The organism is Microtetraspora malaysiensis, assembly GCF_001528665.1.
Lineage (GTDB): Bacteria > Actinomycetota > Actinomycetes > Streptosporangiales > Streptosporangiaceae > Microtetraspora_A > Microtetraspora_A malaysiensis.
The window spans coordinates 56,596-114,266 of the sequence record NZ_BBYJ01000004.1 but is presented as its reverse complement, the minus strand read 5'-3'; the positions used below and the strand labels follow the sequence as shown (position 1 = coordinate 114,266).

Genomic DNA, 57,671 nt, shown 5'->3' with positions numbered 1-57,671 from the left:
TTCGCAGGGCCGACGGGTCCCGGTCGACGCGTGCCGCGGTCTGCAGCGCCATATCCCACAGGGAGGTCAGATACGGCATGGGCATCGCCGTGCTCAGCCAGCCGTCGGCTCGCCTGCCGATCCTCTCCAGAGCCGAGGGCGTGTAACCGGCGAGCAGGATCGGAGGGCGCGGCCGCTGGAGGGGCTTGAGGTCGATGTGCGACGGCGGCACGGTCCAGAGCGTGCCCTTGTGCTCGACCACCTCACTGCTCCAGACGGCCTCCATCAGGTCGAGCGTCTCTTCGAGCCGGTCTCCCCTCCCCTGCCAGGGCACCCCGGTCGCGGTGTATTCGTCACGCAGCCAGCCGAGACCGATGCCGACGTCCAGCCGTCCGTGGCTGAGCAGGTCGAGCGAGGTCAGCATGCGGGCGAGCAGGACCGGCGGTTGCCACAGCGCGTTGAGCGTGCTGGTTCCCAGCCGGACCTCCCGAGTGCTGACGGCGGCCAGCGTCAATGCGGTCAGCGGGTCGAAGAACGTTGCGAAGGCCGGGGGGATCTCGCCGTCTCCTGCCGGGTAGGGATCGCTGGGTGCGAGCGGCAGCATGATTCGATCACCCGCCCACAGGCTGCTGTAGCCCATGGCCTCCAGATCCGCGCTGGCCTGCCGGATGAAATCCGGGTCGGCGAAGGCACCGTACTGCGGGACTGTATATCCGATCTGCATGAGAAATTCCTTGATCCTTCGCCGTGGAAATCCGGGAAGAACTGAGGTGCATATTGCGTACGCATCTCGATACCTGGACGCTCCCGGTCTAACGTCCAGGGAGAGGCTAGGTAGCACCCCTTGGATATGACTTGTGCCGGGTTAGGTCGTGGCCTTGATGCCACAGTCCACCGCCTATGACAGGTTTCGCTCCTGGGCGACGGCGGGTGTCTTCGGACACCTGATGCGGGCCGTGATCGCCGAAGCCACGGCCCGTGGTCAGTACGCCTAGCGGCCTCGGCGGGCGGCGGCGCGTACCAGGGCGTCGAAGAGAGGCGCGTGCTCGTCGGCCTCCGGGTGCCACTGCACCGCGTGGCCGAAGGGGTGGCCCTCCACCTCGACCGCCTCGATCGTGCCGTCGTCCGCCTCGGCGGTGACCGCGAGGCGGTCGCCCAGCCGGTCGACGGCCTGGTGGTGATAGTGCGCGGGAGTCACCTCCTCGGCCTCGTAGATCTTGGCCAGGGCGGGCGAGAGCCGTACCGGGAGCCGGCCGAAGGCGCCGGGCGCGGGGGAGTGCCCGAGGTGGCCGACGACATCGGGCAGGTGCTGGTGGAGGGTACCGCCCATCGCCACGTTCAGCACCTGCATCCCCCGGCACACGCCGAGGAACGGCAGGCCGATGTCGAGGGCGCCGCGCACCATCCTGAACTCCGCCTCATCACGAAATTTCCGGATGTAGTCGGTGGTGTGGTGCGGTTCGGCGTCGTACCTGGCCGGGTCCACGTCGCCGCCTCCGGCGAGGACCAGCCCGTCGATCCGCCCGGCCAGCCCGGCCGGGTCGCCCGCCGGGGGCAGGACGACCGGCTGCCCGCCCGCGCGGGCCACCTGCTCGACGTACATGTACGGCAGCAGCGCCGCCTTCATCTCCCAGACGGTGAACTTCGCCGGTTCGACGTAACACGTGATCCCGATGATCGGACGGGCCATGCCGCCGCCTTTCCTCGTGCTCCCCGATGGCGTGCCACGGGGACGCGCCCGGTCGCGGCGACCGGGCGCGACCGCATGACACGAGCGAGTGATACCCGGCCTACAGCGGTGTGACGTACGCGCTGGAGATGCCGCCGTCGACCAGGAACTCCGCCGCGGTGATGAACGAGGCGTCGTCGGAGGCGAGGAATGCGACCGCCGCCGCGATCTCCTCCGCCCGCGCGAAGCGGCCGATCGGGATGTGGACCAGACGGCGCTGCGCCCGCTCGGGGTCCTTGGCGAACAGCTCCCGCAGCAGCGGGGTGTCGACCGGCCCCGGGCACACGGCGTTCACCCGGATGCCCTCGCGGGCGAACTGCACGCCCAGTTCCCGGGTCATCGCCAGCACACCGCCCTTGGAGGCCGTATAGGAGATCTGCGAGGTGGCCGACCCCATCACCGCCACGAACGACGCCGTGTTGACGATCGACCCCTTGCCCTGGCGGCGCATGTACGGGATCACGTGCTTGCAGCAGTAGTACACCGAGGTCAGGTTGACCTCCTGCACCTTGCGCCAGGCGTCGATGCCGGTGGTGAGGATCGAGTCGTCCTCCGGCGGTGAGATGCCGGCGTTGTTGAAGGCGATGTCCACGCTTCCGAAGGCGTCGTGCGCCGTCTGGAACATCCGGACGACGTCGTCCTCGACGGAGACGTCCGCCTTGACGTACAGCCCGCCCACCTCGTCGGCGGCCTTGGTCCCCGCCACCTCGTCGAGGTCCACCACGACGACCTTCGCACCCTCCTGGGCGAACCGGCGCGCCGTGGCGAGCCCGATGCCGCTGCCCGCGCCCGTGATGACGGCCACACGATCCTGCAAACGCTGCATAGGTCTCTACTCCGTTGCGATGAAGACGTTCTTGGTCTCGGTGAAGGCGGCGAGGGCGTCCGGGCCGAGCTCCCGGCCCAGGCCCGACTGCTTGAACCCGCCGAACGGCGTCCAGTAGCGCACGCTCGAATGCGAGTTGACCGACAGGTTGCCGGCCTCGACCGCGCGGGCCACGCGCAGCGCCCGGCCGACGTCGCGGGTCCAGATCGACCCGCTCAGCCCGTACGGCGTGGCGTTGGCCAGACGCACCGCGTGCTCCTCGCCGTCGAACGGGACCACCGTCACAACCGGCCCGAAGATCTCCTCCTCGTACGCCCGGCGGAACGCCGGAGCATCGGAGGAACCGAGCGGGTCGAACCCGGGCGGGGCGGCGAGGACGGTCGGCGCGAACCAGTAGCCGCGGCCCTTCGGGCAGGCGCCCCGCGCGTACGGCGTGAGCCCGGGCCCGGCGAACGACGCGACCCGGGCGAGGTGTTCGGCGCTGACCAGCGGCCCCATCTGGGTCGCGGGGTCGAGCGGGTCGCCGACCCGGACCTCGCGCACCGCCGCCGCGAGCCGCTCCAGGAAGTCGTCGTAGATCTCGCGCTGCACGAGCAGCCGTGAGCGGGCGCAGCAGTCCTGCCCGGAGTTGTCGAACACGGCCATCGGCGCGGACGTGACGGCCCGGTCCAGGTCGGCGTCGGCGAAGACGATGTTCGCGCTCTTGCCGCCGAGCTCAAGCGTGACCCGCTTCACCCGCGCGGCGGCCGTGGCCCCGATGAGCCGGCCGACCTCGGTCGAGCCGGTGAACACGATCTTGGGTACGTCCGGATGCTCGACCAGCCGGGCGCCCGCGACCTCCCCGGCCCCGGGGAGGACCTGGAGCACCCCCTCGGGCAGGCCGGCCTCCAGGGCCAGCTCGGCCAGCCGGAGCGCGGTGAGCGGGGTCCACTCGGCGGGTTTCACGATGACCGCGTTCCCGGCGGCGAGCGCCGGGGCGACAGCCCACATCATGATCACCATGGGGAAGTTCCACGGCACGATCACCCCCACGACGCCGAGCGGCTCGTGGAAGGTGACATCCACGCCGCCCGGCACCGGGATCTGCGCGCCGTGGTGGCGTTCGGGCGCACCGGCGTAGAAGTCGAGCACGTCGCGGACGTTGCCCGCCTCCCAGCGGGCGTTGCCGACCGTGTGCCCGGCATTGGCGATCTCCAGCCGGGCCAGCTCCTCGGCGTGGTCGTCCACCAGGCGGGCGAACCGCCGCAGCAGCCGGGCCCGGTCGCCCGGCGCCGTCGCCCGCCAGGACGCGAACGCGGCCCTGGCCCGCTCCACCGCGCGGTCGACCTCGGCCGCGTCGGCCATCTCGATGTCGGCGATCACGTCCTCGGTCGCCGGATTGACGATCTTCACAGTCGCTCGAACCCCCGGAAGAGCTCCCAGTCCGTCACCGCCGCGTCGAACGCGGCAATCTCGACCCTGGCGTTGTTGGCGTAGTGGTCCACGACGTCCTTTCCGAACGCCTCCTCGGCGAGCGCCGAGCCCTCCCACAGGGCGAGCGCGTCGCGCAGCGTGCCCGGCACCGTCGCGGCGCCCGACGCGTACGCGTTGCCGCCGCACGGCTCCTCAAGGGGCAGCTCGTGCTCGATGCCGCGCAGCCCGGCGGCGATCAGCGCGGCCACCGCGAGGTAGGGGTTGACGTCCCCGCCGGGCACCCGGTTCTCGATCCGCAGCGAGGGGCCGTGCCCGACCAGGCGCAGCGAGCAGGTGCGGTTGTCCACGCCCCACTTCACCGCGGTCGGCGCGAAGCTGCCCGGAACGAACCGCTTGTAGGAGTTGATGTTCGGCGCGTAGAAGAGGGTGAGCTCCCGCAGCGCGGCGAGCTGGCCCGCGATGAAGTGCTCGCCGACCCTCGACAGTCCGTACGGCTCCCGCCCCGCCATCACCGGCGCGCCGTCGGCGTCGCGCAGCGAGATGTGGACGTGGCAGGAGTTCCCCTCACGCTGGTTCGGCTTGGCCATGAAGGTGATCGACCTGCCCTCCTGGGCGGCGATCTCCTTGGCGCCGTTCTTGTAGAAGACGTGGTTGTCGCATGTCGTCAGCGCGTCGGTGAACCGGAAGGCGATCTCGTGCTGCCCGAGGTTGCACTCGCCCTTCGCCGACTCGACGTACAGGCCGGCGCCCTCCATGCCGAGCCGGATCTTGCGCAGCAGCGGTTCGATCCTCGCCGTGCCGAGCAGCGAGTAGTCCACGTTGTAGGCGTTGGCGGGGATCAGGTCGCGGTAGCCGCGCCGCCACGCCTCCTCGTACGTGTCGTCGTAGACGCAGAACTCCAGCTCCGTGCCGACGAAGGCGGTCCAGCCGTACGCCGCGAGCCGCTCGATCTGCCGGCGCAGGATCTGGCGGGGGGAGGGTAAGACGTCGGAGCCGTCCTCCCAGACCAGGTCGGCCAGGAGCAGGGCGGTGCCCTCCTGCCACGGCACCCGGCGCAGGGTCGCCAGGTCGGGCCGCATCACGAAGTCGCCGTACCCGCGCTCCCAGGAGGACATGGCGTAGCCGTCCACGGTGTTCATGTCGACGTCCACGGCGAGCAGGTAGTTGCACCCCTCGGCGGCGTGTTCGAGCACCTCGTCGAGGAAGTAGCGGGCGGACAGCCGCTTGCCCTGCAGCCGGCCCTGCATGTCGGTGATCCCCAGCAGGACGGTGTCAACCCGGCCCGCCTCGATGTCCGCGCGAAGCTGCTCGACGGTCAGCACACCGCCTCCTCGGGGCGTCAAATGTCTGGAAACAGACCAATGGATGGATGCAAGCATCCGGCCCGGGCCCGCGTCAACCACCGGTGTGAGCTAATCTCGGCCGAAACGCCCTGTGAAGGATGGGATGGGGCCTCCCGTCCGGCGGTCGCCGGCGTTTCCCGCGGGCGCGCCGGGACGCGTTCGTACGGCGTCCGCACGCGGGTGGCCGCCCGAGAGTGGGCACGCGCGGCCGTCCCCCGGCAAGGTCCCCGAAAGCAGGCAGGTCACCGGGCAGGCCGCAACGGAAGGAGCCACCGTGGACGCGCCCTCGATGCTCCCGCTGCTGCGGCCGGTCAGGTCGGGCAACGCCTTCGAGGAGACCGTCGAGCGACTGCTCCAGGCGATCAAGCTCGGGGTCGTCGCGCACGGGGAGAAGCTGCCGCCCGAACGCGAACTGGCCGCCCAGCTCGGCATCAGCAGGGTGACGCTGCGGGAGGCGATCCGCGCGCTGCAGGACGCCGCCTTCCTCGACGTACGGCGCGGCCGGTACGGTGGGGCGTTCGTCGTCTACGAGCCGCCGCGCCCGGAGAGCGGCGACCTGCGCCGGGCGGTCGCGGCGATGGGCCAGGGCGACCTGGAGGACGCGCTGACCTTCCGGATGGCGGTCGAGTGCGGCGCGGCCGAGGTTCTGGCGAGCGCCGAACTGTCGCCCGCCCAGCGCGCGACGCTCGTCCGGCGGCTGGAGGACGTGAACGAGGCCGCTCCGGAGGACTACCGGCGGCTGGACACGGCCTTCCACCTGTCGATCGCCGAGCTGACCGGCTCGTCGCTGCTGGCCGCCGCCTGCGCGGACGCCCGGCTGCGGGTGACCGACCTGCTCAACGCCATCCCGGTGCTGGGGCCCAACATCGAGCACGCCTCCGTCCAGCACGCCGCGATCGTGGAGGCGATCCTGGCCCGCGACCCGGAGGCGGCCCGGCGGGCGGTGGCCGAGCATCTGGAGGGGACGGCGGCGCTGCTGCGCGGCTTCCTCGCCTGAGCCGGTCCCAGCCGGCAAGGCAGGCGGTCGGGCGACCGGTGGATCAGGGGGCGCCCTCAAGTGGGGCGAAGATGACGTAAGGGGGCAGGACCATCGCCGGGGGGCGTACGACATTGGCCGACTGGTTTCACGAGAGCGTGGTGGAGACGCATCGGCTGCCGCTGTTCTGCTTCTTCGTCGCGTTGATCGTGGCGTTCGTGTTCACGCGGATCAACGTGCGGTTGATCAGATCCCGGGTGCGCTGGTGGTTCGGAAACGTCAGCGTCGGCGAGATGCACATCCACCACGTCGTCTTCGGCGTGGTGCTCATGATGCTCGGCGGCGTCTCCAGTCTCGTCGTCTCGGGCATCTCCACCGGCTGGTACGCGTTCACGGCGGCGGTGTTCGGGGTCGGCTCGGCCCTCGTGCTGGACGAGTTCGCGCTGATCCTGCATCTGAGAGACGTCTACTGGTCGCGGGAGGGCCGCACCTCGGTGGACGCGGTCTTCGTGGCGGTCGCCGCGACCGGCCTGCTGCTGCTCGGCCTGCGTCCACTCGGCTGGGACACCTCTGACGGCACCCCCGAGGGCAGGTGGTTCGCGGCGGGCTTCCTCGTCGTGAACCTTCTCTTCGCCGTGATCACCTTGCTCAAGGGCAAGATCTGGAGTGGTCTTCTCGGGCTCTTCCTCCCGCCGATCGTCTACGCCGGCGCGGTACGGCTGGCCCGGCCCGGCTCCCCGTGGGCCCGCTGGTTCTACGCCGAGGGAGCCAGGCGGCCCAAGCCCCGGCGGATGGCGCGGGCCGCCCACCGGGAGGAACGGTGGCGGCGGCCCGCCATCCGGATCAAGATCGCCGTCCAGGAGTTCGTCTCCGGCCGCCACGACCTCCCCGCGCCGCAGCGGAGAGCCCGCCGCCGGGAGCTCTCCACGGCCCACTGGCGCTTCCGCCTTCGCCGCCTTCCCGCGCCGCGCCAGCGGTCCCGCGGCCTCGACATCCCGGCCGTGACCCGGCGGCGCGACCGCCGGGGCTGAGCCCCGAACGTGTATTGCCACCCCCAAGCGCCGGAAATTTCACGGCGTGGGATGGTGGATGATCGTGGCTGAGCAAACGGTGGGTGTCCAAGGGTTCATACGTCGGCATTTTCTGGACACGAGGCCGCTCGCGATCCCGCACTTCCGCCGCCTGCTGTTCGGCCAGGCCCTCTCGTTCATCGGGTTCCAGCTCACCGCGGTCGCGGTCAGCGCCCAGGTCTACGCGCTCACCAAGTCGTCGTTGTGGGTCGGGATGCTCGGCCCGGTGGCGCTGGTGCCGCTGGTCGTGTTCGGGCTGTGGGGCGGTGCGATCGCCGACGCGGTGGACCGCCGCAAGCTGTTGCTCGTCTGCTCCCTGATCAGCTGGGCGGCCACGCTGGCGCTGCTCTTCAACGCGTTCTTCCTGTCGAATATCTGGCTGCTGATGGCGGCCGTCGCCGTGCAGTCCATCGGTGTGGCGGTGTCCTCGCCCACCCGCGTCGCGATCATCCCGAGGCTGGTGCCCGCCGAGCTGGTGCCGTCGGCCAACACGCTGAACTACACCCTGGGCAGCCTCGCCTCCGTGCTCGGGCCGCTGCTCGGCGGTTTCGTGCTCGCCCGAGGCGGAGCCGGCATGGCCTACCTCATCGACGCGCTCCTGTTCGGCGCCACCCTCTACGCGGCCGCCCGGCTGCCGCGGCTCGAACCGCTGGGCGAGTCCACCGCGCCGGGCGTGCGCGCGGTGGTGGACGGCCTGCGGTACATCATGGGCAATCCGGTCGTGCTGATGTCGTTCGTCGTGGACATCATCGCCATGGCCTTCGCGCTGCCGCGGGCGCTCTATCCCGAACTCGCCGCGACGCGCTTCGAGGGTTCGGAGATGGCGTTCGGCTGGTTGTCGGCGAGCGTGGCGCTCGGGGCGGTCGTCGGGGGCGTGTTCTCCGGCTGGGTGGGCCGGGTCCGCCGGCAGGGCGTGGCCCTGACCTTCGTCATCGCGCTGTGGGGGCTCACGGTGGCCGCCGCCGGGCTGGCCCAGCAGCTGTGGCTGGTCGTCGCGCTGCTCGCGGCGGGCGGTTTCGCCGACCTGGTCTCGGCGGTGTGGCGGCAGACCATCCTCCAGACGTACGCGCCGGACGAGATGCGCGGCCGTCTCCAGGGCGTCTTCTACGTCGTGGTCGCGGGCGGGCCGCGGCTCGGCGACATGAGGGCGGGAGCGACGGCCGCGGCGGTCGGCCTGGTGCCCGCCTGGGTGGGAGGCGGGGTGCTCTGCGCCGTCGCCGTCATCATCGTGGGCCTGTCCGTGCCCGCGTTCCGCGCGTACCGTCCTCGACCGCTTCAGGAGGCCGGCGCCCAGCGGTGATCCGCCGTCAACCTTCCGGGGCCGGGCACTACAGGCCGCCCCCGGGCGTTGATCACGACGGCGTCGGCGGGCGAAACGGCTCGTTCCCGTCATTTCTGGTGCGTCAACTGGTGTTGACACCATGAACGGAGAACCGGTGGCTCTGGTGACCGAAGCGGAGGGGACGACCCGCCGCACGTGCTCCGGGCCGCCGCCGAGCCGCGCCGGCAGGTCAATCGGCTGGCCGCCGTGCGGGTACGGCGAGCCCGTGTGCAGGGGAGCTCATGGGGGCGGATAGCGCAAGCCCTGGAAGTCGGCAGGCAGGCGATCCACAGGAAGTTCGGCGGGGGGAGGCTGCCCGGGGGCCGCTGAAAATGACCGGCATCGCCAAGCGCGGACCCTGGCGATTACTGATCGAGCAGATCCGTCCGCACAAGCGGGCCCTGCTGCTCGGCGGCGCGCTCAGCCTCGTCGGCAGTCTCGCCGGGCTCGCGATGCCGCTGCTGGCGAAGACCGTGATCGACGCCTTCGGGCAGGGGGCCGACCTGGTGGGCCCGATCATCGGACTGTCGGTGGCGGTGCTGGCCGGCGCGGTGGTGTCCGCCGGGGGACGGTTCCTGCTCGAACGGATGGGCGAGGGTGTCGTGCTCGCCTCCAGGCGGAACCTCGTGGACCGGATGCTGCGGCTTCGCGTGGCCGACGTGGACCGGCTCAAGCCCGGCGACCTGCTCTCACGGGTCAGCTCCGACACGACGCTGCTGCGCAGCGTCTGCACCGACTCCCTGGCCGGAGTGGTCAGCTCCGTGTTCATGTTCGTCGGCGCCGTGGTGATGATGGCGATCATGGACTGGGTGCTCCTGCTGGTGACGCTGGGCGTGGTGGCCCTGGTCGGCGTCGCCGGCGCCTTCATCGCCCCGAAGATCAGACGGGCGTCCCTCCAGGCGCAGGAGGCGCTCGGCGAGATGAGCTCCACGCTCGACCGGGCGCTCCAGGCGTTCCGTACGGTCAAGGCGAGCGGCGCGGAGGCCCGCGAGATCGCGGCCGTGACCGTCGCCGCCACCCGGGCGCGGGACCGGGGCGTGACGGCCGCCGCGTGGAGCTCCGCCACGGACATCAGCGCGTGGATGGCGGTGCAGTTCGCGTTCCTCGCCGTGCTCGGCGTGGGCGGGGCCCGGGTGGCGAGCGGCGCGATGGAGATCTCGGCGCTGATCGCGTTCCTGCTGTACCTGTTCTATCTGGTCTCGCCGATCGGGCAGCTCGTGCAGAGCCTCACCCAGATGCAGAACGGCCTGGCCGCGGTGACCCGCATCGAGGAGATCGCCCAGCTCCCCGCCGAGCCGCCGGTCTCCGTCGTCGCGGGCGGCGGCGCGCCCGCCGGCGTCACCTTCACCGACGTCCGCTTCCGATACGCCGACGACCGGCCGGTGATCCACGACGGCGTGACCTTCGAGGTCCCGGTGGGCGGCATGACCGCGCTCGTCGGCCCGTCGGGAGCGGGCAAGTCCACGGTGTTCGGCCTGGTCGAGCGGTTCTACGAGCCCGGCTCCGGGGTCATCGCCGTGGACGGCCGCGACATCCGCGACTGGCCGCTCGACGAGCTGCGCGCCGCGCTCGGCTACGTGGAGCAGGACGCGCCCATCCTCGCCGGGACGCTCCGCGAGAACCTCACCTTCGCCGCCCCCGGCGTCACCGATGAGGAGATCGCACACGCGCTCGCCCGGACGCGCCTGGATGACCTGGTGGAGCGGCTGCCCCAGGGCCTCGACACCGCCGTGGGCCACCGCGGCGTGCTGCTCTCCGGCGGCGAGCGGCAGCGGGTCGCGATCGCGCGGGCCCTGCTGCGCAGGCCGCGCCTGCTGCTCCTGGACGAGGCGACCTCGCAGCTCGACGCCGTCAACGAGCTGCGCCTGCGCGAGGTGGTGGCCGAGGTGGCGCGCGAGACCACGGTTCTGGTGATCGCGCACCGCCTGTCCACGGTCACCGGCGCCGACCGCATCATCGTCATGGAGGCGGGCCGGGTCCGCGCCTCCGGCACCCATGAAGAGCTGGTCGAGGCCGACGACCTCTACCGGGAACTCGCCGCCACCCAGTTCCTCGTCGCCTCCTGACGCGCCGTCCGGGATCCCGTACGTCCACGCCTGGATACACACAGGTTCGGAGGGCGCGGGATCCCGCAGGCCCCTCGGGCGGTCACGAACGCGCGCCGGTTCGCCTCGGTGGGAGACCGCGAAGTGGATAACCGGTGGACGGGACGCCGCCGATTTCACTAGGGTTCCGGCCATGTCCAGCCCCGAGGCGTCAAGACGCTAGCCGCCGGCTTTTGCGGTGGCCTCCTTCGCGATCACGCCATGTCGTCGTCGACGTCATCTCGTGATGGGGCTTCGTCGTGCCTGACGCGTAGCGCGTCCTGTTGCGGGCCTTCCTGACGTAGGGCACTTCTGCGGCGGTATGTCCGCCGCGCCTGGCCGCCACCGAATCGCCGTTGCACGGGCTGTCCTTCTCCCCGGATCGGTTCTCGCCGTCCACCCGGTCTCGTGGTGGCGGCCGGCGCCGTCGTCCCGGGAGCCGTCACGCGCGGGCGGCCCGCGCCCCTGCCGGACCGGCGCTCCGCGCCGCCCGATCCGGGCGCGGCGTCAGCCCGTCGCTTCCTCGTCATCTGTCCGCGACGCGGTAGTGGGGTCTCTTCATGCCATTCGCCATCTATATCCTCGGGCTGGCGGTCTTCGCCCAGGGGACGTCCGAGTTCATGCTGTCCGGGCTGGTACCGGGCATCGCCGCCGATCTGAACGTGTCCATCCCGTCCGCCGGAGCGCTGACCTCGGCGTTCGCCGTCGGCATGATCGTCGGTGCGCCGTCGGCCGCGATCCTCAGCCTGCGCTGGCCGAGGCGTACGGCGCTGCTGGTCTTCCTGATCGTCTTCATGCTCGTCCACGTGCTGGGCGCGGTCACCACCTCGTTCGGCGTCCTGCTCGCCACCCGGGTGGTCGGGGCGCTGGCGAACGCGGGATTCCTCGCCGTGGCGATCGCGACCGCCACCGGCATGGTCGCCGCCGACGCCAAGGGCCGGGCCACGTCCGTCCTGCTCGGCGGCGTCACCGTCGCGTGCGTCGTGGGCGTGCCCGCGGGCGCCCTGCTCGGCCAGATGTGGGGCTGGCGCGCGGCGTTCTGGGCCGTGGCCCTGGTCTGCGTACCGGCCGTCGTCGCGATCCTGCGCTCGGTCCCGGCCACGGCACCGTCCATGGAGCCGTCCACGCAGCCGGACGGGACGGCGCGGGCCGGAGCGCAGGGGGAGCGGGTCGCGGCCGGGCCGAGCGCCCGCCGGGAACTGCGGGCGCTGCGCGACCCCCGGTTGATCGTGACCCTGCTCCTCGGCGCCCTGGTGAACGGCGCGACCTTCTGCGCGTTCACCTATCTGGCTCCGTTGGTCACCGAGGTCGGCGGCTTCGGGAACGGGTGGGTGCCGGTCATGCTCGCGCTGTTCGGGCTCGGCTCGTTCACCGGTGTGACCGTGGCCGGCCGGATGTCCGACGCGCGGCCGGTGCGGCTCCTGCTGGTCGGAGGACCGGCGCTGCTCGCCGGATGGCTCCTGTTCGCGGTCGCGGCCGGCAACCCGGTGGTGATGGTCGTGCTCGTCTTCGTCCAGGGGACGCTCTCGTTCGCCGTGGGCTCGACCCTGATCACGCGGGTGCTCTACGCGGCGGCCGAGGCGCCGTCCCTGGGCGGGGCCTTCGCCACCGCCGCCCTCAACGTGGGCGCCGCCGCCGGACCCCTGCTGGGCGGCGTCGCCATCGGCGCGGGCCTCGGCTATCGCTCCCCGCTGTGGGCCGGCGCGCTGCTGGTCGCCCTCGCGTTCGTCATCGCGGGCCTGGCCCGGGCCGTACGGGCCGAAAGGACGCCCACCACCGCGTCCTGACTGGAAAGCATGACATTCAGAAATGGTGTTCTGAATCGAATGGATGTCCGGTGACCTGCGGTTATGTGGAAGCCGTACGGACCCTTTACCGCGCTGACCCGGTGGAGGGGCGGTGGACCGGGGAGGACAGGAGGTGCGGAACCTCTCCTTCGCCATGGCCGGCTCCGGGGGTGAACGCGTGCGGTGCGTCCTGGAGCCCGGCTGTGGGCGGGGCGTCCCCCGTCTCGACGTGGGGTGCCCCGCCGCCGCCTTCCGCCGTATCCTTCGGGTGACAAATGTGAATGCCTTCATTCAGGAGGTCGCCCGATGCCCGTCGTTCGCGCGCCGCGCGGCAACACGCTCACCGCCAAGGGGTGGCCGCAGGAGGCCGCCCTCCGTATGTTGCGCAACAATCTGGACCCCGAGGTGGCCGAGCACCCCGAGCAACTCGTCGTCTACGGCGGCTCGGGCCGGGCGGCGCGGGACTGGCCGTCCTACCACGCGATCGTCCGCGCGCTGACGGGCCTGGAGGCCGACGAGACGCTGCTCGTCCAGTCGGGACGGCCGGTGGGCGTGATGCAGACCCACGAGTGGGCGCCCCGGGTGCTCATCGCCAACTCCAACCTTGTGCCCGACTGGGCGAACTGGGAGGAGTTCCGCAGGCTGGAGGCCGCCGGGCTCACGATGTACGGCCAGATGACGGCCGGATCCTGGATCTACATCGGCACCCAGGGCATCCTCCAGGGCACCTACGAGACGTTCGCGGCCGTCGCGGCCAAGAGGTTCGGCGGCTCCCTGGCCGGCACGATCACCCTGACCGCCGGTCTCGGCGGGATGGGCGGCGCCCAGCCGCTCGCGGTCACCATGAACGGCGGCGTCGCCATCTGCATCGACTGCGACCCGCGCAGCATCACCCGCCGGATCGAGCACCGCTACCTCGACGTCCACGCGTCCTCGCTCGACGAGGCGCTGCGTCTCGCGTACGAGGCGCGCGACCGGCGGGAGCCGCTGTCGATCGGCGTCGAGGCCAACGCGGCGGACGCCGTACCGGAGCTGCTGCGGCGCGGCGCGGAGATCGACGTCGTGACGGACCAGACGAGCGCGCACGACCCGTTGATGTACCTGCCGCTCGGCGTCGCGTTCGAGGACATGGCGGCCGAGCGGGACAAGGACCCGGCCGCCTTCACCCGCCGGGCGCGGGAGGCCATGGCCCGGCACGTCGAGGCGATGGTCGGGTTCCAGGACGCCGGGGCCGAGGTGTTCGACTACGGCAACTCGATCAGAGGTGAGGCCAAGCTCGCCGGCTACACCAGGGCGTTCGACTTCCCGGGGTTCGTGCCCGCGTATATCCGGCCGCTGTTCTGCGAGGGCAAGGGCCCGTTCCGCTGGGCCGCGCTCTCCGGAGACCCGCGCGACATCGCCGAGACCGACCGCGCCATCCTGGAGCTGTTCCCCGAGAACGAGCAGCTCGCCCGGTGGATCCGGATGGCCGGGGAGAAGGTCCACTTCCAGGGCCTGCCCGCGCGCATCTGCTGGCTCGGGTACGGCGAGCGCGACCGGGCGGGCGAGCGGTTCAACGACATGGTGGCGTCCGGGCAGATCAGCGCGCCCATCGTCATCGGCCGCGACCACCTCGACTGCGGCAGCGTGGCCTCGCCGTACCGGGAGACCGAGGGGATGGCGGACGGCTCCGACGCGATCGCCGACTGGCCGCTGCTCAACGCGATGGTCAACGTCGCGTCCGGCGCGTCCTGGGTGTCGATCCATCACGGAGGCGGCGTCGGCATCGGCCGCTCGATCCACGCGGGCCAGGTCACCGTGGCCGACGGCACGGCCCTCGCGGGCGAGAAGCTGCGCCGCGTGCTGACCAACGATCCCGGCATGGGCGTGATCCGCCACGTGGACGCCGGGTACGAGACGGCCGTCACCGTCGCCCGCGAGCACGACATCCCGGTTCCCATGCGCGACGCCTCCGTTCCCGATCTTGGGGATGAGGAGGAGGGGGACGCCGCGTTGGGGGCAGTGTGAGTGGTGGACTTGACCGGCTGTTGGACGGCCGGCGGCTGTCGCCCGTTCAACGCCGGATCGCCCACTACCTCCGAGGGCACCTCGACGAGGCGATCTTCCTGTCCAGCGTCGAGCTGGCCGAGCGTGCCGGGGTCAGCCAGCCGTCCGTGACGCGCTTCGCGATGGCCCTCGGCTTCTCGGGATATCTCGACCTGCGTCACGCGCTGCGTCCTCTGGTCGTCGGCGGGAACGGGGCGGACGGCGGCGAGCCCGGCCGCCCCGAGCCCGACCGGCTGCTGTGCGAGGCGATGGACGGCGAGATCCGCAACCTGACCCTCGTCCGGGACCGGCTGGCCGCCACCGGCCCGGCCGCCGGTCTCGCCGGCTCCCTCCGCGAGGTCGGTACGGCCCTGGCCGCGTCCGAGCCGCTGCCGGTCCTCGGTCTGCGCGTGTCGAGCGGCCTCGCCACCACGTTCGCGTACTACGCCCGGCGCATCCACCCCGATGTGCGGCTGCTCGTCCACGGCGGGTCGGAGCTGACCGACGGCCTGTACGCGGCCCGCAGAGCCGGCGCCGGGTGGCTGCTCGCCGTCATCCTGCCCAGATATCCGGCAGAGGCGGTACGGGCGCTGGAACAGGCGAAGGAACTGGGGCTGCGCACCGCCGTGATCACCGACCGGCCGGACGTGCCGTTCCCCGCCGACGTCGTGATGGACGCGCCGGTCGGGGAGCGGCTCGTGTTCGACTCGCACACGGCGCCGATGGCCCTGGCCATGGCGCTGGTGGAGGCGATGGCGGACGCGGCCCCGCTGCGCACCCAGGCCCGGCTCGACGAGTACGAGCGGATGACCGACCAGACCGGCGTCTTCCACCCCTGACCTCGCGTCATGTCCCGGGCGGTTGCGACGCCTACCTGATCCGCCCGGTGATCTTGGTGAGGCGCTCCGGGGAGCGAGTACCGAGAAAGACGATCCCGGCCGATACCGCGGCGGCGAGGATGAGAATCCCGCCGGACACCAGGAGGTATCGCGTCCACCCGGCCGAGCCGAGGAGGATCCCCGCCAGGCCGGTGACCGCGATGGGAAGCATCACCATCATGAAGGTCTTCCTCCGGCGCTCACCGGCGGGCGTCCTGGCGGGGAGTCGGGGCAGCACTCCGAAAGCGATGATGAAAAGCAGCACGGCGCCGGAAAGCCCGGCGATACGCATCTCCCTGGTGGGATCGTCCACCGGGATTTCCGGCGTATCCCACCATCGTCCCGCCGCCATTATCTGGACGACCTTGTCTTCCCATTTGCGCACCAGGATCTCGTCGGCGACGGTCACCATCGACGACGTCCTGACCGGAAAGATCACCTTGTACGGCCGGTCACGGTCGAGCTCCTCGACTTCCAGCCGGGGATTCGACTGAGAGCCGCGGATGTTGGGCGGGTGGATCTTCTTCGTCACCCTCGCCCGGAGCTCATGGCAGTAGCTCGCGTTATCCCATTCCGCCGGTTCGGCGCGGCAAGGGAGCGCGCTCTGAAAACGCCGGTACTCGGCCGCACCGTCGCCGATCTGCAGGAGTCCCACTGCCATGGTGAAAAACGCCAGGACCGCGAAGGCGATGGATTTTCCCACACCGGTCGACGCTCGTCGTTTTCCGCGCAATGTATGCCGCTCCGCTCTGGACCTTCGACGTGCTCGACGGATACGGCAGCGACCCTACAAGAGGAACATGCTCGGCCAGGTCCGGGTAAAGCCCGCACGTTGACCGGCCCGGTCGCGCGTGGCCGAGGTGTGGACCTGCTCCCTGGGTACGGTGACGCGCGTTCACGGATGGCCTGGCCGGATCACTATGGTGGGCCAATGACGGAACGACCTGTTGCTTTGGTGACCGGAGCATCTCGCGGGGTGGGCGCGGCCGTCGCGCGGGCTCTCGCTCCGACGCATGATCTGCTGTTGGGCGGCCGCGACCGAGCCGCGCTGGACGCCGTGTGCGCCGAGCTTCCCGGCGCGCGGCCCTGGCCGGTCGAGCTGACCTCTGTCACCGCCTCCGACGTGGCGGACTTCGACCGGCTTGACCTGCTCGTCCACAGCGCCGGCGTCGCACGGCTCGGCGAGGTCGGGGAGGCCCCGGTCGAGGACTGGCGGTGGACCTTCGAGGTCAACCTGTTCGCGGTGACCGAGCTGACCCGGCTGCTGCTGCCCGCGCTGCGCGCGGCGCGCGGGCAGGTCGTCCTGATCAACTCGACCTCCGGGCAGCGGGTCAACCCGGGCTGGGGCGCGTACGCGGCGAGCAAGTTCGCGCTGCGGGCCTTCGCGGACGCGCTGCGTCTTGAGGAGCATTCGAACGGCGTGCGCGTCGCCACCATCTATCCCGGCCGCATCGCCACCGACATGCAGAAAGACGTGCGGGAGCAGGAGGGCGGCGACTACGAGGCGGCCCGGTACATCGCCCCGGAGTCGGTCGCCAAGGCCGTGCTCGCGGCGGCGACCGCCACCCCGGATGCCCAGATCACCGAGATCACGATCCGTCCTTCCGGCTTTCCGCCCGTCTGAGCCGAGGTGATGACCGGTTCCGGCTGAATGGGTCCATTCACTAGGATGGCGCCGTGCTTGAGGCTCTCTCGGAAATCGGGCGGAGCGCCCGTAGCGGTGGATATTGCAGGGACGCCTGGTCCCCGGCCGACCTGGAGCTGCGCGAGTGGTTCCGTCAGGAGGCGGCGCGGCGCGGGCTGGACTTGGACGAGGATCGCAACGGCAATCTCTGGGCCTGGTGGCGGCCCGCTTCGGCGGGCGCGTCCGCCGGAGACTCCGGGGTGGTGACGGGAAGCCACCTCGACTCGGTCCGGGACGGCGGCGCCTTCGACGGCCCACTGGGCGTGGTCTCCGCGTTCCTGGCCGTCGACCTGCTGCGCGCCCGCGGCTTCGAGCCGGTACGGCCGCTCGGCGTCGTCTGTTTCACCGACGAGGAGGGCGCGCGGTTCGGCGTGCCGTGCGTGGGCTCTCGGCTGCTCACCGGCGTGCTTGACCCCGACCGGGCGCGGCGGTTGACCGACGACGAGGGCGACACGCTGGCCGAGGTGCTGGCGCGGGCGGGTCGGCGCCCCGGGGATCTCGGCGCCGACCCCGAGACCCTGGCCAGGGTGGGGGTCTTCGTGGAGCTCCACGTCGAGCAGGGCCGCGCCCTCCGGGAGCCGGTCGGCGTCGCCGAGGCGATCTGGCCGCACGGCCGGTGGCGGTTCGACTTCCACGGCGAGGCGAACCACGCGGGCACGACCGCGCTGGCCGACCGGGACGATCCGATGCTCGCCTACGCCCGCGCCGTGCTCGACGCCCGCGCCGCCGCCGAGCGGCACGACGCCCTCGCGACCTTCGGCAAGGTACGCGTCGAGCCGGGCAGCGCCAACGCCATCCCGTCCCGCGTGTCTGCGTGGCTGGACGCCAGGGGCGCGGACGAGGAGCGGGTCCGCCGGCTGGTCGCCGAGCTGGCGGCGAGCGGTCCGGGGGCCGCCGACGTGGCGTGCGAGTCGTGGACGCCCGAGGTCGTGTTCGAGGCGTCGCTGCGGGACCGCGTCGCCGCCGCCGCGTCCGCCGGCCTCGCGTCCACGGACTCCACTTCCGGGTCCGGTTCGTACGGGACAGCCGGCGTGGCCGCCGTGCCGACGGGAGCCGGACACGACGCCGGGGTCCTCGCGGTCGCCGGAGTGCCCACCGCGATGCTGTTCGTCCGCAATCCCACCGGAGTGTCGCACTCGCCGCGCGAGTTCGCCGAGCCCGCCGACTGCCACGCGGGCGTCGTCGCGCTCGCCGCCGTTCTGGAGGATCTGTGCCGGGGCTGAACCCGTCCGCCGGGACCGACCGAGGCGTCACCTACTGGTGCGAGATGGCGTGGCTGCCGCCCGGCGAGGTGGTGGAGTGCGTGTCCATCCGTGTGGAGGGCGCGCGGATCGCCGCCGTCCAACCCGAGGTCCCGCCCCCGCCGGGGGCGACACGACTCGCCGGGCTGACCCTGCCCGGCCTCGCGAACGCCCACTCGCACGCCTTCCACCGGGCGCTGCGCGGGCACACCCAGGCCGAGCGCGGCACCTTCTGGACGTGGCGCGAGCAGATGTACGCCGTGGCCGCCGGGCTCGACCCCGACCGCTATCTCGCGCTGGCCCGGGCGACGTTCGCCGAGATGTCCCTCGCGGGCGTCACCTGTGTCGGCGAGTTCCACTACCTGCACCACGGGCCCGGCGGCGTGCCGTACGACGACCCGAACGCGATGGGCCACGCGCTCATCGAGGCGGCGCGGCAGGCGGGGGTCCGCATCGCCCTGCTCGACACCTGCTACCTCACCGGCGCGATCGGGCACCCGCTCACCGGGACCCAGCTCCGTTTCGGGGACGGCGACGCGCACCGCTGGGCCGGCAGGGTGGAGACGCTCGGCCGCTCCCTGCGCGAGGCGCACGACGTGGTGGTCGGCGCGGCCATCCACTCGGTCCGCGCGGTGCCGCCGGAGCAGATGCGCGTGGTCGCGGAGTTCGCCAACCGGCACGCGGTCCCGCTGCACGCGCACGTCTCGGAGCAGCGCGCGGAGAACCACGACTGCGTCCAGGCGTACTCGGCCACGCCGGTCCAGTTGCTGCACGAGCACGGCGCGCTCGGCCCGCGCTCGACCGCCGTCCACGCGACCCATCTCTCGGAGGTCGACATCGCGCTGCTCGGCGGCTCGACCACGCACGTCTGCATGTGCCCGACCACCGAGCGGGACCTCGCCGACGGCATCGGCCCGGCGCGCACCCTGCTGGACGGCGGCTCGCCGATCACGCTGGGCTCCGACAGCCACGCGGTCATCGACCTGTTCGAGGAGGCGCGCGCGGTCGAACTGGACGAGCGGCTCGCCACCCGCCGGCGCGGCCACTTCCGCGCCGCCGAGCTGCTCGACGCCGCCACCGCGGCCGGACACGCGTCGCTCGGTTTCCCCGACGCGGGCCTGCTCGTCCCGGGCGCGTGGGCCGATCTGGTCTCCGTACGCCTCGACTCGGTCCGTACGGCGGGCACGACCAAGGGCGCGGCGGCCGAGACGGTCGTCTTCGCGGCCACGGCGGGCGACGTGCACTCGGTCGTCTCCGGAGGCCGCCGCGTGGTCGAGGAGGGGCGGCACGTGCTGGGCGACGTCGGCGCGCTCCTGCGGGACGCCGTCGCCGACGCCAGGGGATAGCGCGGCGGGCGGACCTGCCCGAACGGGAAGCGGTCGACGACCAGGAAACGAGGGTGAGCGGGATGACATCAGACGCACCGGCCGGTGGGGCGACGCTCTTCGAGGACATCGGGCTGCTCTTCACCGCCGACCCTGAGCACGAGGAGATCGCCGACGCCGCGCTGATCGTCGAGGACGGGGTCGTCGCGTGGATCGGCCCCTCGTCCGGACCGGGCGTGCCCGCCGCCGACCGGCGGATTGGGGTGGAGGGGCGTGCCGTCATCCCGGGGTTCGTGGACAGCCACGCGCACCTGGTGTTCGCCGGGGACCGGACCGCCGAGTTCGCGGCCAGGATGGAGGGCCTGCCGTACTCCGCCGGAGGGATACGCACGACCGTGGCCGCGACCCGCGAGGCGGCCGACGCCGCGCTGGCCGCGAACGCCGGCGCCCTCGTCGCCGAGATGCTCGCGCAGGGCACGACCACCGTCGAGATCAAGAGCGGCTACGGCCTGACCGTCGAGGACGAGCGCCGCTCGCTGGAGATCGCCGGGCGGTTCACCGCCGAGACCACCTATCTCGGCGCCCACGTGGTGCCGCCGGGCGTCGGCGCCGACGACTACGTCTCCCTGGTGACCGGGCCGATGCTGGAGGCGTGCGCGCCGTACGCGCGGTGGGTGGACGTGTTCTGTGAGCGGGGCGCGTTCGACGGGGACCAGAGCCGGGAGATCCTCGCCGCCGGCATCGGGGCCGGGCTGGGCGCCCGGATCCACGCGGGCCAACTCGGCGAGGGGCCGGGCGTGCGCATCGCCTGCGAGCTCGGCGCGGCCTCGGCCGACCACTGCACCCACCTGACCGACGCCGATGTGGCCGCCCTGGCGGACAGCGGGGTGGTGGCCACCCTCCTCCCCGGGGCGGAGTTCTCCACCCGCTCGCCGTACCCGGACGCCCGCCGGCTGCTCGGCGCGGGCGTGTCCGTCGCCCTCGCCACCGACTGCAACCCCGGGTCGTCCTTCACCTCGTCGATGCCGTTCTGCGTGGCGCTGGCCGTACGTGAGATGCGGATGAGCCCCAAGGAGGCGGTGCGCGCCGCGACCGCCGGAGGCGCGCGGGCGCTGCGCAGGACCGACGTGGGCGTGCTCAGGGTGGGCGCCAGGGCCGACCTCGTCATCCTTTCGGCTCCCTCGTACGTCCACCTGGCCTACCGCCCCGGCGTGCCGCTGGTGGACCAGGTGTGGAAGGACGGCGCCCGCGTCGTTTGACGTCCTCCTCAGGGGGTAAACAGAACCGTTTCCGGGGCGGCGCCTCCTCCTTGAGTAGGACGCCGAAAACCATTCTCCAGTCGTATTAGTTCTGGGAATCTTTCTTGTGGCCAAATCGTTGATCGGGTCAGGACAAAGACGGCGGGAAAGCCCTGGCCTGGGCCGACTCGACTCGGACATACGGCGGCGGCGGAACGAGGTGCCAGCGAATGGCGACGGGGAATCGGACGCACGACCAGCACGTCTCTGATCGGGACTTGCTGGGGACCTACCTGGCGGAAATTGGGCGGGTCCCCCTGCTGACCGCGGAACAGGAGGTGGATCTCGCCAAGCGCATCGAGGCGGGCCTCTTCGCCGAGCACCTGCTGGACAGCGGACGCGTCGAGCCCAGGGTTTCGGACGCGGCCGACGAGGAGCTGGAACGCATCGCGATTTCGGGGCGGCGCGCGAAGGACGAGTTCATTCAGGCGAACCTGCGCCTGGTGGTCGCGGTGGCACGGAAATACTCCGGCCGGGGGATGCCGCTGATCGATCTTGTCCAGGAGGGGAACCTGGGCCTGGTCCGGGCCGTGGAGAAATTCGATTACCGGCGTGGTTACAAGTTCTCCACCTATGCCACGTGGTGGATCCGCCAGGCCGTGGGCCGGTCCATCCACGAGCAGGCGCGTCCGGTGCGGCTGCCCACCCACGCGGGGGAGCAGATGACCCGCCTGATGCGGGTCCGCCGCGACATGCTGGCCGAACTGGACGTGGAGCCGACCGACGCCGACCTCGCCGCGGTGCTCGACCTGCCGATCGAGCGGGTTCGGGAGCTGCGCCGCTGGGCGTCCGACCCGGTGTCGCTGCAGCTCGGCGTGGGCGACGAGGACGAGACGGAGCTCGGCGACATGATCGCCGACGAGACCTGGGCAGACCCGGAGCAGCAGGCGATGGCCACGCTGGAGCGGGAGCGCCTGGAGGTGTGGCTGACGGGTCTGGAGGGGCAGGCCCGCGAGATGCTCCGCTGGCGGTACGGCCTCGTGGACGGCCGCGAGCACACGCTCACCGAGGTGGGGGAGCGGTACGGCATCGGCCGTGACCGGGCCAGGCGGCTGGAGCGCGACGCGCTGCTGCGGCTGCGCAAGATGGCGGGCGCCGCGGCCTGAGCGCGGGCCGCGCGGCGCGGTCGAGCGGCGTGGGCGGGGGCCCGCCAGAGTGAGTAGGGCGTGAGCGGAAGCGCGCACCGGAACCGGTGCGCGCTTCCGCGCGTTCCAGGGCTTCTCGGGTGTGTCGGGCGCGTTCGGCGCGTCCCGGGTGAACCGCCGGCCGATCTCGCCGCGTCACCGTCACAACTCGCCCGCCTCGGACGGCCGGCCGGATTTTTCGATCAAGCGGGGCGTGATCTTCCCAGCGATCTTCCCTGTGCTCTTCTTCGTTCCGCGCATTCCGCGTGGTGCGGCTTCCTAATGCGTTCGCCGTTCGGTCCCTTTCCTAAATCCTGACACGTGCCTCGACCGGAAGTGAGCCTTCCGAAACGAATGCGAAACACCACGGTGGCGAGTTTCACAGAGATGAAACACATGAGGTGGCGGCGTGAAACGGCGGAAGAACAATCTGTGGCCAACGTCAGTGCGCCAGCCGGTCGAGGATGCCCTGGACGGACGCAACTGAGCGCGTGAATAGCCGGCCACATGGCAATGTAAGGAGGGCCGCGATCGATGGACAAGATCGATACCGGCACCACGGCCTGGATGATCACAGCCACCGCGCTGGTGTTGCTGATGACTCCCGGGCTCGCGTTCTTCTACGGGGGCATGACCAGGGCGAAGAGCGTCCTGAACATGATGATGATGTCGTTCGTCAGCATCATCACGGTCAGCATCGCATGGGTCCTCTATGGGTACTCGCTGGCCTTCACCAGCGGCGGCGACGGCGTCGTCGGCAAGCTCGTCGGCGGCCTCGACGCCCTCGGCCTGCAGAGCATCATCGACACCGCCACGAAGGCGGAGGGCGGGATGCCGAGCATGGTCTTCTCCGCTTTCCAGATGACCTTCGCCATCATCACGGTCGCGCTGATCAGCGGCGCCATCGCCGACCGGGCGAAGTTCGGCGCGTGGGTGCTGTTCTCGGTCGTCTGGGCGACGCTCGTCTACTTCCCCGTGGCCCACTGGGTGTGGGGCGGCGGCTGGCTGGCCGGTCTCGGCATCGAGGACTTCGCGGGCGGCACGGTGGTCCACGTCAACGCCGGAGCCGCGGGGCTCGCGCTCGCGCTGGTGCTGGGCAAGCGGGCCGGGTGGCGCAAGGATCCGATGCGCCCGCACAACCTCACCCTGGTCCTCCTCGGCGTCGGCCTGCTGTGGTTCGGCTGGTTCGGCTTCAACGCGGGCTCGGAGCTCGCCGTGGACGGCACCGCCGGCCTGGCGTTCATGAACACCCAGGTCGCCGCGGCCGCCGCGGCGGGCGCCTGGATCCTGGTGGAGAAGCTGCGCGACGGGCACTCCACGACGCTCGGTGTGGCGTCCGGCGCGGTCGCCGGCCTGGTCGCGATCACCCCGGCCTGCGGCTTCGTCGACCCGTGGGCGGCCGTCCTCCTCGGCGCCGTCGCCGGAGCGGCCTGCGCGTACGCGGTGGGGCTGAAGTACCGCCTCGGCTTCGACGACTCGCTCGACGTGGTCGGCGTCCACCTGGTCGGCGGCGCGATCGGCGCGGTCGCCCTCGGCTTCATCGCCCGCTACCCGTTCGCGGACGGTCAGGAGAAGGGCCTGCTGTACGGCGGTTCGCTCGCGCAGCTCGGCGTCCAGGCGCTCGGCCCGGTGGTCGTCGGCCTCTACTCCTTCGCCATGGCGTGGATCACCGGCAAGATCATCGACAAGACGATGGGCTTCCGGATCGACCGGGAGGAAGAGGTCGCCGGCATCGACATCACGACGCACGCCGAGACCGGCTACGACCTCGGCACCGTCCACGCCTCCGGCGTGGCCTCGCTCAACGGGCCGGCGGTCCCGGCCGAGGTCAAGAAGGTGGACGCATGAGACTCATCACCGCGGTGATCAAGCCGTTCAAGCTCGACGACGTCAAGGCGGCGCTTGAGCAGTTCGGCGTCAAGGGCATGACGGTCAGCGAGGCCAGCGGGTACGGCCGCCAGCGCGGGCACACCGAGGTGTACCGCGGCGCGGAGTACCAGGTCGACCTGGTCCCCAAGGTCCGGCTGGAGGTGCTCGCCGAGGAGGACGACGCCGAGGATGTGATCGACGTCATCGTCAAGGCCGCCCAGACCGGCAAGATCGGTGACGGCAAGGTGTGGTCCGTGCCGGTGGACACGGTGGTCCGGGTCCGCACCGGTGAGCGCGGGCCGGAGGCCCTGTAGCAGCATGGCGAGAGGGGACGCTCGCTCGTTCGCCGCCGCGCGCAAGGAACGCGCGGCGGACGTCGACAGGTGGCTCGCCGATCTGCTCCGTGCGGCGTGCGCGCGGCCGTACGCCCGGGACGGGCGCGCCGCCGCGGATCGGAACGCGTTCGACGGCGTCGCGCTCGTCGCGGTCGGCAGCCTGGGGCGGGGCGAGCTCGCCCCGGGCAGCGACCTCGACCTCGTCCTGCTGCACGACGGCCGGGACGACGTGGGCCGGCTCGCGGACCGCCTCTGGTACCCGATCTGGGACTCCGGCGTCGGGCTCGACCACTCGGTCCGCACGCTCGACGAGGCGGCCGAGGTGGCCCGCGAGGACTTGAAGGCGGCGCTCGGCCTGATTCAGGCCAGGCACGTCGCGGGCGACGCCGAGCTGACCCGGGCGCTGCGCGAGGCCGTGCTCGCCGACTGGCGCGCCCGCTCCCGGCGCAGGCTGGCCGAGCTGAGGGAGGCGGCCGACCGGCGGGCCGGGGCGAGCGGCGAGCTGGCCTTCCTCCTCGAACCCGACCTGCGCGACTCGCGGGGCGGGCTGCGGGACGTGCAGGCGATGCAGGCCGTGGCCGCCGCCTGGGTCGCCCCGGCGCCCGGCCCCCGGGTCCGGGAGGCGCATGAGCTGCTGCTGGACGCGCGGCACGCGCTGCACCTGGTCACGGGACGCGGCGCGGACCGGCTGGTGCTGCAGGAGCAGGAGGCGGTCGCGGGCAGCCTCGGCCTGCTGGACGCCGAGGCGCTGATGCGCCGCCTGGCCGAGGCGGGGCGCACGATCTCGCACGCGTTCGACGCGACCTGGCGGACGGTGGACCGGCTGCTGGCCGGCCCCGTGCCGCGGGGGCGGCGGCCGCTCGCCGACGGTGTGGTCGAGCACGGCGGCGAGGTGGTGCTCGCCCGGGGCGCCGAACCGCGTACGGACCCCGTTCTCGTGCTCCGCGCCGCCGCGGCGGCGGCCGGGGCCGGGCTGCCGATGGCCCCCGCGACGGTGTCCACACTGGCCGCGCAGTGCCCGCCGCTCCCTGTGCCGTGGCCGAAGGAGGCCAGGGACGCCCTGGTGTCGCTGCTGGGCGCGGGACGCGCCGCGGTGCCCGTATGGGAGGAGCTGGACCAGTCGGGCGTCCTCGTGCGCCTCATCCCCGACTGGGAGCGGGTACGGCACCGCCCGCAGCGCAACCCGGTGCACCGGTACACCGTGGACCGGCACCTGATCGAGACGGCCGCGGCGGCCGCCGCGTACACGCGTGAGGTGTCCCGTCCCGACCTGTTGCTCATCTCGGCCCTGCTGCACGACGTGGGCAAGGGATGGCCGGGCGACCACTCGGTGACGGGCGAGGTCGTCGCCGGGGACATCGGCTTCCGGATGGGCCTGCCGCGCGCGGACGTGGACGTCCTGACCCGGGTCGTCCGCCACCACCTCCTGCTGCCCGAGACGGCGACCCGGCGCGACCTCGACGATCCGCTGACCGTCTCCCGCGTGGCGGAGGCCGTGGGCTCCCGCGAGGTGCTGGAACTCCTGGCCGTGCTCGCGGTCGCGGACGGTGAGGCCACCGGCCCGGCCGCGTGGAACTCCTGGAAGGCGTCGCTGGTCGCCGACCTGGTGCGCCGGGTGCGGTCGGTGCTGTCCGGCGCGCCGCCCGCGCCCGCGCCGGTCCTCTCGCCCGAGCAGGCCGCGCTGGCCCGGCACGGCGGCGGCGCGGTACGGGTCCACGGCGGCGCGGTGACGGTGGTGGCGCCGGACCGTCCGGGGCTGCTGTGGCACGCGGCCGGGGTGCTGGCCGCGCACCGGCTCGTCGTCAGGTCGGCGGCCTCGGCGTCGGCCGGCTCGACCGCCGTGATCGAGTTCGCCGTCGTGCCCGAGTACGGCTCGCCGCCGGACCCGGCGGCGCTCGAGGCCGACCTGCGCCTGGTGCTGGCCGGGCGCCTGGACATCGAGCGGCGGCTGGCCCGCCGGGCCGGCGCGATGCGGCGGTCGCGCGTCCCCGTCGCGCCGCCGCGGGTCACGCTGGTGGACGACGCGTCCAGCACGGCCACGGTGGTCGAGGTGCGGGCGCATGACCGTCCGGGGCTTCTGTGGCGAATTGGGCGGGCTTTCGGCGAATGTGGCCTTGACGTGAGAGCGGCCCGGGTGGAGACTCTCGGCGCGGAGGCCGTGGACGTCTTCTACGTCGTCGATCGGGCCGGCAGGCCTCTCGTGGACGTTGAGCAGCGGGGTGACGTACGGCGACACGTGCTCGCCGCGCTGCGGTGACCTAGCTGGAGACGTGGCCGGAGACGCAGGGGAAAGACCCCTTACCAGTTGGTAACAATTCTGTGCGCCTTTGAGGGCGAATCGCCGGTAATCGTGACCTTGTGGTCGAATTGTCCGCGTTTGAGTAGCGATGTCACTTCATGCTGTCGGGATGCGTGAGGGCATCCCAGAATGGCGGGGCCGGTGAGTACGGAGCAGCGAAGCGACGCGGAGGAGACGGCGGGGACGCCGAGCGGCGCATGGGCGCGGCGCCTGGCACCCCGGAATTGGCGCGTTCCCTCCCGGCTGACCGCCTTGATCGTCGCGCCGACCCTGGTGGCGGTGGCCCTCGCGGGCGCCAAGGTCGTCGACTCGGTGGACAGCCTGAACGCGTACCAGCGGACGAGCTCGGCCGCCGAGTACTCCGTACGGCTGCGCGACCTCTCCCAGCAACTCGCCATGGAACGCGACCTCGCCGCGCGCGGCGGCGACGCGAAGCGGGTCTACAACGTGGACGGGTCCACCAAGATCACCCTCGCCGACCAGCACGGCGTGGTCGACGGCCTCGCCCGGAAGGTCGCCGCCGACCTCGCGAAGATCGACGACGGCTACGGCGTGCGAGCCGTACAGCTCGCCGAGCAGGCGGGGAACCGGCTCTCCGGTCTGGAGAACGTCCGCGAGAAGGGCAGCGAGGAAGACTACAGCGGCATCATCGCCGGCCTGCTGCGGCTGCACGACGAGCTCGGCCAGAGCGGCGACGACGCCGTCGTCATCGCCGACATGCGGGCCCTGGGCGCGCTGGCCAACGCCAAGGAGGAGGCGTCGCGGCAGCGCCAGATGCTGACCAGGGAGCTGCTTGAGCCGCACCAGCGGTTCACCGCCTACGAGCTGCGCGACTTCATCGCCTCCCAGTCGCGCCAGCAGGGGTTCGTCGACCGCTTCTACGCCGAGACGAACTCCGCCGACGCGGCCTTCCTCGCCGGGCTCCTCAGCGACAAGAACGTCGTGGACACCGAGCTGACCAAGTCCTGGGCGATCACCCTGGCGATCCAGAACGTCTCCCTCAGCGGCTACAAGTCCAGGGACCGCATGGTGGTGCGCTGGTTCCAGCACAGCACCAAGACGATCGAGCAGCTCGCGGTCGCCGAGAAGCGGCTCTCCACGGCCGTCATCGACCGCGCCACCGGCCTGCAGTCGGCCGAGCAGCGCAACGCGCTGATCGCCGCCGGGCTGATCCTCGCGCTGCTCATGCTGGTCCTCGCCACCACCGTGCTCATCGCCCGCTCGATGGTCCGGCCGCTGCGCCGGCTGCGCGCCGAGGCCCTGGAGATCGCCGGAACCCGGCTCCCCGAGGTCGTACGGCGGATGCGCGAGTCGGACGACGCCGGGGCCGCCCCCGAGGTGCAGCCCATCGACCTCGGTACGGAGGACGAGATCGGCGAGGTGGCCCAGGCGTTCGACGAGGTGCACGCGCAGGCCGTCCGGCTGGCCGCCGAGGAGTCCCGGCTGCGCACCCACGTCAACGCCATGTTCGTGAACCTGTCGTGGCGGACCCAGACGCTCGTCGAGCGGCAGATCTCGCTGATCGACGGCCTGGAGCGCGGCGAGCAGGACGGCCGTCGCCTCGCCGACCTGTTCAAGCTGGACCACCTGGCCACCCGCATGCGCCGCAACAGTGAGAACCTCCTGGTCCTCGCCGGGCACGAGTCCGCGCGCAAGCGCAGCAAGCCGGCGCTCCTGGTCGACGTCGTACGCGCGGCCCTGTCGGAGGTCGAGGACTACGAGCGGGTGAACGTGCGGGTCCACCGCTCCGCCTCGGTCGCCGGGCACGCCGCCAACGACTCCGTCCACCTGGTCGCGGAGCTGCTGGAGAACGCCATCTCCTTCTCGTCCGACCGCACCAAGGTCGTGGTGTCGAGCGACCGCGTCGAGGGCGGCGCGGTGCTGCTCTCGGTGTGCGACTCCGGGATCGGCATGTCGCCGGACGAACTGGCCGAGGCCAACCGCAGACTCTCCGAGCCGCCCGCCGTGGACGTGTCCGTCTCCCGGCGGATGGGGCTCTTCGTGGTCGGCCGCCTCGCCCAGCGGCACGGCATCCGAGTCCAGCTCCGCCCGGGTGACTCCGGCGGGTTGATCGCCATGGTGTTGTTCCCGGCCGCGCTCGTCGCCGGCGACGAGCGGAGCGCGCCCGCGCGTCCGGGCGCCGCCCTGCCCGCGAGCGGCCAGAGCGGCCAGCACGGCCAGAACGGCCAGCAGGGCCGCGCCCAGATCGCGGGGCCGGCTCCGACGCGGTCACCGGGTGGCGGCGGGCTCGAACCGACCCAGGGCGGAGCCCTCCCGGCGCGGGGCGCCCGGGGCGCCGCCGTACCGGGTCAGCGGGACACCCGCACTCCCGCTCCGGGCGCCACCACCCCGGCCGGCGACGCGTCGCCGGGCCGGGCGAACGGACTGCCCACGCGCAAGCCCGCCGCCAGCGGCTTCTCGGCCGCCGGCGGCGCCCAGATCGCCCCCGGCGGGTTCTCCGCCTTCGGCGACCAGGGGCAGCAGGACACCGAGAGCTTCCCCGCCATCGGGACCGCCGGCCGGACGGCCGACGACGGCGCCGCGGCGCAGCCCGGCTGGAGCGCGCCCGCGGGCTACTCGGCCCGCCACTCCGACCACGACGGACGTCCCGGCGCCGGGCCCTCCGACCCGGCCGGGCGTGCGGACCGGCCGGGGGTCGCGGGCTCGCGGCCGTCCGTCCCGGAGTCGCCGCTGAACGTGCCCAGGTTCACCGAGCACTCGGGCGCCTTCCCCATCGGTGCCGCGACCCCGATGCCCTCGCCGGTCTCCGACGACACGCACCTGGAGCGGGGGGACGAGTTCCTGCCGATCTTCGCCGCGGTCGAGTCCGCCTGGTTCCGCCGTCCCGCCCAGCAGGCCGCGGGCGCCGTACGCGCCGACGGCGGCGGGACCGGGGCGCGGGAGACACCGGGCGCCGACCTGACCTCGGGCGCGGCCTCCGGCGCGACCGCGGCCCGGCCGTCCGGGGACGGCGCGGCCCGGGGAAGCTGGGGATCCCAGGCGGACAGTGGATACCGGGCGGCCGCCGCCGCGAGCGCTCCCACCACAGGCGGCGTCACGGACGCGGGCTTGCCGAGGCGGACCCCCAAGGCCAATCTGGTGCCCGGTTCGGTGGACGCGGTGACCAGCACTCCGGACGCGGCCAGACCGGCGGTCTCGCCCGATTTGGTTCGCAGCCGGCTGTCCAGCTACCAGCAGGGTGTACGGCGCGGCCGAGCCGACGTGTCCGGCTCCGGCGCCGCGCCCGGTAATGAGGAGGAGAGCTCGTGACCGCGCTCAGCGTTGAGGCACGCAGGTTCGACTGGTTGATCACGGAGTTCGTCGGCGGCACCCCGGGGGTCGCGCACGCCGTGGTGGTGTCGGCGGACGGCCTGCGACTGGCCAACTCGGACGGGTTTCCACTCGATCGCGCCGACCAGCTCGCCGCCGTGGCGGCGGGGCTGCTCAGCCTGACCGTGGGCGCGTCCCGCGTCTTCGACGGCGGCCCGGTGACGCAGACCGTGGTCGAGATGCAGCGCGGTCTCATGCTGATCATGGCGATCAGCGACGGCTCCTGCATGGCCGTCCTCGCCGCGGCCGACTGCGACATGGGCCTGGTGGCCTACCAGATGACGCTGCTGGTCGAGCGGGTCGGTCAAGTGCTCACCCCGGCGCTGCGCGCCGAGCTGCAGTCGGCCCGGCGCTGACCCGGGTCATAGGAGACATGAATGCGCCCTGGTGAGGGGGAAGAGGACGAGCCCCTCTTCCGTCCGTACGCCGTCACCGGCGGTCGCTCCGAGCCGCGTTATCACCTGGCGATGGAGACTCTCGTATCGTCGGTGACCCTGATGAGCGATGATTACACTCTGCTCAGCCCCGAGCAGGAGTCGATCATAGTGCTCTGCCGTTCCGTTCGTTCCGTCGCGGAGATCTCCGCGCTGCTGCGGGTCCCGCTCGGCGTGGCCCGCGTGCTCATCGCCGACCTGGCCGACGAGGGCCTGATCCGTCTGCACATGCCGCAGCTCAACCAGGGACAGCCCGACGCCAACCTGCTCGAAAGGGTGCTCAGTGGACTTCGCAGGCTCTAGCCAGGGCTCTCAGCGGGGCCTGACTTCGACGAAGATCGTGGTGGCGGGCGGTTTCGGCGTGGGCAAGACCACGTTCGTCGGGGCGGTCTCGGAGATCATGCCGCTCACGACCGAGGCGGTGATGACCGACGCCAGCGCCGGCATCGACGACCTCGGTCTCACGCCCAACAAGACCACGACCACCGTGGCGATGGACTTCGGGCGGCTCTCCCTGGCCCAGGATCTGATCCTCTATCTGTTCGGTACGCCCGGTCAGCACAGGTTCTGGTTCATGTGGGACGATCTTGTACGCGGCGCCATCGGCGCCGTCGTGCTGGTCGACAGCCGCAGGTTGGCCGACTGCTTTCCCGCCATCGACTACTTCGAAGAGGCCGGGCTGCCCTTCGTGGTGGCGATGAACGGCTGGGACGGCTCCTTCCAGCACTCGATGGACGAGGTGAGGGAGGCGCTGTCGCTCGCCCCGCACGTACCCGTGGTCAAGACGGACGCGCGCTCGCGCGAGGCGGTGAAGTCCACGCTGATCAGCCTCGTGGAGTACGTGCTCCGCACGCGGGCGGGATACTGACGCCGCCGGCCTCCCGGCGCGTTCTCCGGCACGCTCCGGCCGCGGTGGGGGCCGGGCCGCGCGACATGCTGAGCCGGGTGTGAGAGGGAGCCGAAAAGGCTCGGTGGAGCGCCCCTTAATGGGGGCTTTTGTGGTTAAATGTCCGATTTCTGACCAGGGTCACAAGTCGCACCGTGTTGAACACGGATTCAAATCAGGTCGCCCACTGATCGCTAACACTGTCCGATAAGTCTTGCTTAAACCTGGTTGGGGCTGCAACACTCCTCCTTTGGCCTGCCCTTTGCAGAGCTCTCGAAGATCTGAATCCCGAAGGAGTTACGGTCGTGTCCCGTACCCGGTACACCCGCCGTCTTCCGGCTGCCGCCATCGTGGCCGGTCTTGCCCTCGCCCTGGCAGCATGCGGCTCGGAGGGCACAGGAGCCGGGGCGGCTCCCGCCGCGTCCGCCGACAAGCTGGACCCCAACGCGGACCTGAAGCAGCAGAAGCTCAACATCACCATCTGGGATGGCTACTCGCCCAAGGACCTTCCGGACAGGGTTAAGCAGAAGCTCGGCTTCCCCATCAACATCGCTATCCACGACACCAACGAGACGGCGATGGCCAAGCTCACCGCGTCGGCGGACAGCGGCTTCGACGTCGCCTTCGTCTCCGGTCAGTACGCCCAGGCGCTCAACGAGCAGGGTCTGCTCGAGCCGCTGCACCACGAGCTGATCCCCAACCTCGCGAACCTCTACCCCGAGGCGTCCGAGCTGTCGTACGACAAGGGCAACAAGTTCTCGGTCCCCTACACCTGGGGCACCACCGGCATCTGCTACCGCAGCGACCTGGTGAAGACGGCGCCGACGAGCTGGAACGACATCCTCGACCCGGCGCCGGAGTACAAGAAGAAGGTCACGATGATGACCACCGAGCGCTGGCTGGCCCTGCCGGCCCTGAAGTCGCTCGGCTACTCCATCAACACCGCCGACGACGGCCAGATCGCCAAGGCGAAGGATCTTCTCCTCAAGGCGAAGAGCAACCTCCTCGCGTACGACGACACGACGTTCGGTGACCGGCTCAAGTCCGGCGAGGCCGTCATGGTCGAGGCGTGGGACGGTTGGTGCCCGGAGAACGAGAAGAACATCAAGTTCACGGTGCCGAAGGAGGGCAGCGACCTCTGGGCGGACACCATGGTGATCTTGAAGACCTCCAAGAACAAGGAGGCGGCGCACGCCTTCATCAACTACATCCTGGACCCCGAGATCCACAGCTGGCTGGCCGAGAACATCATGTACAAGGCCCCCAACAAGGCCGCGATGGAGAAGGTCAACCCGGCCACCATCCAGTCGTTCCCGTCGCTCAAGATGACCCCGGCCGACCTGCTCCAGGGTGAGTCGATCATCGACCTGGGCGCCGACTCGGCCAAGTACACCCGCCTGGCGACCGAGATCGCGGCGCAGCAGTGATCCTCCGCGGCTGACCTCGCGCGTGAACGCATGGACCGGCGCCTCCCTTCAGGGGGGCGCCGGGACCGTTACAACGCAAGATCCGGCCGATATGGATCGCTCGGACGGACCCAAATGTGGTCCCAAACATCCCGTTCTGAGGGAATAAGGCCACGATTGAGCGCGGTGCGCGTTTGGCCGATCTGGTAATGGTGTGTTCCAATTACCCTCGCTTCAATGAGGTCCCAGGCGTCACAGCCGCATCGCGGCTGGGGGCCATGGCTGCGCGTATATGACTTCGGCAAGAGGTTGCGAAAACCCGTGAGTACTCAAGAACCCAAGGCTGTCCCGCAGCCGGAGGCCGCACCGGCTTCCATGCCGGCCTCCGAGCCGGCGTCCAAGCGCGCTTCCGGGGACGGCGGTTGGTTCCGGCTGGGGAACTGGAGGGTGCGGTCCCGACTCATCGCGCTCATCCTGCTGCCCACGGTCGTCGGTGTGCTCCTCGGCGGCATCCAACTCGCCGACGCGGTCAACACATCGGTCCAATACCGGCGCATCAACGAGGTCGCGGGTCTGGTCCAGGCCGTGGGCGCCCTCTCGCACGAAGTCGCGGTGGAGCGCGACTACACCGCCTGGTACACGGCGACCAACCGAAGGCTCACCCGGCTGACCCAGGTGAAGAACATTCGGCAGGAGACCGACAAGGCCAAGCGGGCCGTCGTCGACAAGATCCAGCAGCTCGACAGCGGCCACTCCGCTCGTGTGCGGAACCGGGTCGAGGACATGCAGCGCTGGATGGACGGCCTCCCCGGTCTCCGTAAGCAGTTCGACTCCAACGGTGTTCCCGCCCGAGCCGTCCTCGGCACGTACAAGAGCATGATCGAGGTGCTCAACGGGCTGTCCGACGAGCTGCGCACCGCGACCGGCAGCGACCGGATGTTCGCCGACGGTGTCGCCCTCGGCGCGCTCACCCGCGCCCAGGAGCAGCTCGCCCGGCAGCGCGGCATCCTCACCGTCGGCCTCGCGGAGAAATCGTTCACCAAGGACGACCTCGCCAACTTCCTCGGAGCCCGCCAGGCGCAGGAAAGCAACTTCGAGACGTTCCAGAGGGAAGCCTCGGCCGACGACGCCAAGTTCTACGCGCAGACGGTCAAGGGCATCCCGATCGAGAAGGCGTACTCCCTCCGAGCCGGCGCCCTCGCCCAGATGCGTGAGTACGACCGGATCATCGACCTGGACCACACCCGCACCGACGACCTGCGCCTGTGGTTCGAGACGATGACCACGACCGTGGACAAGATGAACGCCGTCGAGCAGCGCCTCGCCGGGTCCGTCGTGGCGCAGACGCAGGCCATGGCCGACGACGAGCAGCGCCGCGCGATCATCTCCGGTTCCGCGATCCTCCTGCTCCTCGGCCTGATGCTGCTGATCACCACCGCGGTCGCCGGTTCGCTCACCCGGCCGCTGCGCCGCCTGCGCCGCGAGGCCCTGGAGATCGCCGGTTCGCGGCTGCCGCGCACGGTCCAGATGCTGCGCGAGTCGCAGGACGAGTCGCTCAAGGTCGAGGTCGCGCCGATCCAGGTCACCACTCGCGACGAGATCGGTGAAGTCGCCCGGGCCTTCGACGAGGTCCACCAGGAGGCCATCCGCCTGGCGGGTGACGAGGCCCGGCTGCGTAGCAACGTCAACTCGATGTTCGTGAACCTCTCCCGCCGTACGCAGACGCTGGTGGAACGCCAGCTCGCCCTGATCGACGGGCTGGAGCAGGGCGAGCAGGACGAGAACCGTCTCGGCAACCTGTTCAAGCTGGACCACCTGGCGACCCGCATGCGCCGCAACAGTGAGAACCTGCTGGTCCTCGCGGGCCAGGAGCCGGCCCGCCGGTGGGGCCAGCCGGTCCCGGTCGTCGACGTCGTCCGCGCCTCCCTCTCCGAGGTCGAGAGCTACGAGCGGGTGAGCCTGCAGGTGACCGCGGGCGGCGCGGTCGTCAGCCAGGCCGTCAACGACGTCGTCCACCTCGTCGCGGAGCTGGTCGAGAACGCCATCTCGTTCTCCCCCCGCGAGACGAAGGTCGTCGTGTCGAGCAACCGCATCGACGGCGGCGGACTCATGATCTCCGTCAGCGACCTGGGCATCGGCATGACCGCCGAGGAACTGGCCCAGGCCAACTGGCGGCTGGCCAACCCGCCGGTCGTGGACGTGTCGGTGTCCCGGCGCATGGGCCTGTTCGTGGTCGGCCGCCTCGCGCTGCGCCACGGCATCCGGGTGCAGCTCCGTCAGCAGGACGCGGGCGGCCTCACCGCCATGGTGCTCCTGCCCGAGGCGCTGCTCGGCCAGCAGGGCGGACCGGCCTTCCCCGGCATGCCGCCGGCCGAGCCCGCCGCGCAGTTCGGCGCCCAGTTCGACGCCGCCGCGTTCGGCGCGGCCCCGGCGCTGGGCAGCCCGACGTCCTTCGACGCCCCGAAGCGCACGCCGGTGATCGGCTCGGACGCGCCGGGAGTCGGCGCCCCCGGCGCCGACCCGTTCGAGCGCGGCCCGTTCGACACCTTCGGCCGGGACAAGGAGCCGTTCGCCAAGAGCACGTTCGGTTCCGAGGGTCCCCGGGAGCCGGAGCCGCCGGCGCGCGACGCCTTCGAGGCGCCGGCCGCCCGTGACCCGTTCGATGCTCCCGCCACCGGGCGGAACCCGTTCGACCCGCCGCCCGCGACCACACGTAATCCGTTCGACCCGCCTCCGTTCGAGCGCGGTGCGGACTCCGATTCCTTCGGGACGGGCCCGTTCGCCGCGGGCGCCCCGGAGCCGGAGCCGTTCGCGCCCAACCTCTTCGATCCGCCTCCGTTCGAGCGTGGCAAGGCCACCGGAGCCCCCGTCGACACGCCGTGGCCCGGGCACCTGCCCGCGCCGGGCAGCTCCTCCTGGCCCACCCCGCCCGGGGACTCCGGCGGCTGGCCGGTCGCCCCCGCGACGGGGGACGCCTCCGGAACCGGAGCGTTCGAGTCGGACTCGGACAACACCGGCCCCCTCCCGGCGATCCGCAACTCGCCGATGGAGGACCAGCCGGAGGAGTTCCTGCCGATATTCGCGGCGGTCGAGTCCGACTGGTTCAGGAAGGTCGAGCCCGGTACGGAGGAGGCCGTGAAGGACGCCGACGAGGAAGTCCGCGAGGCCGGCGAGGCCGACGCGCGGCAGTGGTCGTCCCCGGCCGACGCGGGATGGCAGGCCGCCAAGGCCGCCAGCGACCCGTCGCTCGGTGGGGTCACCTCCTCCGGCCTGCCCAAGCGGGTCCCCAAGGCCAACCTGGTCCCGGGATCCGCGTCGGCGATCGCCTCCAGCGGGGCGGCGGCGTCTGCGACGCCGGCACCCCCGCCGCCCGCCCCATCGCTCTCGCCCGACCGCGTACGCAACCGGCTGTCGAGCTTCCAGCAGGGCATCCGGCAGGGACGCGCGGTGGCGCGAGGAGAGGTCAGCGGTGAGCAGGGTTATCCAGGGGCGTCGCCGTTCATCGGTGGCGGCTCTGACACTGACAAGGAGGACGCATGAGGGAGATGAGCCAGGCGGCTCGCGGCATCAACTGGCTGATCACTGACTTTGTGGGCAACGTTCCCGGCGTGGCCCACACGGTGGTGGTGTCGGCGGACGGTCTGCCGCTGGCGTTCTCCGATGGGTTCCCGAAGGACCGGGCGGACCAGTTGGCGGCCGTGGCGGCCGGGTTGATCAGCTTGACGCAGGGCGCCTCTCGGGTGTTCGAGGGTGGCCCGGTCACGCAGACCGTGGTGGAGATGCAGCGCGGGCTGCTTCTGATCATGTCGATCAGTGACGGGTCGTGTCTTGCGGTCCTCGCGTCCGCGGACTGCGACATGGGTCTGGTGGCGTATCAGATGACGCTGCTGGTGGATCGTGCGGGACAGGTGCTTACCCCCGCGGTACGCGCCGAGCTCCAAGCGTCCCACCCCAGATAAAGGCGACGACAGGAGGACGTTGTGGCAGGCGGCGGCTGGACGGACGAGCCCTACCCGCCGGTGGACGACGCCCACCGGCGCTATGGCGGGACGAACCCGATTCCCCAACCCGGGCCGGCGGAGCCGAGTTCACTGGTACGCCCATACGCGGTGACCGGTGGGCGTACGGCACCGCGTCTCCAACTCGCCATGGAGGCGCTCGTGTCCTCCATGACCTCGACTCACCAGGATCTGTCCACCCTCCCGCCGGAGCGGCAGGCGATCATCACGCTCTGCCGCCAGATCAGGTCCGTGGCGGAGGTCTCGGCGATGCTGCGGATCCCGCTGGGCGTGACCCGCGTGGTGATCTCCGACATGGCGGCGGAGGGGCTGGTGCACGTGCACCAGCCGCAGTTGGACGCTGGTAAGCCGGATCTGAACTTGCTTGAAAGGGTGCTCAGTGGACTTCGCAGGCTCTAGCCAGGGCTCTCAGCGGGGCCTGACTTCGACGAAGATCGTGGTGGCGGGCGGTTTCGGCGTGGGTAAAACCACGTTCGTCGGCGCGGTCTCGGAGATCATGCCGCTCACGACCGAGGCGGTGATGACCGACGCCAGCGCCGGCATCGACGACGTCGGTCTGGTGCCGCACAAGACCACGACGACGGTCGCGATGGACTTCGGCCGCGTCTCCCTGGACCAGGACCTGATCCTCTATCTGTTCGGTACGCCCGGTCAGCACAGGTTCTGGTTCATGTGGGACGACCTCGTACGCGGCGCCATCGGCGCCGTCGTGCTGGTCGACACGCGGCGGCTGGCGGACAGCTTCCCCGCGGTCGACTACTTCGAGGAGGCCCAGCTCCCGTTCGTCGTCGGCGTCAACGGCTTCGACGGGCAGTACCCGCACAGCGAGAACGAGGTCCGCGAGGCGCTGAGCCTCTCCGCGCACGTCCCGATCGTGCGGACCGACGCCCGCACCCGCGAGTCGGTCAAGACCACGCTCATCACGCTGGTCGAGCACGCCCTCACCATGCGGGTCGCCGTACCCGGCTGGGGCGGCCGCTGACCGAGCCCCGGCACGCGTACGCGCGCGCCGGGGCCGGCGTCCGTCAGGCGGGCAGTGCCTCGATCAGGCTCGCGCCGGCCGGCAGCGGCAGCACGCGGGAGAGCGCCAGGCCGGAGGTGGCGAGCAGCTCCGCGTACTCGCCGCGGGTGCGTTCCCTGCCACCGTGCAGGGCGAGCATCCGCAGGTCGACCTCCTTGCCGATGTGCGGGGAGTCGTCGTCGGGCAGCACCATCTCCAGCAGCAGCACCCGTCCGTCCGCGGGCATCGCCGCGCGGACGTTGCCCAGGATCCGCAGGGCGTCCTCGTCGCTCCAGTTGTGGATGATGCTCGCCAGCAGGTAGGCGTCGGCCGCGGGCACACCGGTGAAGAAGTCACCCGGCGCCAGTTCGCACCGCTCGCCGAAGCCCCGCGCCTCCAGCGACGCGCGGGCCCCCTCCACCACGTGCTCCCGGTCGAAGAGCACGCCGCGCACCGTGGGATGGGCCGCGAGCACCGCGGCGAGCAGGTGCCCGTTTCCGCCGGCCACGTCAACGAGGGTCTTCACGTCCGAGAAGTCGTAGTCCGCCGCGAGCGCCGCCCCGATCGGCACGGCCCGGGTCTCCATGTAGTCGTTGAACTCCCGCGCCGCCTCCGGACGCGCCGCCAGGTAGTCGTAGTACGGCCCGTTCCGTTCCACGAACACCGACCTGCCCCGCCGTACGGACTCGGGGAGCAGGCCGAGCGCCTGCCAGTAGCCCTCCTCCGCCATCACGCGCACGGCCGGCCGCATGCTGCCCGGTACGTCGCCGCGCATCACCTGGCCGGCCTCGGTCAGCTCGTACACGTGCGGAGCGACTGAGCGCACCACGCCTATGGCGGCGAGCTCGCGCATGACCCGGCCGAGGGCCGTGGCGTCCGCGTCGCAGAGGGCGGCCAGGTCGGTCACGCCGAGCGGGCCGGCGGCCAGGTGGTCGGCGCAGCCCAACTCGGCCATGGCGGCGAGGGCGCCGAACCGGGAGAGGCCGACGATGGCGTCCCAGACGGGCCCGGTGGAGTCGATCACTTCTTCTCCAGAACTGAGGTGGATTCGGTGGTGTGGCCGGTGCCGCCGCCCCGGACGAGGCGGCCGACCTCGGCGCGCAGCCGGACGAAGGCGTCGAGCTGCCTGGTCGCGATCTGGTCCCGGATACGGCCGAGATCGATCACCAGGTCGGCCGCGACGACCGTCGGCGACTTGGTGAGCACGACGACCCGGTCGCCGACGTACACGCTCTCGTCGATGTCGTGGGTGATCAGCAGGATCGTCATGCCGTGGTGGGCGCACACGTTCAGGACCAGGTCTTCCAGGTCCTCGCGGGTCTGCGCGTCCACGGAGCCGAAGGGCTCGTCCATGAGCAGCAGCGACGGCCGGTAGGCGAGCGCCCGCGCGATGGACACGCGCTGCTGCATCCCGCCGGACATCTCCCACGGGTACTTGTTCCCCGCGTCGGCGAGCCCGACCTGGTCGAGGGCGGCCATCGCGGCCTCCCTGCGCTGCTTGCGGTCCAAGCCCTTGCGCCGCAGCGGAAGCGCGACGTTGTTCGCCGCCGACATCCACGGGAAGAGCGACCGGCTGTAGTCCTGGAAGACGATCGCCAGGTCGTCCGGCGTCCGTTCGACCGGCTGGCCGCCGAGTGTGATGCGCCCTCCGGACGGTCTGATCAGCCCGGCGACGGAACGCAGCAGCGTGGACTTCCCGCACCCCGACGGGCCGACGACGCTGACCAGCTCGCCCTCGGCCACGGAGAGGCTCACCCCGCCCAGCACGCGGTGCGGGCCGTACGAGTGGACCAGATCGGTGATCTTGAGCACGGGACCTTCCTAGGTAGTCTGCCTGGCACCCCGGTGCCAGGCCAGCACCCGCCGTTCCACCAGCAGGAACGCGGAGTTGAGCAGGTACCCGAGCACGCCGAGCAGCACGATGCAGCCCCACATGTCCGGATAGAGGTAGCTGCGCTGGGTGTAGAGCAGCCGGTAGCCGATCCCGTCGGTGCCCGCGAAGATCTCGGCGATGACCATGAGGATCAGCGCGAGGGAGAGCGCGAGCCGCAGCCCGGCGAAGATCTTGGGCAGCGCGGACGGCAGGATGACCCGCCACAGGCGTTGGGCCGCCGACAACCCGAAGATCCGAGCGGTCTCCAGATGCTGGCGGTCCACCGTGCGCGCGCCGTCGATCGTGTTGAGCAGGATCGGCCAGATCACCCCGAAGACGATCGTGGCGAGCTGGGCCGGGGTGCCGAGCTTCAGCAGGGCCAGGAAGAACGGCACGAGCAGTGGCGGTGGAACGGCCCGGCCGAACTGGATCAGCGGGTTCACATAGTCGGACAGCCGGGGCGAGCACCCGATGGCGATCCCGGCGGCGACGCCGATGACCGCGGTGAGCAGCCAGCCGGAGAACAGCCGGGCCATGCTGGGGCCGAGGTCGGCGAGCGCGCCGTCCGTCAGCAGGAGCCGGGACGGCGGGCCGGAGAACCACATCTCGTGCATCCGCGCGAGGACGGCCGACGGGGGAGGGAAGAACGGCTGCTCCGCCGCGCGCGTGACGACCTCCCACGCCACGAGCACTACGGGCACGAGCCACAGACGGCCGAGAGCCGCGATCACCTTCATCGGGCGCCTCCCGTACGGACGTGGTGCCAGCGGAAGAGGCGGCGTTCCACCGCCACCATCACGACGTCGGCGACCAGGCCGAACAGGCCGGCCCACAGGGTGGCGGCCAGCATGAGGTCGATCCGGCTGCCGCTCGCCGCCTCGGTGATGTAGACGCCGACGCCCTCGGAGCCCCCGGCCATCAGCTCCGCGCTGATCGCCAGGATGACGGCGATGCCGGACGCGACGCGGATCCCGGTGGCGATGAACGGCGCGGCGCTGGGCAGCGCGACCCGGGCCAAAACCGGGATCGGACCGAAACCGAAACTCCGCAGCGTCTCCTTGGCGAGCGGGTCCACGTCCTTCAGGCCGTAGATCGTGTTGATCAGCACCGGCCAGGACGCCGCGTACACGATGACCGCCAGCTTCAGGTGCAGGTTGTCACTGAAGAGCAGGATCGCCAGCGGGATGACCGCGACCGAGGGGATCGGCCGGAGGAACTCGATCAGCGGGCGCACCGCCGCCTCGGCCCGGGGCAGCGTGCCGAGCAGCAGCCCGGCGGGTACGGCCAGCGCGACCGTGAGCAGCAGCCCGAGAGCCCAGACGGTGAGTGTGGCGCCGGCGTCGGCGAGGAAGTCGGGGTCGGCGACCAGGCCGGCCGCCGCGCCGAGCACCACGGACATGCGCGGCAGGAACCGGTCGTCGACCAGCCCGCTCAGCCCGACGAGCTCGGCGACGGCGAGGAACCCCGCGACGCCGGCGGCGCCGCGGAGCACTCGTGCGTAGTTCATGATCTGAGGGTCGTCTCCGTCAGCTCGCCGGAGGAGCGACCATTATGGACTTCACGTCGAAGTCGCTCTTGAGGTAGCCGTACTCCTTCATGAGGGCCGCCACCCGTTCGAGCCGGGTCTCGCTCAGGGACGTGGGGTAGGAGCCGAGGGCGATGACCGCCGCGGTGGCCGCGTCGATCTTCGTGTAATCCGGAAGGACCTCTTCCACGATCTTTCGGTCGTTCGCCACGAGTTCCTGCGCCTTTCCGAGTGCGCGCTGGAATGCGGCCATGGTTTTCGGGTATTTATTGGCGACCGATTCTGTCGTCAGCCACCCGGCGACCGGAAGGTCCTGAGTGGGGCCGGCCATCTCGTCGGAGATGATTCGTCCACCCGCCTTCGACTCCACGGTGATAAACGGCTCGACCATAGCGGCAGCATCGACCTGACCGTTTTCCAGGGCGGCCGGCATGTCCGGATAGTTCTTCTCGACGAACTGGTCCTGCGTGGCCGTCACCCCGGCCACCTTCATCTGCACCTCGGCGGTGAACTGGCTCACGTTCCTGAACGTGTTTACCGCGATCTTCTTGCCCTTGAGGTCGGCGGCCGTTTTGATCGGGGAGTCCTTTTTCACCATGATGACGAAGGCCCCGGGCGCCGCGCCGTAGCTGTCGGCGACGTACTTGAACTTGCCCGCGCCGCTCTCCTGGGCGAGGAAGGTGCCGATGTAGGCGCCGAGCGTGAGGTCGATGCTGCCGCCGAGCAGCTTCTGGATGCCGACCGCGCCGCCCGCGACGACCTCGGGCTTGATCTCGAGCCCTTCCTCCTTGAAGAAGCCCCTCTTGATCGCGACCTGCAGCGGAGCGATGTCGGGGACCGGGATTGTGCCCACGACCAGCGTGGTCTTCTCCAGTCCGCCGCCGGCCGCGGCGCCGTCCGAAGACGGTGATGAGGTCTTATCTGAACCGCCGCAGGCGGCGAGGGCCAGCATGGCCGCAACGCCGACGGCGAAGGTTCGACCCATAAGTCGCATGGAGTCTCCTTGGCATGGGAAGAGGCGCGCCCGGCCGGGGACGATGATCGCGGAAGGCGGGCGACGGGCGAGAAGCGTACAGCAGCCTAAACTTCTTAACAGGGAAGAAGTCGCCTATGTCGCCAAACTTGTCAATAAATCCACTATGTCCGATAATCGGCGGATGGCGAATTGGACCGGTTCCGCGCCAGGTCCCGGATTCGGGCGCGAGTCGCTCTCGCTGGTCCGTCCCAGGTGTCGCTCTCCGCGCTCCCTCTCCCTCGCATTCGGCGGGCCTTTGGAGCGGTCTAAAATGGCCGATCGGTTTGGTTAATTCAGCCCTTTGTGCTCAAATTGCCCCTGACTCGTGGCAGGTTTCCCGAGCGAACCCCCTGCAAAGCCCTTTTGGAAAGACCAGCGCGAGAGGTTGCGACCTGTGAGGACAGCAACGATCGAGAGCGGTCGCCGCGCCGAGCCGAGTCCGCCCGGCGAGCCGGTCGCCGGCGGTCCGCTCACCGCGAGCACATCGGAACCGGAAACCGGCAGCCACTGGGCGTTGAAGAACTGGCGCGTGCGCACCCGTCTGCTCGCGCTGATCGTGCCGCCCACCCTGATCGCGATGCTCCTCGGCGGCTTCCGTGTGTCCGGCTCCATCGCCGAGGCCGCCGAATATCAGCGGGTCCGTCAGGCGATCGAGCTGGTCGGCAGCATCGGGGCGCTCACGCACGAGCTCCAGCTCGAACGCGACATGTCCATCCGCTACGTCGCGCTCAACCGCCGCAGCGGCGCCTTCCTCTCGCCCGTACGCCGCCAGCAGGGCACCGTGGACACCGCCGTCGAGCAGGTACGGGTCAAGATGCAGGCCGCCGACGACGCCTTCGGCGGCATCGGCCGGCAGGATGTGGTCCGCGCCCGGGGCCGGCTGGGGGAGATGCCCGCCCTGCGGGAGACCGTGCTGGAGAGCCAGCTTCCGCCGCTGCCCGCGATCACCAAGTACTCCATCCTCGTCTCCGACCTGCTCCGCCTGTACGACACCGCCGCCGAGGGGGTCGTGGACGAGGAGCTCAACGCGAGCATCAAGGCGCTCGGCTCCCTCGTCCGCGCCAAGGAAGAGGTGTCCAAACAGCGGGCGCTGCTGGCCGTCGGACTGGCCCGCCAGCAGCTCGACCCCGCCGAACTGGACGCGTTCACCGCGGCCCGCGCCGGTCAGGAGAGCGAGCTCGCCGGGTTCTTCGCCGAGGCGAGCACCGCACAGCGGCAGTTCTACAGCGACACGGTGACCGGCCAGAAGATCGACCGCGCCGCGTTCCTGGCCCAGCGCGCCCTCTCCATGGCGAAGTCCGGGCGGCTGATCCGCGCGCTCGACCGCGGGTCCGACGAGCAGCGGTGGTTCGACGCGGCCAGCTTCCAGACCGACAGCATGCGCAAGGTCGGCGACGCGCTGACCGACACCATCATCGCCAAGAGCACCGCGCTGGAGCAGAAGGCCCGCTCCGGCGCCGTCTCCAACATCATCCTCGTGATCGGGCTCCTGCTGGTCGTCGTGCTCATCACCACCGTCATGGCCCGATCGCTCGTACGGCCGCTGCGCCGGCTGCGCACCGAGGCCCTGGAGATCGCCGGGCAGCGCCTGCCGGAGACCGTCCAGCGGTTGCGCGAGTCCGAGAACGCGGACGGTCCGCCACCGGTCCAGCCGCTCGGCGTCGCCTCGGCCGACGAGGTCGGCGAAGTGGCGCGGGCCTTCGACGAGGTCCACCGCGAGGCCGTCCGGCTGGCCGGCGACGAGGCGCGGCTCCGCAGCAACATCAGCGCCATGTTCGTGAACCTCTCCCGCCGTACGCAGACCCTGGTCGAGCGGCAGATCGCCCTGATCGACGGGCTGGAGCAGGGCGAGCAGGACGAGAACCGTCTCGGCAACCTGTTCAAGCTGGACCACCTGGCGACCCGCATGCGCCGCAACAGTGAGAACCTGCTGGTCCTCGCGGGCCAGGAGCCGGCCCGCCGGTGGAGCCGGCCGGTCGAGGTCACCGACGTCGTACGCGCCTCCCTCTCCGAGGTCGAGGGCTACGAGCGCGTCGTGATCAACGTGCCGTCCGAGGTCGCGCTCGCCGGACAGGCCGTCAACGACGCCATCCACCTGCTCGCCGAGCTCGTCGAGAACGCGCTCTCCTTCTCCTCACGCGACACGCGGGTCATCGTCTCGGGCAACCGCATCGACGGCGGCGGCGTGATGATCTCGATCACCGACTCGGGCATCGGCATGGCCCAGGAGGAGATCTCCCAGGCCAACTGGCGGCTGGCCAACCCGCCCGTCGTGGACGTGTCCGTGTCCCGGCGGATGGGCCTCTTCGTGGTCGGCCGCCTCGCGCTGCGCAACGGCATCCGCGTGCAGCTCCGGCCGCACGACAGCGGCGGGCTCACCGCGATGGTGCTGCTGCCGGAGTCCCTCGTCGGGCACCACGAGCCTCCCGCCCAGTCGCACGCCGGCGCCTTCGCGGGCGCGATGGCCGGGCACGCCGCCGCGTACGCCGCGCCGCAGGAGGCCGGCGTGTGGGGCGCGCCGCCCGACCCGTCCGCCTGGGCCGGCCCGCCCGACCAGCCCTCCTGGAGCGGCCCGATCGACCCCTCTCCCTGGTCCGCCGCCTCAGGCGGCGGACCAGGCGAGCGGTCCGACGTGGTCTCCGGCGGCTGGCAGCCGCCCGGCGCCGCGATACCGCCCCAGGACACCCCGATCCGGATGCGGCCCAGGCGCGACCTCGGCGCCGAGGACGCCACCGGGCCGCTGCCCGCGCTGTCCGACCTGCCCATGGAGGCGGAGCCCGAGGAGTTCCTGCCGATCTTCGCCTCGGTGGAGTCGGCCTGGTTCCGCCGGACGCCCACGTCCGAGGACGACCCGGAATGGGGACGCCAGGAGAACGTGGAGGCGGGCTGGCAGGCCGCCGACGCCGCGGTGCGCCAACCGGCCTCCGAGGGGAGCACCTCCTCCGGCCTGCCCAAGCGGGTTCCGCGGGCCAACCTCGTCCCCGGCACCGCCGGCACCGCCGGCACCTCCGGCACCGCCGCTTCCGGCGGCCCGGTGGCCTCCCCGCCGCCCGCCCTGTCCGCCGACCGCGTACGCAGCCGGCTCTCCAGCCTGCAGCGCGGCGTACAGCAGGGACGCGCGGTGGCCCGAGGCGAACTGAGCGAGGACCAGGGATATCCCGGCCCGACCAATGTGGAGGACGCATGAGAGAGATGAGCCAGGGGGCTCGCGGCATCAACTGGCTGATCAGTGACTTCGTGGGGTCGGTCCCCGGAGTCGCGCACGCGGTGGTGGTGTCGGCCGACGGCCTGCCGCTGGCGTTCTCCGACGGCTTCCCCCGGGACCGGGCCGACCAGCTCGCCGCGGTCTCCGCCGGCTTGATCAGCCTGACCCAGGGCGCCTCGCGCGTGTTCGAGGGCGGCGCGGTCAACCAGACGGTGGTCGAGATGCAGCGCGGGCTACTACTGATCATGTCCATCAGCGACGGCTCGTGTCTCGCCGTGCTCGCGTCCGCGGACTGCGACATGGGTCTGGTGGCCTACCAGATGACGCTGCTGGTGGATCGTGCGGGACAGGTGCTCACGCCCGCCGTACGTGCCGAGCTCCAGGCCTCAAACCCGAGGGGCTGAGCATGGACCAATGGGGGCAGCCGTACGGCGGTGCCCCGCTTCCCCAGGAGCCCTCCTCGCCGGTGCGCCCGTACACCGTCACGGGAGGCCGCACGGCTCCCCGCATGCAACTCGCCCTGGAGGCCCTGGTCTCCTCGGCCACGTCCACACACCTCGATCTTTCCGGCCGCCCGCCGGAATACCGCGCGATCAGCTCCTTGTGCCGCCAGGTGAGATCGGTGGCGGAGGTCTCGGCGCTGCTGCGGATCCCGCTGGGGGTCGTCCGCGTGGTGATCGCGGACATGGTGGCCGAGGGCCTGGTGCACGTGCACCAGCCCCAGTTGGACGCGGGCAAGCCGGATCTGAACTTGCTTGAAAGGGTGCTCAGTGGACTTCGCAGGCTCTAGCCAAGGCTCTCAGCGGAGCCTGACCTCGACGAAGATCGTGGTGGCCGGCGGTTTCGGTGTGGGAAAGACCACGTTCGTCGGGGCGGTCTCGGAGATCGTGCCGCTCACGACCGAGGCGGTGATGACGGACGCGTCCAAGGACATCGACGACGTCGGCCTGGTGCCGCACAAGACCACGACGACGGTCGCGATGGACTTCGGCCGGGTCTCCCTGGACCAGGACCTGATTCTTTACCTGTTCGGCACGCCCGGTCAGCACCGGTTCTGGTTCATGTGGGACGACCTCGTACGCGGTGCGATCGGGGCGGTGGTCCTGGTCGACCCGCGGCGGCTGGCGGACAGCTTCCCCGCGGTCGACTACTTCGAGGAGGCCCGGCTCCCGTTCGTCGTCGGCGTCAACGGCTTCGACGGGCTGTACAGCCACTCGGAGGAGGAGCTGAGAGAGGCGCTCACGATCTCCTCCCGGGTCCCCGTCGTACGGACCGACGCCCGCAACCGGGAGTCGGTCAAGAGCACGCTCATCACGCTGGTCGAGCACGCGCTCACCACCCACGTCGGCAGCCGCGGCGGCTGGTGACACCCCACGCTCGCGGCGCGCGGCCCGCCCCCGGCGCCGACGCCGGGGACCGGCCGCGCGATCCCGGCTCGGGCACGCATCCCGTACGTGCGGCTAGTCTGGGGGGCGAGCTCTTTACCGTCCACTCGCTTCGAGGCTGGCCAAACACGTGTTCGAGACGCTTTCCGACCGGCTGACTTCGGTCTTCTCCTCCCTGAGGTCCAAGGGCAGGCTTTCCGACGCCGACATCGACGCGACCTGCCGCGAGATCCGCATCGCCCTGCTCGAGGCGGACGTCGCGCTGCCGGTGGTCAAGGCATTCGTCGCCCAGGTCAAGGAGCGGGCGCGCGGAGTCGAGGTCTCCCAGGCACTGAACCCCGCCCAACAGGTCGTCAAGATCGTCAACGACGAGCTGATCGAGATCCTGGGTGGCGAGACCCGGCGGCTCCGCTTCGCCAAGAACCCGCCGAGCGTCATCATGCTGGCGGGTCTGCAGGGTGCCGGTAAGACGACCCTCGCGGGCAAGCTCGCCAGGTGGCTGCGCGACCAGGGGCACACGCCGCTGCTCGTCGCCTGCGACCTGCAGCGCCCCAACGCGGTCCAGCAGCTCGCCGTGATGGCCGAGCGCGCGGGCGTCGCGGTTTACGCGCCCGAGCCCGGCAACGGCGTCGGCGACCCCATCGCCGTCGCCCGGCAGTCGCTCGACCACGCCAGGCGGCAGCAGCACGACATCGTCGTCATCGACACCGCCGGCCGCCTGGGCATCGACCAGGAGATGATGAAGCAGGCCGCGGACATCCGCGACGCGGTCACCCCCGACGAGGTGCTGTTCGTCGTCGACGCCATGATCGGCCAGGACGCGGTGAGCACCGCCCAGGCGTTCATGGACGGCGTCGGCTTCGACGGCGTCGTGCTGACCAAGCTCGACGGCGACGCCCGCGGCGGCGCCGCGCTGTCGGTGCGGCACATCACCGGCCGTCCGATCATGTTCGCGTCCACCGGCGAGAAGATCGAGGACTTCGACGCCTTCCACCCCGACCGCATGGCCGGCCGGATCCTCGACATGGGTGACATCCTCACCCTGATCGAGCAGGCGCAGAAGACCTTCGACGAGGCCGAGGCCGCCAAGATGGCGGGCAAGCTCGCCTCCGGTGAGGGCTTCACGCTCGACGACTTCCTCGAGCAGATGATGATGGTCCGCCGCATGGGCCCGATCAAGAACCTGCTCGGCATGATGCCCGGCATGGGGCAGATGCGCGACCAGCTCAACCAGGTCGACGACAAGGACCTCGACCGCATCGCGGCGATCATCCGGTCGATGACGCCGGGTGAGCGGCAGGAGCCCAAGATCATCAACGGCTCGCGCCGGGCCCGCATCGCCAAGGGCTCCGGTGTCACGGTCACCGAGGTGAACAACCTCGTCGTCCGCTTCTTCGACGCGCAGAAGATGATGAAGCGCATGTCCCAGGGCCTGGGCATCCCCGGCCTGCCGGGCAAGGGCAAGGCGCAGAAGGCGCAGAAGGCCAAGAAGGGCCGCAGGGTCAGCGGCGACCCCCGCAAGGCCGGGCAGGGCAAGCCGCCCGCCGAGCCCGCCGCCGACATGGGCGGCGCGCCGGGGCTCGGCGCGCTCGGCCGGCTGGGCGCCGGTCAGCTCCCGCCGGGGCTGGAGCTGCCTCCGGGGTTCGACCCGTCCAAGCTGAAGTTCCCCAAGCAGTGACCCCGGCCGGGGCGCGTCGCTGATCGCGTCCTCGGGTGGCCGTCCCGGATCGCCGGGCCGGCCACCGAGACGGCCGGCGGGGCCCCGTCAGAGCTTGGTTCCCGGCTCCATCGGCCGGACGTCGATCTTCCCGTCGCCGCAGACCTCGGCGGCGAAGGGGATCTCCAGGTGCGCCACCTCGTCCGGCGGGATGATCATCAGCCGGGCCGAACGGGGACAGGAGGACTCCGTCCCGGACGGCACCACGGTCCAGTGCAGGCGCGCGTGCGCCCCCGCTCCCGGCCGCAGCGTCACGCGGCGCGGCTGGACGGACTCCCTGCGGGTCCTGGTCCGCAGGGCGTCCCCGTTGCCGTCGATCATGATCAGGCCGACGAATCCGTAGACCCAGCAGGTTCGGCTCCCGGTGTTGGTGAGCACCAGCGGCGCGTACCGCTGTCCCGCGCCCGCGTCGGTCGTGCCGACGCGCGCCTTCAGCGTGCCGGTACGGCATCGCCCGGCCGGCGCGGAGGCGAGGGCGGCGGCGGGGGCCGCCGGGGGAGCGGCGTGCGCCGCCGGGGCGGAGGCGTCCGCGGGCCCCACGGACCCGGGCGCGGCCGGGAGGCCCGAAGTCATGGCCGCCGCGGCCGCCGCGGACGGGATGTCGGAGCGCTCGGAGGAGCCGGACGCCCGGGAAGCCGCGGAGCCGCAGGCGGCGGAGAGCAGGAGGCCGGCCGCCACCGCCGAGGCGGCCGCCGCGCGGGAGGTGCGGTTGATTCGCTGCATGTCATGTTCGATGCCTGGCTGCGGCGTTTTGTTCAGCGCTTTCTCCAGGTCCGCAACCGGCTGGGGTGACGCCGAGCACCCTGGATCGTCTGGCAGAATGTCATGTTGGAACATCGTGGCCAGGCGGGTGCCCTCTCACCCCCGCCGGTCGCGCCTGTCCCTCGAGCGGGTTCCCATCGTGCCCCACTCGATGTGACACCGCTCACTCGCGCTCTGAAGCAGGAGAGACCACACCCGTGGCAGTCAAGATCAAGCTCAAGCGGCTCGGCATGATCCGCAACGCGCAGTACCGCATCGTCGTCGCCGACAGCCGCACCAAGCGTGACGGCCGTGCGATCGAGGAGATCGGTCTGTACCACCCGAAGGAGAACCCCTCGCGCATCGAGGTCAACTCCGAGCGGGCGCAGTACTGGCTGGGCGTCGGCGCGCAGCCGACCGACCCGGTCCTGAAGCTCTTCAAGCTCACCGGCGACTGGCAGCAGTTCAAGGGCGAGCCCGCTCCGGCGCCGCTCCTGGTCGCCGAGCCGAAGCCCGACCGTCACGCCCTCTACGAGGCCGCGGCCAAGGAGGCGCTGTCCGCTGACACCGCCGGCGCCGCCACCACGCCCAAGAAGGCCAAGAAGACCGTGAAGGCCGACGAGGCCGCCGACGTCACCGAGGCCCCGGCCGGCGAGGAGAAGTCGGAAGGCGAGGCCTGAGGTGCTCGAGGAGGCCCTCGAGCACCTGGTCAAGGGCATCGTCGAGCATCCTGACGATGTCCGGGTTCGCGCTCGCCGCATCCGCACCGGGCGCGTCCTCGAGGTCCGGGTCCATCCCGACGACCTCGGCAAGGTCATCGGTCGCGGGGGCCGTACGGCCAAGGCGTTGCGCACCGTCGTGAACGCGCTTGCCGACGGCAATTACGTCCGGGTCGACCTGGTCGACCTGAACGAGGCCCGTTAAGAAGAACCTCACAGCCGGGGGACCCTCGCCAGGGGGTCCCCCGGCTTGCTTTCCGGCACGATCGAAGGAAGACGAGAAGTGCAGCTAGTCGTTGGCAGGATCGGCCGACCGCACGGGGTCCGCGGTGAGGTCACCGTCGAGGTGCGCACCGACGACCCGGAGCTGCGCTTCGCCCCGGGAACGGCTCTCGCCACCGACCCCGCCTCCGCCGGGCCGGTGGAGGTCGAGGGCGCCCGCTGGCACAAGGACATCCTGCTGCTCAGCCTGGTCGGCGTGGACGACCGCGACGCCGCCGAGGCGCTGCGCGGGACGCTGCTCGTGATCGACTCGGCCGACGTGCCGCCGTCCGAGGACCCCGACGAGTTCAGTGACCACCAGCTCATCGGGCTCTCCGTGGTCACCGCGGGCGGCGATCCGGTGGGCGAGGTCGCCGACGTGCTGCATCACGGCCAGGACCTGCTCGTCGTGCGCCGCCCGTCCCGCGGCGAGGCGTACGTGCCGTTCGTCAAGGCGCTGGTCCCCGAGATAGACCTGGAGAAGGGCGTGCTCGTGGTGGACGCGCCTCCCGGGCTGCTGGACCTCGACGAGGCCGAGTAAATGCGCGTCGACGTCATCTCGATCTTCCCGGAGTACTTCGCTCCGCTGGACGTCTCGCTCATGGGCAAGGCGCGCGACCGCGGCATCCTCGACATCCACCTCCACCAGCTCCGCGACTGGACGCACGACGTGCACCGGACCGTGGACGACACGCCGTACGGCGGCGGGCCCGGCATGGTGATGAAGCCCGAGGTCTGGGGTGAGGCGATCGACGTGGTCATCGCCGAGGCCCTCGCCGGGGCAGCCGACGCCGCCGGACCGTCCGTGCCGGGTGCCGGGGAAGCGCGTGCCGGCCTGGGTGTCCCGGGAGAAGCCGGGGATGAGGCGGCGCACGAGGGCCTCCTCCTGCCGCGGATGATCGTGCCGACGCCGAGCGGGCGGCCGTTCACCCAGGAAGTGGCGCTGGAGTACGCCAAGGAGCCCTGGCTGCTGTTCGCCCCGGCCCGCTACGAGGGCATCGACTCCCGCGTCATGGCCGAGTACGGCTCCCGCCTGCGGGTGGACGAGGTGAGCATCGGCGACTACGTCCTCGCCGGCGGCGAGGCGGCCGTGCTGGTCATGGTCGAGGCCGTCGGCCGGCTGCTGCCCGGCGTGCTCGGCAACGCGGCCTCGGTGGCGGACGACTCGTTCGCGCCGGGCGCGATGGAGAACCTGCTCGAAGGTCCCGTCTACACCAAGCCGCCCTCCTGGCGCGGCCACGACGTGCCGGAGATCCTCCTGTCCGGGCACCACGGGAAGATCGCCCGCTGGCGTCGCGACGAGGCGCTGCGCCGTACGGCGGCGAAGCGGCCCGAGCTGCTCGCCCGGCTCGACCCGGAGGGCCTCGACAAGCGCGACCGGCAGGTTCTCGACGAGATCCGCGGGCGGGCGGACACGTCCGGAGGTTGACCGATGGGCGCTTCGTTTCGCGTGACGGCCGAAGATATGGCAGACTGAATCGCTGCTGCCGACTTCACCGTGGCGGCACACGGCCGGGTGGAGATCCGGCCCCCAAGACGTATCAAGCCAAGCGCGCGTGTCCCCCTCGTCGTCGAGCCAGACTCGGCCGGGTGGACCTCCGTGCGCCCATGTCAATGAGGAACCGCTGTCATGCACACGCAGATCCAGGAGCTCGAGAAGGCTGCCCTCCGCAGCGACGTACCGGCTTTCCGTCCGGGTGACACGCTGGAGGTCCACGTCCGCGTCGTCGAAGGCAACCGGTCCCGTATCCAGGTGTTCAAGGGCTTCGTCCTTCGCCGCCAGGGTGGCGGTGCCCGCGAGACCTTCACTGTCCGCAAGATCAGCTACGGCGTCGGCGTCGAGCGCACCTTCCCGGTGCACAGCCCGGTCATCGAGAAGATCGTGGTCGTGACCCGCGGTGACGTCCGTCGCGCCAAGCTGTACTACATGCGCGACCTGCGCGGTAAGGCCGCCCGCATCCGCGAGAAGCGCGACGCCGCTCCGGCCGCCAAGTAAGGCGATCGACATGATGGCCCGTACCCCAGGGGTGCGGGCCATTTTCTTTTCCGTGCCTATGTCGCGTCGGCGACGGTCACGGTCAGGGACATCATCTAGGCTCGACAGCGATGACTAGCGAGACGCCGGATGCGGGCACGCGCCGCTCGGCCGAGGACGGGGTGGACGTGGTCGCGGAAGACACCCAGCAGGCAGCCGGAGACGGCAAGGAGAAGAAGAGCTCCTTCTGGAAGGAGCTGCCGGTTCTCATTGTGGTCGCCCTCGTGCTGGCCTTGCTCATCAAGTCCTTCGTGGTCCAGGCGTTCTACATCCCGTCCGAGTCGATGGAGAACACCCTGCTGGTCAACGACCGGGTCCTGGTCAACAAGCTCGTCTACCACGTGCGCGACATCGAGCGCGGCGACACGGTGGTCTTCTCCGGGGTCGATTCCTGGGAGGGCGAGGTGCCCCAGGAAAAGCCGTCGAATCCCGTCGCCGGGTTCTTCCGCTGGGTCGGCACCTCGTTCGGGCTGATCCCGGGCGAGAAGGACTACATCAAGCGGGTCATCGGGGTCCCCGGCGACACGGTGAAGTGCTGCGACGTCCAGGGACGGATCACCGTCAACGGGACGCCGATCGACGAGAAGTCCTACCTCTATCCCGGCGACGCGCCCTCGCTGTCGAACTTCGAGGTCAAGGTGCCGGAGGGGCGGCTCTGGGTGATGGGCGACCATCGGTCCGTCTCGCTGGACTCGCGGTCCCACCAGGGCGACCCGGGCGGCGGCACCATCCCCATCGAGCAGGTGATCGGCCGGGCGTTCGTCATCGTGTGGCCGTTCGACCGGGCCAAGGTCCTGCCGATCCCCGAGACCTTCAACCAGCCCGCGCTGCACGCCGTCGGAGCGTTGGGCGACGACGCCGCGCCGGCGCTCCTGGGCTTCGTGGGTGCCGTCCCTCTCGTGGCTCTTAGACGTCGCCTACGCGCAAGGCGGTAACCTGCCGCAGGTGACCATGACCGAAGAGAAGGATCCCCCCGCCAGGAAGTCTTCCGGCTGGCGCGACTCCATCCTGTTCACCCTCGGCGGCATCGTTGTGGCCGTGCTCGTGCACCTGTTCGTGATGCAGTCGTTCTACATCCCGTCCGGGTCGATGGAGAACACGCTGCTGATCAACGACAGGGTCGCGGTGAACAAGCTCGCCTACGTCCTCGGAGATGTGGAGCGCGGCGACATCGTGGTCTTCAAGGGGTGGGACGGCGAGGACACCATCAAGCGGGTGATCGGCGTCGGCGGCGACACGGTGAAGTGCTGCGACGCCAAGCGCCGGATCACGGTGAACGGGACGCCGCTCGACGAGGAGAACGTTTACCTCTATCCCGATGTCTATCCGTCCAAGCAGCGGTTCGAGGTGAAGGTCCCCCCGGGCCGGGTCTGGTTGATGGGCGACCATCGGAACAACTCCCGAGACTCGCGTGAGTACATCGACGATCCATACAAGGGCACCATCTCCGAAGACGACCTGGTCGGCCGGGCGTTCATCCGGTACTGGCCGTTCTCCCGGTTCGGCCTCCTCTCGCGGCCGGAGACGTTCTCCAAGGTCCACTGATCGGCGGCGTCGTGCCTCTCGGCCGCTGCCGTACCGCCCGGACGGAATGGGGCGTACGCTGCTGTTCGTCATGACAGTTGCGTATCGCCCGCGGCCGAGCGTCGTCCGGCGGGATTCGGGACTTTACGGCTACGAGCGGGCACTGACCCGGCGAGGGTTCACGCCGGTCGCCGGCGTGGACGAGGCCGGGCGCGGCGCCTGCGCCGGACCGCTGGTCGTGGCCGCGGTCGTCCTCGGACGCGAGATCGACGGGCTGAGCGATTCCAAGCTGCTCACGCCCGCCAGGCGCGAGCGGCTGTTCGACCTGATCGAGGCCAGGGCGCGGGCGGTGAGCGTCGTCGTCATCCCGCCCGAGGAGATCGACGCCCGTGGGCTGCACAGGAGCAACGTCGACGGCATGCGCCGCGCCGTCGCGGGCCTCGGCATGGACGTGGGGTACGTGCTGATCGACGGCTTCCCCGTGCCGGGTCTGCCCGCGCCGTCGCTGGCGATCTGGAAGGGAGATCAGGTGGCCGCGTGCGTCGCGGCGGCCTCGATCGTGGCGAAGGTGACTCGGGACCGGCTGATGCGCTCTCTGGACGACGCCCATCCCGAGTACGGCTTCGCGATACACAAGGGATACGTGACGCCGGGCCATCGGAAGGCGCTGGCCGCGCACGGTCCCATCTCGCAGCACCGGTTCTCCTTCGTGAACGTCACCGGGACGCGCATGGGCGTCACCGTCGTGGTCGGTCGCGGTCTGACCGGGGAGGACGGGGAGATGCGAGAGAATGGAGCGGAGGCCGGTGTCGTCTGACCACGCGGCCTTGGTGGGGTGCGAAACAGGAGGACCGGAATGAGCGCAGAGGATCTCGAAAAATACGAGACCGAGATGGAGTTGCAGCTCTACCGGGAGTACCGCGACGTGGTCGGGCTCTTCACCTACGTCGTCGAGACCGAGCGGCGCTTCTATCTCACCAACTCCGTCGATCTCGACGTACGCACCGCTGAGAACGGCGACGTCTTCTTCGACGTGAAGATGCAGGACGCCTGGGTCTGGGACATGTACCGGCCGGCCAGGTTCGTCAAGAACGTCCGGGTTGTGACGTTCAAGGACGTCAACGTCGAAGAACTGGCCAAGCCGGACCTCGAGATGCCCAAGGAGGGCTTCTCCAGCTGACGACCGCTCCGTCGGCCCGGCATGGCCGCCACGGAGGGCACCCTGTGCGGGGCCGGCCACGGCCCCGCACAGGGTGCGGCCACGGCCCCGCACGCGGGCGGCTCCTGCGTCGCCTGAGGCCTCATGCGGCGGCCCGATCCGCGGTCGGTAGCAGGCGAACCTGGCCGAGTCCGAGCAGCAGGAGGGGGTCCAGGTAGGCGCTCCCGCGCAGCAGGCCCCAGTGCAGGCAGGGGACCGGGCAATGGCCGGGAAGATTCTCGGCGACGCCCAACGGGGTGCCGCTTTCCACGGCCTGGCCAGGGCGGACCGAGGCTCGGACAGGCAGGTACGTGGTTCGTAACCCGTCCGGGTGGATCACGGTCACGACTCCGCGCCCGGCCAGTTCGCCGGCGTATCCGACAACGCCTGGACCGGCGGAACGGACCGTCTCGCCGGGCAGGGCCTGGATGTCCACCCCGCGATGCCCGGCCAGCCACCGTTCCGGGGGTGGCTGGAACCGCCGGACCAGAACGGGGCGGCCCGACAGCGGCCACCGCCACCGGGGCGGGTCTCCCACGTCGCGAGCCGAGGCCGACCCCGGCGGCCGTGACCACGATGACCATGAGGGCGGCCACGGTGCGGATGAGGATGGTGCCCGCGACCACAGTGCCCGCGACCATGTCAGTGGCCGTGGCCATGGTGACCAAGGTGGCCATGACGGCGATGAGGACGACGGTGCCCACAGGAGAAGGGTCGTCATCACGGTCAGTAGGCGCATGGAAGCAGCGTGGCATCGGCATGTGCTGCCCTGTCCAGCCGAACCGCGTTCTGTGGACAACGCGGATATCGATGGCGTAGTCGCCGGCAGTCAGGCGCGGGGGTGGGCCTGCCGGTAGACCTTGCGCAGCCGTTCGATCGAGACGTGCGTGTAGATCTGGGTGGTGGCCAGGGACGCGTGGCCGAGCATCTCCTGGACGGTGCGCAGGTCCGCTCCGCCCTCCAGGAGGTGGGTGGCGGCGGTGTGCCGCAGTCCGTGCGGTCCCATGTCGGGGGCGTCCTCGAGCTCGGCGAGTCGAGCGTGCACGACCCTCCGGACAGTGCCCTGGTCGATCCGGCCGCCGCGCGCTCCGAGGAACAGGGCGGGTCCGCTGCCCTCGCGGAGCAGCGACGGCCTCCCGCGTACGCACCAGGCGTCCAGGGCGCGGAGGGCGGGCAGGCCGAACGGTACGACCCGCTCCTTGCGTCCCTTGCCGAGGACACACACGGTGTTGCGGCCGCGGTCCACGTCGTCCACATCGAGTCCGCACAGCTCGCCGACCCGCATGCCCGTGGCGTAGAGCAGTTCGAGCATCGCGATGTCCCGCAGCTCTTTGGGACCGTCGACGGCTCGGCGCGTCCCGGTTCGCTCCGCCTGCGGCGTCCCGCGATCTTCGCGGTTGCCAGTGCGGCGGACCCCCAGGACAGGCACCGACTCGTCGGCGGCCGGCTCCACGGACGCGGGGACGTGGGCGCCGCCGGGGGCTGTGGCGGGTGGGGAAGCGGCCGGCGGTGTCTCGGTGGGCGAGGACAGCCGTCCCCGGGTCGCGTCGTTCCGGTCCAGCAGCGCCCTGGCCTCGTCCTGATCGAGGACGACGGGCAGGCGACGGGGCGACTTGGCCGTGCCCAGGAGCAGGCCGGGGTCGGTCGCCGTCCAGCCACGGCGATGGCAGAAGGCGGTGAAGACGCGCGCGCAGGCGGAGCGACGTGCCAGCGTCGCTCGCGAGCGCCCGGCCTGATGCTGCCCGCCGAGCCACTCGCGAAGGACGGTGATGTCCAGAGCGTCGAGCGAGTCGTGTCCTGTCGCGCGGAGATGTCCGAGCAACGCGGTGACATCCCCCATGTACGCGCGAACGGTGTGCGGGGAGAGGTCCCGCTCCACCCGCAGGTGCCGTTCGAACTCGGCAAGCACGCTCTCGAACGCCCCGCTCGGGCTGGGGAGAGCACCGGATCTCGCGCCGTCGGCCATGCGGCTCATGGTAGACAGCCGCCCCGTCCGTGATCTCGGTCACCTGATTCATCCGTCCGGTTCGTGGCGCAGCCGCCAACCGCGGTCGCCGTGTTCCACGAAACCGGCGACGGCGAGCGCGCCGAGGCAGCTCAACGTGGTGGAGAGGTCCACTCCCGCGGAGACCGCGATCGCCGCGGGGCCGGTGCCCACGCGGGTGGGAACCGCTTCCAGCACCCGCCTGGTCTCGTCGTTCAGCGCATCTCGTGGATGGGCGGGGCCGCGCCGTACGAGGGCGAGGTCGCCGCCGATGGCCCCGACGAGTTCGGTGATCTCCTGCACCGAGGTCACGCACACGGCGCGTCCCTGCCGGATGAGATCGTGGCAGCCCTCGGACACCTCCACGGTGATCGGCCCGGGGACCGCCATCAGATGCCGGTTCAACTCGTTGGCGTGGGTCGCGGTGTTCAGCGCCCCGCTGCGGACGGCCGCCTGAACCACCACGGTGCCCCGGGACAGCGCGGCGATCAGACGGTTTCTGACCAGGAAGCGCGGCCGCGTCGGACGGGAGCCCATGGTGACCTCGCTGACCACCACGCCCTGGGACCGCACCACCTGGAACAGGTCCTGATGGGCCGTGGGGTAGCAGACGTCCGTGCCGCAGGCGAGGACGACGACGGTCGGCATCCCGCTCGCCAGCGCGCCACGATGGGCCGCCGCGTCGATGCCGTACGCACCGCCGCTGATCACGGTCCACCGCCTGTCTCCGAGCCCGGAGGCCAGCTCGGACGCCACCTGCACGCCGTACGCCGTGGCCGCCCGGGCCCCGACGATGGCGACGGAGCGA

At 71.1% G+C, this 57,671-nt stretch carries 53 protein-coding genes (2 of these 53 only partly in view); 38 read left to right on the top strand and 15 right to left on the bottom strand.

The features are described 5' to 3' along the window. From AWQ71_RS00535 to AWQ71_RS00515, 5 genes are all read right to left on the bottom strand, one after another. Positions 1-703: the 5' portion of a TIGR03619 family F420-dependent LLM class oxidoreductase gene (locus AWQ71_RS00535; protein WP_067124794.1), read on the bottom strand. Its footprint begins 215 nt before the window's first position; only the first 703 of its 918 coding nucleotides appear in the window; it begins with the start codon at positions 701-703; the stop codon falls past the left edge of the window. A 267-nt stretch (positions 704-970) separates the two neighbouring features. Then, on the bottom strand, positions 971-1,669 hold the full coding sequence (locus AWQ71_RS00530) for a gamma-glutamyl-gamma-aminobutyrate hydrolase family protein (RefSeq protein WP_067124791.1): 699 nt from the start codon (positions 1,667-1,669) through the stop codon (positions 971-973). Positions 1,670-1,769: 100 nt separating this feature from the next. Continuing rightward, complete coding sequence (locus AWQ71_RS00525; protein ID WP_067124788.1) at positions 1,770-2,534, bottom strand: 3-oxoacyl-ACP reductase; 765 nt, start codon at positions 2,532-2,534, stop codon at positions 1,770-1,772. Positions 2,535-2,540: 6 nt separating this feature from the next. Further along, positions 2,541-3,878 carry an aldehyde dehydrogenase family protein gene (locus AWQ71_RS00520; RefSeq protein WP_245658076.1) on the bottom strand — a complete coding sequence of 446 codons (1,338 nt, stop codon included), beginning with the start codon at positions 3,876-3,878 and terminating at the stop codon, positions 2,541-2,543. Positions 3,879-3,922: 44 nt separating this feature from the next. Continuing rightward, a complete protein-coding gene (locus AWQ71_RS00515; protein WP_067124782.1) occupies positions 3,923-5,326 on the bottom strand; it encodes a glutamine synthetase family protein in 1,404 nt (467 codons plus the stop codon). Between the two features lie 253 nt (positions 5,327-5,579). Between AWQ71_RS00515 and AWQ71_RS00510 the strand changes: the two genes are divergently transcribed. The 7 genes from AWQ71_RS00510 (at position 5,580) to AWQ71_RS00480 (ending at position 15,392) form a co-directional block, all read left to right on the top strand. After that, the gene (locus AWQ71_RS00510) at positions 5,580-6,287 is read left to right on the top strand and encodes a FadR/GntR family transcriptional regulator (protein ID WP_067125943.1); all 708 of its coding nucleotides are present in this window, start codon (positions 5,580-5,582) and stop codon (positions 6,285-6,287) included. 113 nt (positions 6,288-6,400) lie between these two features. Further along, a complete protein-coding gene (locus tag AWQ71_RS00505) occupies positions 6,401-7,297 on the top strand; it encodes a hypothetical protein (protein WP_245658043.1) in 897 nt (298 codons plus the stop codon). Between the two features lie 64 nt (positions 7,298-7,361). Further along, on the top strand, positions 7,362-8,636 hold the full coding sequence (locus AWQ71_RS00500) for an MFS transporter (RefSeq protein ID WP_245658042.1): 1,275 nt from the start codon (positions 7,362-7,364) through the stop codon (positions 8,634-8,636). A 353-nt stretch (positions 8,637-8,989) separates the two neighbouring features. Then, on the top strand, positions 8,990-10,723 hold the full coding sequence (locus AWQ71_RS00495) for an ABC transporter ATP-binding protein (RefSeq protein ID WP_067124775.1): 1,734 nt from the start codon (positions 8,990-8,992) through the stop codon (positions 10,721-10,723). 578 nt (positions 10,724-11,301) lie between these two features. Further along, positions 11,302-12,528, top strand: a complete 1,227-nt coding sequence (locus AWQ71_RS00490; protein WP_067124772.1) for a Cmx/CmrA family chloramphenicol efflux MFS transporter — start codon at positions 11,302-11,304, stop codon at positions 12,526-12,528. A 306-nt stretch (positions 12,529-12,834) separates the two neighbouring features. Continuing rightward, positions 12,835-14,535 (top strand): urocanate hydratase, encoded by a 1,701-nt coding sequence (gene hutU / locus AWQ71_RS00485; protein ID WP_067124769.1) that lies wholly within the window; start codon positions 12,835-12,837, stop codon positions 14,533-14,535. Further along, positions 14,532-15,392 carry a MurR/RpiR family transcriptional regulator gene (locus tag AWQ71_RS00480; protein WP_067124765.1) on the top strand — a complete coding sequence of 287 codons (861 nt, stop codon included), beginning with the start codon at positions 14,532-14,534 and terminating at the stop codon, positions 15,390-15,392. Before hutU ends, AWQ71_RS00480 begins: the two co-directional genes overlap by 4 nt. A 31-nt stretch (positions 15,393-15,423) precedes the next feature. On the opposite strand, the gene AWQ71_RS00475 is transcribed toward AWQ71_RS00480, so the two are convergent. Beyond that, positions 15,424-16,092, bottom strand: a complete 669-nt coding sequence (locus tag AWQ71_RS00475; protein ID WP_157570118.1) for a hypothetical protein — start codon at positions 16,090-16,092, stop codon at positions 15,424-15,426. 270 nt (positions 16,093-16,362) lie between these two features. On the opposite strand from AWQ71_RS00475, the gene AWQ71_RS00470 reads away from it, so the two are divergent. The 17 genes from AWQ71_RS00470 (at position 16,363) to AWQ71_RS00390 (ending at position 37,663) form a co-directional block, all read left to right on the top strand. Continuing rightward, positions 16,363-17,055 (top strand): SDR family oxidoreductase, encoded by a 693-nt coding sequence (locus tag AWQ71_RS00470; RefSeq protein WP_067124759.1) that lies wholly within the window; start codon positions 16,363-16,365, stop codon positions 17,053-17,055. A 53-nt stretch (positions 17,056-17,108) separates the two neighbouring features. Further along, on the top strand, positions 17,109-18,338 hold the full coding sequence (locus tag AWQ71_RS00465) for an allantoate amidohydrolase (protein WP_067124756.1): 1,230 nt from the start codon (positions 17,109-17,111) through the stop codon (positions 18,336-18,338). A 44-nt stretch (positions 18,339-18,382) separates the two neighbouring features. Continuing rightward, positions 18,383-19,702: a formimidoylglutamate deiminase gene (locus tag AWQ71_RS00460; RefSeq protein WP_174550662.1), complete on the top strand. Its 1,320-nt coding sequence runs from the start codon at positions 18,383-18,385 to the stop codon at positions 19,700-19,702. A 62-nt stretch (positions 19,703-19,764) separates the two neighbouring features. Further along, positions 19,765-20,940 carry an imidazolonepropionase gene (gene hutI / locus AWQ71_RS00455; RefSeq protein ID WP_067124745.1) on the top strand — a complete coding sequence of 392 codons (1,176 nt, stop codon included), beginning with the start codon at positions 19,765-19,767 and terminating at the stop codon, positions 20,938-20,940. Positions 20,941-21,197: 257 nt separating this feature from the next. Next, positions 21,198-22,085 carry a sigma-70 family RNA polymerase sigma factor gene (locus tag AWQ71_RS00450; RefSeq protein WP_245658041.1) on the top strand — a complete coding sequence of 296 codons (888 nt, stop codon included), beginning with the start codon at positions 21,198-21,200 and terminating at the stop codon, positions 22,083-22,085. A 552-nt stretch (positions 22,086-22,637) separates the two neighbouring features. After that, positions 22,638-23,951: an ammonium transporter gene (locus tag AWQ71_RS00445; RefSeq protein WP_067124741.1), complete on the top strand. Its 1,314-nt coding sequence runs from the start codon at positions 22,638-22,640 to the stop codon at positions 23,949-23,951. Beyond that, positions 23,948-24,286, top strand: coding sequence for a P-II family nitrogen regulator (locus AWQ71_RS00440; protein ID WP_012888521.1), 339 nt, complete (start codon positions 23,948-23,950; stop codon positions 24,284-24,286). Before AWQ71_RS00445 ends, AWQ71_RS00440 begins: the two co-directional genes overlap by 4 nt. 4 nt (positions 24,287-24,290) lie before the next feature. After that, the gene (locus AWQ71_RS00435; RefSeq protein ID WP_067124739.1) at positions 24,291-26,564 is read left to right on the top strand and encodes a [protein-PII] uridylyltransferase; all 2,274 of its coding nucleotides are present in this window, start codon (positions 24,291-24,293) and stop codon (positions 26,562-26,564) included. 183 nt (positions 26,565-26,747) lie between these two features. Then, positions 26,748-29,876: a nitrate- and nitrite sensing domain-containing protein gene (locus AWQ71_RS00430; RefSeq protein ID WP_169806489.1), complete on the top strand. Its 3,129-nt coding sequence runs from the start codon at positions 26,748-26,750 to the stop codon at positions 29,874-29,876. Then, a complete protein-coding gene (locus AWQ71_RS00425; protein WP_067124735.1) occupies positions 29,873-30,292 on the top strand; it encodes a roadblock/LC7 domain-containing protein in 420 nt (139 codons plus the stop codon). The genes AWQ71_RS00430 and AWQ71_RS00425 overlap by 4 nt, the downstream gene beginning before the upstream one ends. Before the next feature lie 21 nt (positions 30,293-30,313). After that, a complete protein-coding gene (locus AWQ71_RS00420; RefSeq protein WP_067124733.1) occupies positions 30,314-30,673 on the top strand; it encodes a DUF742 domain-containing protein in 360 nt (119 codons plus the stop codon). A gap of 19 nt (positions 30,674-30,692) precedes the next feature. Then, positions 30,693-31,238, top strand: coding sequence for a GTP-binding protein (locus AWQ71_RS00415; protein WP_067125940.1), 546 nt, complete (start codon positions 30,693-30,695; stop codon positions 31,236-31,238). Positions 31,239-31,561: 323 nt separating this feature from the next. Further along, positions 31,562-32,683 carry a polyamine ABC transporter substrate-binding protein gene (locus tag AWQ71_RS00410; protein ID WP_084258251.1) on the top strand — a complete coding sequence of 374 codons (1,122 nt, stop codon included), beginning with the start codon at positions 31,562-31,564 and terminating at the stop codon, positions 32,681-32,683. 426 nt (positions 32,684-33,109) lie between these two features. Further along, a complete protein-coding gene (locus tag AWQ71_RS00405) occupies positions 33,110-36,202 on the top strand; it encodes a sensor histidine kinase (protein ID WP_169806488.1) in 3,093 nt (1,030 codons plus the stop codon). Continuing rightward, positions 36,199-36,621, top strand: a complete 423-nt coding sequence (locus AWQ71_RS00400) for a roadblock/LC7 domain-containing protein (RefSeq protein WP_067124723.1) — start codon at positions 36,199-36,201, stop codon at positions 36,619-36,621. The genes AWQ71_RS00405 and AWQ71_RS00400 overlap by 4 nt, the downstream gene beginning before the upstream one ends. A 21-nt stretch (positions 36,622-36,642) precedes the next feature. After that, entirely contained in the window at positions 36,643-37,080 is a 438-nt protein-coding gene (locus AWQ71_RS00395; protein ID WP_084258247.1) for a DUF742 domain-containing protein, read from the top strand. Continuing rightward, the gene (locus AWQ71_RS00390) at positions 37,061-37,663 is read left to right on the top strand and encodes a GTP-binding protein (protein ID WP_084258245.1); all 603 of its coding nucleotides are present in this window, start codon (positions 37,061-37,063) and stop codon (positions 37,661-37,663) included. Before AWQ71_RS00395 ends, AWQ71_RS00390 begins: the two co-directional genes overlap by 20 nt. A gap of 43 nt (positions 37,664-37,706) precedes the next feature. Here AWQ71_RS00390 and AWQ71_RS00385 read toward each other — a convergent pair whose 3' ends face one another. The 5 genes from AWQ71_RS00385 to AWQ71_RS00365 are packed head-to-tail and all read right to left on the bottom strand — an operon-like array spanning position 37,707 to position 42,073. Continuing rightward, positions 37,707-38,705 carry a methyltransferase gene (locus tag AWQ71_RS00385; RefSeq protein WP_067124721.1) on the bottom strand — a complete coding sequence of 333 codons (999 nt, stop codon included), beginning with the start codon at positions 38,703-38,705 and terminating at the stop codon, positions 37,707-37,709. Next, on the bottom strand, positions 38,702-39,493 hold the full coding sequence (locus AWQ71_RS00380; protein ID WP_067124718.1) for an ABC transporter ATP-binding protein: 792 nt from the start codon (positions 39,491-39,493) through the stop codon (positions 38,702-38,704). Before AWQ71_RS00380 ends, AWQ71_RS00385 begins: the two co-directional genes overlap by 4 nt. Positions 39,494-39,502: 9 nt before the next feature. Next, positions 39,503-40,291 carry an ABC transporter permease gene (locus tag AWQ71_RS00375; RefSeq protein ID WP_067124715.1) on the bottom strand — a complete coding sequence of 263 codons (789 nt, stop codon included), beginning with the start codon at positions 40,289-40,291 and terminating at the stop codon, positions 39,503-39,505. Next, a complete protein-coding gene (locus AWQ71_RS00370) occupies positions 40,288-41,061 on the bottom strand; it encodes an ABC transporter permease (protein WP_067124712.1) in 774 nt (257 codons plus the stop codon). Before AWQ71_RS00370 ends, AWQ71_RS00375 begins: the two co-directional genes overlap by 4 nt. A gap of 19 nt (positions 41,062-41,080) precedes the next feature. Next, positions 41,081-42,073, bottom strand: coding sequence for an ABC transporter substrate-binding protein (locus tag AWQ71_RS00365; RefSeq protein WP_067124708.1), 993 nt, complete (start codon positions 42,071-42,073; stop codon positions 41,081-41,083). A 415-nt stretch (positions 42,074-42,488) separates the two neighbouring features. Here AWQ71_RS00365 and AWQ71_RS00360 point away from each other — a divergent pair, with 415 nt between their 5' ends. The 5 genes from AWQ71_RS00360 (at position 42,489) to ffh (ending at position 48,362) form a co-directional block, all read left to right on the top strand. Then, complete coding sequence (locus AWQ71_RS00360; RefSeq protein ID WP_245658040.1) at positions 42,489-45,281, top strand: sensor histidine kinase; 2,793 nt, start codon at positions 42,489-42,491, stop codon at positions 45,279-45,281. Next, a complete protein-coding gene (locus tag AWQ71_RS00355) occupies positions 45,278-45,703 on the top strand; it encodes a roadblock/LC7 domain-containing protein (protein WP_067124701.1) in 426 nt (141 codons plus the stop codon). Before AWQ71_RS00360 ends, AWQ71_RS00355 begins: the two co-directional genes overlap by 4 nt. A 2-nt stretch (positions 45,704-45,705) precedes the next feature. Continuing rightward, positions 45,706-46,089: a DUF742 domain-containing protein gene (locus AWQ71_RS00350; RefSeq protein ID WP_067124698.1), complete on the top strand. Its 384-nt coding sequence runs from the start codon at positions 45,706-45,708 to the stop codon at positions 46,087-46,089. Between the two features lie 19 nt (positions 46,090-46,108). Further along, positions 46,109-46,666: a GTP-binding protein gene (locus AWQ71_RS00345; protein WP_067125931.1), complete on the top strand. Its 558-nt coding sequence runs from the start codon at positions 46,109-46,111 to the stop codon at positions 46,664-46,666. A gap of 148 nt (positions 46,667-46,814) precedes the next feature. Then, positions 46,815-48,362, top strand: a complete 1,548-nt coding sequence (gene ffh, locus AWQ71_RS00340; RefSeq protein WP_067124695.1) for a signal recognition particle protein — start codon at positions 46,815-46,817, stop codon at positions 48,360-48,362. An 87-nt stretch (positions 48,363-48,449) separates the two neighbouring features. On the opposite strand, the gene AWQ71_RS00335 is transcribed toward ffh, so the two are convergent. After that, on the bottom strand, positions 48,450-49,124 hold the full coding sequence (locus AWQ71_RS00335) for a DUF4232 domain-containing protein (protein WP_067124693.1): 675 nt from the start codon (positions 49,122-49,124) through the stop codon (positions 48,450-48,452). A gap of 236 nt (positions 49,125-49,360) precedes the next feature. On the opposite strand from AWQ71_RS00335, the gene rpsP reads away from it, so the two are divergent. From rpsP to AWQ71_RS00290, 9 genes are all read left to right on the top strand, one after another. Next, positions 49,361-49,822, top strand: coding sequence for a 30S ribosomal protein S16 (gene rpsP, locus AWQ71_RS00330; RefSeq protein WP_067124690.1), 462 nt, complete (start codon positions 49,361-49,363; stop codon positions 49,820-49,822). A gap of 1 nt (position 49,823) precedes the next feature. Further along, positions 49,824-50,066 (top strand): RNA-binding protein, encoded by a 243-nt coding sequence (locus tag AWQ71_RS00325; protein ID WP_067124687.1) that lies wholly within the window; start codon positions 49,824-49,826, stop codon positions 50,064-50,066. Positions 50,067-50,144: 78 nt separating this feature from the next. Then, complete coding sequence (gene rimM, locus AWQ71_RS00320) at positions 50,145-50,663, top strand: ribosome maturation factor RimM (RefSeq protein ID WP_067124684.1); 519 nt, start codon at positions 50,145-50,147, stop codon at positions 50,661-50,663. Then, a complete protein-coding gene (gene trmD, locus AWQ71_RS00315) occupies positions 50,664-51,551 on the top strand; it encodes a tRNA (guanosine(37)-N1)-methyltransferase TrmD (protein WP_067124681.1) in 888 nt (295 codons plus the stop codon). It begins immediately after the preceding gene. A 201-nt stretch (positions 51,552-51,752) separates the two neighbouring features. After that, positions 51,753-52,118 carry a 50S ribosomal protein L19 gene (gene rplS / locus AWQ71_RS00310; protein ID WP_067124678.1) on the top strand — a complete coding sequence of 122 codons (366 nt, stop codon included), beginning with the start codon at positions 51,753-51,755 and terminating at the stop codon, positions 52,116-52,118. A gap of 110 nt (positions 52,119-52,228) precedes the next feature. Next, the gene (gene lepB / locus AWQ71_RS00305) at positions 52,229-53,092 is read left to right on the top strand and encodes a signal peptidase I (RefSeq protein WP_067124675.1); all 864 of its coding nucleotides are present in this window, start codon (positions 52,229-52,231) and stop codon (positions 53,090-53,092) included. Between the two features lie 16 nt (positions 53,093-53,108). Then, positions 53,109-53,702: a signal peptidase I gene (gene lepB / locus AWQ71_RS00300; RefSeq protein ID WP_067124672.1), complete on the top strand. Its 594-nt coding sequence runs from the start codon at positions 53,109-53,111 to the stop codon at positions 53,700-53,702. Positions 53,703-53,772: 70 nt separating this feature from the next. After that, positions 53,773-54,498: a ribonuclease HII gene (locus AWQ71_RS00295; protein WP_084258384.1), complete on the top strand. Its 726-nt coding sequence runs from the start codon at positions 53,773-53,775 to the stop codon at positions 54,496-54,498. A gap of 39 nt (positions 54,499-54,537) precedes the next feature. Continuing rightward, on the top strand, positions 54,538-54,861 hold the full coding sequence (locus AWQ71_RS00290; RefSeq protein WP_030511723.1) for a DUF2469 domain-containing protein: 324 nt from the start codon (positions 54,538-54,540) through the stop codon (positions 54,859-54,861). A gap of 121 nt (positions 54,862-54,982) precedes the next feature. Here the strand turns inward: AWQ71_RS00290 and AWQ71_RS00285 are convergent, their stop codons facing one another. From AWQ71_RS00285 to dprA, 3 genes are all read right to left on the bottom strand, one after another. Next, on the bottom strand, positions 54,983-55,417 hold the full coding sequence (locus AWQ71_RS00285) for a murein hydrolase activator EnvC family protein (RefSeq protein ID WP_245658039.1): 435 nt from the start codon (positions 55,415-55,417) through the stop codon (positions 54,983-54,985). Between the two features lie 291 nt (positions 55,418-55,708). Next, a complete protein-coding gene (locus tag AWQ71_RS44240; RefSeq protein ID WP_281194900.1) occupies positions 55,709-56,845 on the bottom strand; it encodes a tyrosine recombinase XerC in 1,137 nt (378 codons plus the stop codon). A 48-nt stretch (positions 56,846-56,893) separates the two neighbouring features. Further along, on the bottom strand, positions 56,894-57,671 hold the 3' portion of the coding sequence (gene dprA, locus AWQ71_RS00275; protein WP_084258380.1) for a DNA-processing protein DprA. Its footprint extends 425 nt past the window's final position; only the last 778 of its 1,203 coding nucleotides appear in the window; its start codon lies beyond the right edge, outside the window; the stop codon is at positions 56,894-56,896.

Excerpts from the sequence above, each read along its gene's own strand:
- AWQ71_RS00530 (WP_067124791.1), bottom strand. The coding sequence starts at position 1,669 with ATGGCCCGTCCGATCATCGGGATCACGTGTTACGTCGAACCGGCGAAG.
- AWQ71_RS00525 (WP_067124788.1), bottom strand. The coding sequence starts at position 2,534 with ATGCAGCGTTTGCAGGATCGTGTGGCCGTCATCACGGGCGCGGGCAGC.
- AWQ71_RS00520 (WP_245658076.1), bottom strand. The coding sequence starts at position 3,878 with ATGGCCGACGCGGCCGAGGTCGACCGCGCGGTGGAGCGGGCCAGGGCC.
- AWQ71_RS00515 (WP_067124782.1), bottom strand. The coding sequence starts at position 5,326 with ATGCTTGCATCCATCCATTGGTCTGTTTCCAGACATTTGACGCCCCGA.
- AWQ71_RS00510 (WP_067125943.1), top strand. The coding sequence starts at position 5,580 with ATGCTCCCGCTGCTGCGGCCGGTCAGGTCGGGCAACGCCTTCGAGGAG.
- AWQ71_RS00495 (WP_067124775.1), top strand. The coding sequence starts at position 8,990 with ATGACCGGCATCGCCAAGCGCGGACCCTGGCGATTACTGATCGAGCAG.
- AWQ71_RS00490 (WP_067124772.1), top strand. The coding sequence starts at position 11,302 with ATGCCATTCGCCATCTATATCCTCGGGCTGGCGGTCTTCGCCCAGGGG.
- hutU (WP_067124769.1), top strand. The coding sequence starts at position 12,835 with ATGCCCGTCGTTCGCGCGCCGCGCGGCAACACGCTCACCGCCAAGGGG.
- AWQ71_RS00475 (WP_157570118.1), bottom strand. The coding sequence starts at position 16,092 with ATGGCAGTGGGACTCCTGCAGATCGGCGACGGTGCGGCCGAGTACCGG.
- AWQ71_RS00470 (WP_067124759.1), top strand. The coding sequence starts at position 16,363 with ATGACGGAACGACCTGTTGCTTTGGTGACCGGAGCATCTCGCGGGGTG.
- AWQ71_RS00460 (WP_174550662.1), top strand. The coding sequence starts at position 18,383 with ATGGCGTGGCTGCCGCCCGGCGAGGTGGTGGAGTGCGTGTCCATCCGT.
- hutI (WP_067124745.1), top strand. The coding sequence starts at position 19,765 with ATGACATCAGACGCACCGGCCGGTGGGGCGACGCTCTTCGAGGACATC.
- AWQ71_RS00445 (WP_067124741.1), top strand. The coding sequence starts at position 22,638 with ATGGACAAGATCGATACCGGCACCACGGCCTGGATGATCACAGCCACC.
- AWQ71_RS00440 (WP_012888521.1), top strand. The coding sequence starts at position 23,948 with ATGAGACTCATCACCGCGGTGATCAAGCCGTTCAAGCTCGACGACGTC.
- AWQ71_RS00435 (WP_067124739.1), top strand. The coding sequence starts at position 24,291 with ATGGCGAGAGGGGACGCTCGCTCGTTCGCCGCCGCGCGCAAGGAACGC.
- AWQ71_RS00420 (WP_067124733.1), top strand. The coding sequence starts at position 30,314 with ATGCGCCCTGGTGAGGGGGAAGAGGACGAGCCCCTCTTCCGTCCGTAC.
- AWQ71_RS00400 (WP_067124723.1), top strand. The coding sequence starts at position 36,199 with ATGAGGGAGATGAGCCAGGCGGCTCGCGGCATCAACTGGCTGATCACT.
- AWQ71_RS00375 (WP_067124715.1), bottom strand. The coding sequence starts at position 40,291 with ATGAAGGTGATCGCGGCTCTCGGCCGTCTGTGGCTCGTGCCCGTAGTG.
- AWQ71_RS00370 (WP_067124712.1), bottom strand. The coding sequence starts at position 41,061 with ATGAACTACGCACGAGTGCTCCGCGGCGCCGCCGGCGTCGCGGGGTTC.
- AWQ71_RS00365 (WP_067124708.1), bottom strand. The coding sequence starts at position 42,073 with ATGCGACTTATGGGTCGAACCTTCGCCGTCGGCGTTGCGGCCATGCTG.
- AWQ71_RS00355 (WP_067124701.1), top strand. The coding sequence starts at position 45,278 with ATGAGAGAGATGAGCCAGGGGGCTCGCGGCATCAACTGGCTGATCAGT.
- AWQ71_RS00350 (WP_067124698.1), top strand. The coding sequence starts at position 45,706 with ATGGACCAATGGGGGCAGCCGTACGGCGGTGCCCCGCTTCCCCAGGAG.
- AWQ71_RS00335 (WP_067124693.1), bottom strand. The coding sequence starts at position 49,124 with ATGCAGCGAATCAACCGCACCTCCCGCGCGGCGGCCGCCTCGGCGGTG.
- trmD (WP_067124681.1), top strand. The coding sequence starts at position 50,664 with ATGCGCGTCGACGTCATCTCGATCTTCCCGGAGTACTTCGCTCCGCTG.
- rplS (WP_067124678.1), top strand. The coding sequence starts at position 51,753 with ATGCACACGCAGATCCAGGAGCTCGAGAAGGCTGCCCTCCGCAGCGAC.
- lepB (WP_067124675.1), top strand. The coding sequence starts at position 52,229 with ATGACTAGCGAGACGCCGGATGCGGGCACGCGCCGCTCGGCCGAGGAC.
- lepB (WP_067124672.1), top strand. The coding sequence starts at position 53,109 with ATGACCGAAGAGAAGGATCCCCCCGCCAGGAAGTCTTCCGGCTGGCGC.
- AWQ71_RS00295 (WP_084258384.1), top strand. The coding sequence starts at position 53,773 with ATGACAGTTGCGTATCGCCCGCGGCCGAGCGTCGTCCGGCGGGATTCG.
- AWQ71_RS00290 (WP_030511723.1), top strand. The coding sequence starts at position 54,538 with ATGAGCGCAGAGGATCTCGAAAAATACGAGACCGAGATGGAGTTGCAG.
- AWQ71_RS44240 (WP_281194900.1), bottom strand. The coding sequence starts at position 56,845 with ATGGCCGACGGCGCGAGATCCGGTGCTCTCCCCAGCCCGAGCGGGGCG.